Origin of the sequence: Streptomyces sp. RKAG337 (genome assembly GCF_023701715.1) — a bacterium.
Taxonomy (GTDB): Bacteria; Actinomycetota; Actinomycetes; order Streptomycetales; family Streptomycetaceae; genus Actinacidiphila.
Map to the genome: position 1 here is coordinate 5047748 of NZ_JAJOZA010000001.1, position 57671 is coordinate 5105418.

48 protein-coding genes, 3 tRNA genes and 3 pseudogenes (1 of these 54 cut by a window edge) are annotated in these 57671 nt (G+C 70.6%); 24 read left to right on the forward strand and 30 right to left on the reverse strand.

What is annotated here, in order from left to right; all coding sequences use genetic code 11:
- From LNW73_RS22305 to LNW73_RS22355, 11 genes are all read right to left on the reverse strand, one after another.
- Positions 1–1080: the 5' portion of an IucA/IucC family protein gene (locus tag LNW73_RS22305; protein ID WP_250991107.1), read on the reverse strand. The gene continues 714 nt to the left of window position 1, outside the view; only the first 1080 of its 1794 coding nucleotides appear in the window; its start codon is at positions 1078–1080; its stop codon lies off the left edge, out of view.
- A gap of 11 nt (positions 1081–1091) precedes the next feature.
- Positions 1092–2327: an MFS transporter gene (locus LNW73_RS22310; protein WP_250991108.1), complete on the reverse strand. Its 1236-nt coding sequence runs from the start codon at positions 2325–2327 to the stop codon at positions 1092–1094.
- Positions 2324–4078, reverse strand: a complete 1755-nt coding sequence (locus tag LNW73_RS22315; RefSeq protein WP_250993004.1) for an IucA/IucC family protein — start codon at positions 4076–4078, stop codon at positions 2324–2326. Before LNW73_RS22315 ends, LNW73_RS22310 begins: the two co-directional genes overlap by 4 nt.
- A gap of 74 nt (positions 4079–4152) precedes the next feature.
- Positions 4153–5346 carry an ATP-grasp domain-containing protein gene (locus tag LNW73_RS22320; protein ID WP_250991109.1) on the reverse strand — a complete coding sequence of 398 codons (1194 nt, stop codon included), beginning with the start codon at positions 5344–5346 and terminating at the stop codon, positions 4153–4155.
- Between the two features lie 92 nt (positions 5347–5438).
- Complete coding sequence (locus tag LNW73_RS22325; protein WP_250975807.1) at positions 5439–6446, reverse strand: ABC transporter substrate-binding protein; 1008 nt, start codon at positions 6444–6446, stop codon at positions 5439–5441.
- 91 nt (positions 6447–6537) lie between these two features.
- A complete protein-coding gene (locus LNW73_RS22330; protein WP_250991110.1) occupies positions 6538–7377 on the reverse strand; it encodes an ABC transporter ATP-binding protein in 840 nt (279 codons plus the stop codon).
- Complete coding sequence (locus LNW73_RS22335; protein WP_250991111.1) at positions 7374–8516, reverse strand: FecCD family ABC transporter permease; 1143 nt, start codon at positions 8514–8516, stop codon at positions 7374–7376. The genes LNW73_RS22330 and LNW73_RS22335 overlap by 4 nt, the downstream gene beginning before the upstream one ends.
- Positions 8513–9481 carry a FecCD family ABC transporter permease gene (locus LNW73_RS22340; RefSeq protein WP_250980153.1) on the reverse strand — a complete coding sequence of 323 codons (969 nt, stop codon included), beginning with the start codon at positions 9479–9481 and terminating at the stop codon, positions 8513–8515. The genes LNW73_RS22335 and LNW73_RS22340 overlap by 4 nt, the downstream gene beginning before the upstream one ends.
- A 144-nt stretch (positions 9482–9625) precedes the next feature.
- Positions 9626–9949, reverse strand: coding sequence for a nitrite reductase small subunit NirD (gene nirD / locus LNW73_RS22345; RefSeq protein ID WP_250991112.1), 324 nt, complete (start codon positions 9947–9949; stop codon positions 9626–9628).
- Positions 9946–12567, reverse strand: a complete 2622-nt coding sequence (gene nirB, locus LNW73_RS22350; RefSeq protein WP_250991113.1) for a nitrite reductase large subunit NirB — start codon at positions 12565–12567, stop codon at positions 9946–9948. Before nirB ends, nirD begins: the two co-directional genes overlap by 4 nt.
- 2 nt (positions 12568–12569) lie before the next feature.
- Positions 12570–13982, reverse strand: a complete 1413-nt coding sequence (locus LNW73_RS22355) for an NAD(P)/FAD-dependent oxidoreductase (protein ID WP_250991114.1) — start codon at positions 13980–13982, stop codon at positions 12570–12572.
- 260 nt (positions 13983–14242) lie between these two features.
- On the opposite strand from LNW73_RS22355, the gene LNW73_RS22360 reads away from it, so the two are divergent.
- The 3 genes from LNW73_RS22360 to LNW73_RS22370 all read left to right on the forward strand — a co-directional run bounded on the left by LNW73_RS22360 (position 14243) and on the right by LNW73_RS22370 (position 16264).
- Positions 14243–14701 carry a MarR family winged helix-turn-helix transcriptional regulator gene (locus LNW73_RS22360; RefSeq protein WP_250991115.1) on the forward strand — a complete coding sequence of 153 codons (459 nt, stop codon included), beginning with the start codon at positions 14243–14245 and terminating at the stop codon, positions 14699–14701.
- A gap of 76 nt (positions 14702–14777) precedes the next feature.
- Positions 14778–15362 carry a cysteine hydrolase family protein gene (locus tag LNW73_RS22365; protein WP_250991116.1) on the forward strand — a complete coding sequence of 195 codons (585 nt, stop codon included), beginning with the start codon at positions 14778–14780 and terminating at the stop codon, positions 15360–15362.
- Positions 15359–16264 carry a GlxA family transcriptional regulator gene (locus LNW73_RS22370; protein ID WP_250975799.1) on the forward strand — a complete coding sequence of 302 codons (906 nt, stop codon included), beginning with the start codon at positions 15359–15361 and terminating at the stop codon, positions 16262–16264. Before LNW73_RS22365 ends, LNW73_RS22370 begins: the two co-directional genes overlap by 4 nt.
- Before the next feature lie 59 nt (positions 16265–16323).
- Here the strand turns inward: LNW73_RS22370 and LNW73_RS22375 are convergent, their stop codons facing one another.
- From LNW73_RS22375 to LNW73_RS22395, 5 genes are all read right to left on the reverse strand, one after another.
- Positions 16324–16734: a PIN domain nuclease gene (locus LNW73_RS22375; protein WP_250991117.1), complete on the reverse strand. Its 411-nt coding sequence runs from the start codon at positions 16732–16734 to the stop codon at positions 16324–16326.
- Positions 16735–16989, reverse strand: coding sequence for a type II toxin-antitoxin system VapB family antitoxin (locus tag LNW73_RS22380; protein ID WP_250991118.1), 255 nt, complete (start codon positions 16987–16989; stop codon positions 16735–16737).
- A 109-nt stretch (positions 16990–17098) separates the two neighbouring features.
- Entirely contained in the window at positions 17099–17575 is a 477-nt protein-coding gene (locus tag LNW73_RS22385; RefSeq protein WP_250991119.1) for an OsmC family protein, read from the reverse strand.
- 44 nt (positions 17576–17619) lie between these two features.
- Positions 17620–19716: a molybdopterin oxidoreductase family protein gene (locus LNW73_RS22390; RefSeq protein ID WP_250991120.1), complete on the reverse strand. Its 2097-nt coding sequence runs from the start codon at positions 19714–19716 to the stop codon at positions 17620–17622.
- A 128-nt stretch (positions 19717–19844) separates the two neighbouring features.
- On the reverse strand, positions 19845–20564 hold the full coding sequence (locus LNW73_RS22395) for a SanA/YdcF family protein (protein ID WP_250991121.1): 720 nt from the start codon (positions 20562–20564) through the stop codon (positions 19845–19847).
- 178 nt (positions 20565–20742) lie between these two features.
- Here LNW73_RS22395 and LNW73_RS22400 point away from each other — a divergent pair, with 178 nt between their 5' ends.
- The 5 genes from LNW73_RS22400 to LNW73_RS22420 all read left to right on the forward strand — a co-directional run bounded on the left by LNW73_RS22400 (position 20743) and on the right by LNW73_RS22420 (position 25538).
- Entirely contained in the window at positions 20743–21198 is a 456-nt protein-coding gene (locus LNW73_RS22400; protein WP_250991122.1) for a gamma-glutamylcyclotransferase family protein, read from the forward strand.
- Between the two features lie 75 nt (positions 21199–21273).
- On the forward strand, positions 21274–22209 hold the full coding sequence (locus LNW73_RS22405; protein ID WP_250991123.1) for a sirohydrochlorin chelatase: 936 nt from the start codon (positions 21274–21276) through the stop codon (positions 22207–22209).
- Positions 22210–22277: 68 nt separating this feature from the next.
- Entirely contained in the window at positions 22278–23612 is a 1335-nt protein-coding gene (locus LNW73_RS22410) for a deoxyguanosinetriphosphate triphosphohydrolase (RefSeq protein ID WP_250975791.1), read from the forward strand.
- Positions 23613–23799: 187 nt separating this feature from the next.
- Complete coding sequence (locus LNW73_RS22415; RefSeq protein WP_250991124.1) at positions 23800–25062, forward strand: NAD(P)/FAD-dependent oxidoreductase; 1263 nt, start codon at positions 23800–23802, stop codon at positions 25060–25062.
- Between the two features lie 35 nt (positions 25063–25097).
- Positions 25098–25538, forward strand: coding sequence for a GNAT family N-acetyltransferase (locus LNW73_RS22420; RefSeq protein WP_250991125.1), 441 nt, complete (start codon positions 25098–25100; stop codon positions 25536–25538).
- Between the two features lie 91 nt (positions 25539–25629).
- On the opposite strand, the gene LNW73_RS22425 is transcribed toward LNW73_RS22420, so the two are convergent.
- Positions 25630–27540 carry a glycoside hydrolase family 9 protein gene (locus LNW73_RS22425; RefSeq protein WP_250991126.1) on the reverse strand — a complete coding sequence of 637 codons (1911 nt, stop codon included), beginning with the start codon at positions 27538–27540 and terminating at the stop codon, positions 25630–25632.
- A gap of 120 nt (positions 27541–27660) precedes the next feature.
- On the opposite strand from LNW73_RS22425, the gene dnaG reads away from it, so the two are divergent.
- Positions 27661–29592 carry a DNA primase gene (dnaG, locus tag LNW73_RS22430; protein ID WP_250991127.1) on the forward strand — a complete coding sequence of 644 codons (1932 nt, stop codon included), beginning with the start codon at positions 27661–27663 and terminating at the stop codon, positions 29590–29592.
- A gap of 244 nt (positions 29593–29836) precedes the next feature.
- Positions 29837–31194, forward strand: a pseudogene (locus tag LNW73_RS22435) (RNA polymerase sigma factor).
- Positions 31195–31365: 171 nt separating this feature from the next.
- Here the strand turns inward: LNW73_RS22435 and LNW73_RS22440 are convergent.
- Positions 31366–31734 carry a hypothetical protein gene (locus LNW73_RS22440; protein WP_250991128.1) on the reverse strand — a complete coding sequence of 123 codons (369 nt, stop codon included), beginning with the start codon at positions 31732–31734 and terminating at the stop codon, positions 31366–31368.
- A 247-nt stretch (positions 31735–31981) separates the two neighbouring features.
- Complete coding sequence (locus tag LNW73_RS22445) at positions 31982–32164, reverse strand: hypothetical protein (protein ID WP_250991129.1); 183 nt, start codon at positions 32162–32164, stop codon at positions 31982–31984.
- Positions 32165–32596: 432 nt separating this feature from the next.
- On the opposite strand from LNW73_RS22445, the gene LNW73_RS22450 reads away from it, so the two are divergent.
- Positions 32597–33268 (forward strand): 2'-5' RNA ligase family protein, encoded by a 672-nt coding sequence (locus LNW73_RS22450; RefSeq protein WP_250991130.1) that lies wholly within the window; start codon positions 32597–32599, stop codon positions 33266–33268.
- A 375-nt stretch (positions 33269–33643) separates the two neighbouring features.
- Here the strand turns inward: LNW73_RS22450 and LNW73_RS22455 are convergent, their stop codons facing one another.
- Both LNW73_RS22455 and LNW73_RS22460 read right to left on the reverse strand, forming a co-directional pair.
- Complete coding sequence (locus tag LNW73_RS22455; RefSeq protein WP_308407704.1) at positions 33644–34189, reverse strand: amino acid--tRNA ligase-related protein; 546 nt, start codon at positions 34187–34189, stop codon at positions 33644–33646.
- Positions 34189–34398: a hypothetical protein gene (locus tag LNW73_RS22460; protein WP_250991132.1), complete on the reverse strand. Its 210-nt coding sequence runs from the start codon at positions 34396–34398 to the stop codon at positions 34189–34191. The genes LNW73_RS22455 and LNW73_RS22460 overlap by 1 nt, the downstream gene beginning before the upstream one ends.
- 237 nt (positions 34399–34635) lie before the next feature.
- Between LNW73_RS22460 and LNW73_RS22465 the strand changes: the two genes are divergently transcribed.
- Complete coding sequence (locus LNW73_RS22465) at positions 34636–35802, forward strand: hypothetical protein (protein WP_250991133.1); 1167 nt, start codon at positions 34636–34638, stop codon at positions 35800–35802.
- A gap of 155 nt (positions 35803–35957) precedes the next feature.
- Positions 35958–37010, forward strand: coding sequence for a hypothetical protein (locus LNW73_RS22470; RefSeq protein WP_250991134.1), 1053 nt, complete (start codon positions 35958–35960; stop codon positions 37008–37010).
- Positions 37011–37532: 522 nt separating this feature from the next.
- Here the strand turns inward: LNW73_RS22470 and LNW73_RS22475 are convergent.
- Positions 37533–37665, reverse strand: a pseudogene (locus LNW73_RS22475) (IS5/IS1182 family transposase); the annotation flags it as partial.
- A 319-nt stretch (positions 37666–37984) separates the two neighbouring features.
- Here LNW73_RS22475 and LNW73_RS22480 point away from each other — a divergent pair.
- From LNW73_RS22480 to LNW73_RS22495, 4 genes are all read left to right on the forward strand, one after another.
- A complete protein-coding gene (locus LNW73_RS22480) occupies positions 37985–38470 on the forward strand; it encodes a hypothetical protein (RefSeq protein ID WP_250991135.1) in 486 nt (161 codons plus the stop codon).
- A 579-nt stretch (positions 38471–39049) separates the two neighbouring features.
- Entirely contained in the window at positions 39050–40498 is a 1449-nt protein-coding gene (locus LNW73_RS22485; RefSeq protein ID WP_250991136.1) for a lipase/acyltransferase domain-containing protein, read from the forward strand.
- A 143-nt stretch (positions 40499–40641) separates the two neighbouring features.
- A complete protein-coding gene (locus tag LNW73_RS22490; protein WP_250991137.1) occupies positions 40642–46023 on the forward strand; it encodes a tetratricopeptide repeat protein in 5382 nt (1793 codons plus the stop codon).
- 355 nt (positions 46024–46378) lie between these two features.
- The gene (locus LNW73_RS22495; protein WP_250991138.1) at positions 46379–47041 is read left to right on the forward strand and encodes a hypothetical protein; all 663 of its coding nucleotides are present in this window, start codon (positions 46379–46381) and stop codon (positions 47039–47041) included.
- 20 nt (positions 47042–47061) lie between these two features.
- Here the strand turns inward: LNW73_RS22495 and LNW73_RS22500 are convergent, their stop codons facing one another.
- The 5 genes from LNW73_RS22500 to LNW73_RS22520 form a co-directional block, all read right to left on the reverse strand.
- On the reverse strand, positions 47062–47469 hold the full coding sequence (locus LNW73_RS22500; protein WP_250991139.1) for a PIN domain nuclease: 408 nt from the start codon (positions 47467–47469) through the stop codon (positions 47062–47064).
- The gene (locus tag LNW73_RS22505) at positions 47466–47699 is read right to left on the reverse strand and encodes a type II toxin-antitoxin system VapB family antitoxin (RefSeq protein ID WP_250991140.1); all 234 of its coding nucleotides are present in this window, start codon (positions 47697–47699) and stop codon (positions 47466–47468) included. The genes LNW73_RS22500 and LNW73_RS22505 overlap by 4 nt, the downstream gene beginning before the upstream one ends.
- A gap of 305 nt (positions 47700–48004) precedes the next feature.
- A tRNA-Ile gene (locus LNW73_RS22510) sits at positions 48005–48078 on the reverse strand.
- 154 nt (positions 48079–48232) lie between these two features.
- Positions 48233–48308: transfer RNA gene (locus LNW73_RS22515), tRNA-Asn, on the reverse strand.
- Between the two features lie 5 nt (positions 48309–48313).
- A tRNA-Asn gene (locus tag LNW73_RS22520) sits at positions 48314–48386 on the reverse strand.
- A 209-nt stretch (positions 48387–48595) separates the two neighbouring features.
- Here LNW73_RS22520 and LNW73_RS22525 point away from each other — a divergent pair.
- The 5 genes and pseudogenes from LNW73_RS22525 to LNW73_RS36830 all read left to right on the forward strand — a co-directional run.
- On the forward strand, positions 48596–48892 hold the full coding sequence (locus LNW73_RS22525; protein WP_138356745.1) for a YtxH domain-containing protein: 297 nt from the start codon (positions 48596–48598) through the stop codon (positions 48890–48892).
- A 27-nt stretch (positions 48893–48919) separates the two neighbouring features.
- Positions 48920–50374 (forward strand): FGGY family carbohydrate kinase, encoded by a 1455-nt coding sequence (locus LNW73_RS22530; RefSeq protein WP_250991141.1) that lies wholly within the window; start codon positions 48920–48922, stop codon positions 50372–50374.
- A 69-nt stretch (positions 50375–50443) separates the two neighbouring features.
- Entirely contained in the window at positions 50444–52177 is a 1734-nt protein-coding gene (locus LNW73_RS22535; RefSeq protein WP_250975783.1) for an ABC transporter ATP-binding protein, read from the forward strand.
- A gap of 41 nt (positions 52178–52218) precedes the next feature.
- A complete protein-coding gene (locus tag LNW73_RS22540; protein WP_250993005.1) occupies positions 52219–54138 on the forward strand; it encodes an ABC transporter ATP-binding protein in 1920 nt (639 codons plus the stop codon).
- A gap of 146 nt (positions 54139–54284) precedes the next feature.
- A pseudogene (locus tag LNW73_RS36830) lies at positions 54285–54338 on the forward strand (hypothetical protein); the annotation flags it as partial.
- Positions 54339–54358: 20 nt separating this feature from the next.
- Here the strand turns inward: LNW73_RS36830 and LNW73_RS22545 are convergent.
- Together LNW73_RS22545 and LNW73_RS22550 are read right to left on the reverse strand one after the other, a co-directional pair.
- Positions 54359–54862: a hypothetical protein gene (locus LNW73_RS22545; RefSeq protein ID WP_250991142.1), complete on the reverse strand. Its 504-nt coding sequence runs from the start codon at positions 54860–54862 to the stop codon at positions 54359–54361.
- Between the two features lie 104 nt (positions 54863–54966).
- Complete coding sequence (locus LNW73_RS22550) at positions 54967–55395, reverse strand: MarR family winged helix-turn-helix transcriptional regulator (RefSeq protein ID WP_250975781.1); 429 nt, start codon at positions 55393–55395, stop codon at positions 54967–54969.
- Positions 55396–55508: 113 nt separating this feature from the next.
- On the opposite strand from LNW73_RS22550, the gene LNW73_RS22555 reads away from it, so the two are divergent.
- Together LNW73_RS22555 and LNW73_RS22560 are read left to right on the forward strand one after the other, a co-directional pair.
- Positions 55509–56516 (forward strand): NADP-dependent oxidoreductase, encoded by a 1008-nt coding sequence (locus LNW73_RS22555; RefSeq protein ID WP_250991143.1) that lies wholly within the window; start codon positions 55509–55511, stop codon positions 56514–56516.
- Between the two features lie 80 nt (positions 56517–56596).
- Positions 56597–57025: an organic hydroperoxide resistance protein gene (locus tag LNW73_RS22560; RefSeq protein WP_250975779.1), complete on the forward strand. Its 429-nt coding sequence runs from the start codon at positions 56597–56599 to the stop codon at positions 57023–57025.
- Positions 57026–57077: 52 nt separating this feature from the next.
- Here the strand turns inward: LNW73_RS22560 and LNW73_RS22565 are convergent, their stop codons facing one another.
- On the reverse strand, positions 57078–57650 hold the full coding sequence (locus LNW73_RS22565) for a TetR/AcrR family transcriptional regulator (protein WP_250975778.1): 573 nt from the start codon (positions 57648–57650) through the stop codon (positions 57078–57080).
- Positions 57651–57671 lie beyond the last annotated feature (21 nt).

Here is a 57671-nt window from a genome sequence, read left to right on the forward strand (position 1 = left end):
CAGATGCGCGTCCAGGCCGTCGCGGACGATGACGCCGAAGCCTTCCAGCAGGCCGATGTCCGGGCGCCCGTCGGCGCCGGGCAGCGCGAGGCTGCGGTACGCGGGCTCCCGCAGCATGGCGCTGTCCGGGAAACGGCCGGCCAGGTCGGCGAGGACCGGCGCCAGCAGGCGGGTGAGCGCGACCGCGCCGGACAGCTCGTAAGCGGCGTTCTTCCGCAGGCAGTTGGTGATCCGGATGTTGAGGCTGAACTTCAGGAACGTGTCGCCGTCGTACAGCGTCCGGACCGACGCGGTCGGTGTCGCGGCCGCGTCGCCGGTGCCCAGGTCGAGGATGTCGCCGCAGGCGAGGGCCGCGCGCAGCGCCGGGTGGTCGTGCAGCAGCCCGTACTGCCACGGGTGCGCGGGCAGCAGCCGGTAGCCGGCGGGCACCGGCCGCAGCCGGTCCAGCGGGTCGGCGGCACCGGGTTCGCTGCGCTCCTCGGCGATGAGGTGCTCGCGGACGGCGAAGTGCCGCAGCGGGAACGTCGCGCCCGCCTCGGGGGCGTACGCGGCCCACGACGCCGGGTCGCCGGTGCGCGCCTTGGGGGTGGGGTGGAAGCGGTGGCCGAACAGCAGCGACTGCTCCGACTCCAGGTAGTCGGGGGCGCCTAGCCCGTCGTCGCCGGGCACGGGACGGGGGAGCGACAGGGCGGCGGTGACGCCCCGGTGGTTGGAGACGATCTGGTCCAGGAACTCGTCGTTGCGCACCCCGGTCCGCAGCGACAGCTCGTCGTGCACGTACTCGGCGAGCCGGTACCAGTCCAACTCCTTCCACTCGTCCGCGTGTTGCTCCGCGACGGGGCCGGTGAAGCGGTGCGCGCCGATCAGCGAGGTGCGGCGCAGCGCGACGCGCAGCAGCGCGCCCGCGCGGGGCAGCCGCAGCAGCAGGTGGCCGTCCGCGACCGCGGTCTGGTGCTCGGGTCCCGAGACCTCGCGGAGCAGGCAGTTGAGCAGGGTGTGGGCCACGACGTCATCGGCGCCGGGAAGGCCGCTGTCGGAAAGGCCGGCGGAGGGCTGCGCGAGGCGCAGGGGAAGCGTCATCAACGGCTCCATCAAGGGTGCGAGAAGAGAGCGTGTACGGCGGCTGCGACGGTGATCAGGGCGACGGCGGTGCCCGCGAGTACGGGTGCGGTCGGTCCGAACGCGCTGTTGCCGAGTGCGGCGACCACTCCGGCGGCGACGGCTCCGCCCTTGGAGACGAACTCCAGGGTGCCGAACATCCTTCCCGGGGAACGGCCTTGCACCGCGTCGGCGGCGAGCAGCGACAGACCGACCAGGCCGAGGGTGAGCCCGGCGCCGAGCAGCAGCCGGACGGCCGTGAACGTGATCAGCGAACCGGCCACGGCGTGCCCGGCGAGACCCGCGGCCACCGCCGCGAAACCCAGGGCGATACCGAGCCGGGGGCGGTTGCGGAAGGCGGAGTGCACGGGCGCCGCGAAGAGCAGGTAACACAGGTGCGGCAGGGCGAAGAGCGACCCGGAGACGACCGGGGAGATCCCCGATATTCGGTCCCCGAGCAGGGCGATGAGGTAGGGGAACGAGATCACGGTCGAGAAGACGAACGCGAACTCGAAGACGTACAGCTCCCGCAGCAGCCTGCGCTGCGCGGTGACCGGCGGCGCCACCGCCACCGGCTCGGGCTCCTGCGGCGACATCCGCCGCTCCGCGAGCGGCTTCTCCAGGACCACGACGGACTCGCGCGGTTCCGGCAGCGCCAGCAGCATCGCGGCGGCGCCCAGCGGGAGCAGGGCGAGCAGCGCGTACTGGCGGTGCGGGGAGAGCCAGGGGGACAGCGTGCCGACCACGATGGGCGCGGCGACCAGGGCGGCGCGGGCGCTGCCCTGCATCAGGGTCAGGGCCCAGGACAGCCGGGTGCCGTCCAGCCCAGCCGCGAGATAGCCGTTGGTGGCGGCGAAGGTCCCGCCGAGGATGCCCTGGAGTACCAGGGCGGCGGTGAAGGTGGGCAGCGAGTCGGCGGCCCCGGCCAGCAGGAACGACAGCGCCAGCCCGAGCTGGGCCCGCAGCAGCAGCCGTTTGCGGCCGTAGCGGTCGGCCAGCCGCCCCCACAGCGGGGCGGCGAGGCCGCCGAAGACCGTCGGGACGATGTAGAGCAGCCCGGCCCAGTGGGCGGTCGGGTCACCCAGTTCCGGCAGGATCGACGTCAGGTACGGGGGCAGGCCGAGCGCGGCGAACGAGGCCACGAAGTAGCAGGCCGCGACCGCGTGCACCTGGCGGCGCCCCAGGGTGGGAGCCGGAGCGGCGGAGATCGTCGCCGCTTCGGCGCTCACCGCGAACCAGTCCCGACCAGCAGGTAGTTGGGTCCTGTCGTGTAGTGCTTGTTGATGTCGGCCGCGCCGGAGCGCTCCTTGCTGAGCAGCGTCCCGGCGCTGACCATCGCCTTGACCGGGAGCCGCTCGGCGTTCAGCACGCGGTCGCGCAGCAGCTCGGCCGGCTCGCCGCCCAGGCGGTCGAACGCCTCGGAGAGCCGGTCGCGGACCAGCCGCAGCAGGTCGTCCAGCGGCGCCCGCCCGTGGCCGGCGAGCCCGAAGGCGTACGAGCCCGCGCACAGGTGGACGGTGATGGTGGTGAACAGGTCGACGAGCGGGTCGTCGGAGGCGCAGAAGATCCGCTCGTCGTCGAACTCGTCGATGCGGGACGGAAGTTCACCCAGCGCCCGGCTCAGCCGCGCGGTGTTGATGCGCGGCCCGTCGTTGTCCTTCAGGACCAGCCGCAGCCGGGTGGTGCCCGTCGCGCGGTCCTGGTCCAGGGCGAGAGAGATGTTCTGCTGGTGCGACTCCAGGGCGATTCCGTAGCCGAAGAGCGTGGTCTGCCAGTCGAACAGCAGCGTCAGACAGGCGTCCAGGAGAGCGATGGGGTCGCCGTCGTAGAAGCGGTCGGCGAGCTGGTCGATCACCAGCCGGCCGTCCGGGGCGCCGGCGAGCAGCGCGGCCATCGGGACCAGGACGGAGTTCTGCAGGTGCTCCGGATAGGAGCGCAGCAGGACGGCGAGGAGTTCGTGCCCGGCGTGCGCGTAGCGGCGCTCGTCGGCGAGCAGCACGGTGTCCTGGAACCGGGGTTCGCGGGCGATCACCTGGCTCAGCAGCAGCTGGCAGGCGGCCCCGTCGGCGAGCGTGCCCGGCTTGATGGTCCGCCGGTTGCGCAGCCCCAGGGTCGCGGTGGCCAGCGGCAGCTTCAGGTGCAGCAGCGGGTACGTACGGTCCGCGAGCGTGCGCATGGACAGGGTGGGGACGAGGGCAAGGGGCGCCTGTTCGGCGAGGAACGCGGTCCCTTCCAGGCCGGTGGCGCGCAGCGCCTCGTCCAGCGGCGTCCCGACGGTCAGCGGGTGCACCGGGAGCACGGTGTGGGTGTCGCGCAGCTCCGGCCTGCCGAGGGAGGCGGGCGTCGGCCACAGATAGGCGTACGCCTCGGCGGGGCCGCCGCCGGACTCCGTCACGGCCGCGCGGGGCAGGACGAGCCAGCGCGGTGCCACGTCCTCGTGGAACTCCGGTGCGTAGGCGCGCAGTTCGGACTCGTCGAGCCCGCTGCGGCCGCGCGACGTCGGATACACCGGGTGGTCGTGGAAGGCGGCCAGCGCGTCGAAGCCCGGACTGCGGGCGTACGTCCAGTACGCGGTGTCGGCGCCGTACCGCTCCGCGAGCCGGCCGGTCACCTCCGCGCGCACCCGGTCGTGCAGCCGCAGGGTCGCGGCGGTCTGCCGGCACTCCTCGGCGAACGCGTCGAAGCCGGCCCGGTCGGCGGGGTCCGCCAGGGCGCGCAGCGCCCGCAGTACGGCGTCGGTGCCGGTGAGTTCGCGGCCGTCCGAGGCGCGCCGCAGCAGCGGCAGCCGGGCGGCGTACTCGCTCTGGAAGCCGTCCTCGGTCACCGGGAGCAGCAGCGCGTTCTCGTAGCCGCCGTCCCCGTCACCACCGTAGGTGTAGGGCAGCCGCAGCCAGCTGCCGTCGGATTCCTCGACGAGGGTGGAGCGGGTGCGCAGCCCGACGACGTCCTCGCGCAGCAGCGCGCTGAGCACGCGCAGCATCAGCTCCGCATCGGTGTCCGCGCCGGCTTCCCCGGCCGCGCTCGTCCCGGCGCCGGTACCGGTCCCGGTGGCCGTCACGGGGTGATCTCCCAGCGCTGCGCCCCGAGGAAGTCCGTCACGACGCGGTCGATCGTCTCCTGGTCGGTTCCGGTGGCGCGCAGGATGCCGAAGTAGTCCCGGTTGGTGTGGTGCAGTTCGTACCGTTCGCCGGTCGCGCGCAGCGGCCGGTAGACCAGCCGGACGCCGTCCACCGTGTGCTCGGTGGCCTCGGGCGCGGCGGTCAGGGTGCCCGCCCGCTCCGCGTACGGGTACTCCAGCCGGGCGCGGCCGTCGTCGCGGGCGCCGAGGTCGGCGGGGAGCGGCTCACCGAGGTGGACGCGGAGGATGTGCTCGAAGAGCGGGATGTCGAGCAGCCCGGCGAGCAGCAGGTCGCACTGGTCGCCGATGGCCCGGTAGTTGACCTCGATGATGCGCGCCCGGCCGTCCTGGACCACGAACTCGGTGTGGCAGGCGCCGAACCCGACGCCGAAGGCGTCCAGTTGCGCGAGGATCTGCGCCACGACCGGTTCGGGGTGCGCGGGGACGAAGGTGAGGCGTTCCTCGATGAAGTAGGGCGGCGGCGAGATCTCGGTGTGGAACCCGCCCAGCACGTGCCGGGTGCGGCCGTCGCCGAGCGTCTCCAGCGTGTACAGCTCGCCGGCGAGGTACTCCTCCGCCACGAGCGCCGCCCGCGGGCGGCGGGCCTGGATCTCCTTGCAGCGCAGCACCAGCTCCTCGGGGCCGCCGACGAGGACCACGTCCTCGCTGGCCACGCCCTCGCGCGGTTTCACCACGCACGGGTAGGGCACCGGCAGTTCGAGCAGCGAGACGGGGTCCGCGCCGGCCGCGAGCTCGGCGGACCACACGGTGTCGGCGCCGGTGGCGGCCAGGTGGCGGCGCATCTGCGCCTTGTCCTTGGCGCGCAGGGCCACCTGCCAGGGCTTGGCGGGCAGCCCGAAGTACTCGGCGGCGAGGGCGGCCTGGGTCTGCAGGTGGTCGCTGTTGGTGAAGACCGCGTGGGGGGTGTGGCCGGTGGCGATCCGGGTGATGACGGCGCGGAAGTCGCGTACGTCGCACTCCTCGACGTCCACCTGGGTGCCGTACAGCTCCTGGTGGGCGGCGGGGGAGTCGGTGAGCACGGTGACGTCCAGACCGAGCCGGGAGGCGGCCGGCAGGAAGCCCTCGGTGACGGAGTCCGTGGGGTTGAGCGCGAGCAGATACAGCCGCATGGCTGAGAGTCCTGTTCTGGGAACGTGTGGAGGGGAGGGGGCGGGCCGGCGGGTGGCGGCCCGCCCCTCTCACACGGGAAGCGTTACAAGCGTCACTTCGGCAGGTCGACGCCGGCGGCCTTGGCCACGTCGCCGAGCATGCTGATCGCGGCCTGGACGCCGATGCCGGACATCCACGTCTCGTCGGTCACGTTGACGACCTTGTGGTTCTTGACCGCGCCCAGGTCCTTCCAGACCGGGTTGGACTCGACGACGCTCTGCTGCGTCTTGGCCGGGTCGTCGGAGACGGTGACGAAGACCAGGTCCGCGTCGGCCTTGTCGATCTGCTCGGGGCCGACCTCCAGCATCGCGCTGTGGACGTTCTGCGAGGCCGGGCGGCCCAGGCCGATGTCGTTCAGCACGACGCCGCTGAACGAGTCCAGCTGGTAGAGCCGGGTCGGGCCGGCGACGAAGCGGACGACCGAGGCGGTCGGCTCCTTGCCGCCGTTCTTGGCCTTGATGGCCGCACCGAGCTTCTTGGCGCGGTCCTCGTAGGACTTCAGCGACGCTGCCGCTTCCTTCTCCAGGCCGAGTGCCTTGGCGTGGACCGCCAGGTTCTCCTTCCAGGGGAAGCCGGTGGTCGCGGTGAAGACGGTCGGCGCGATGGCCTTGAGCTTGTCGTAGACCTTCTCGTGGCGGACCTTCGAGGAGAGGATCAGGTCCGGCTTGAGGGACGCGATCAGCTCCAGGTTGGGCTCGGCGGACGGGCCGACGTCCTTGGTGCCATCCGTCTTGCCCTTCAGGTACGCGGGGAAGCCGCCCTCGGACTTGAGGTGCGGTGCGACCGCGCCGACCGGGGTGATGCCGAGCATCGTCACGTCGTCCAGCTCGCCGGTGTCGAGCACGACCACGCGCTTGGGCTTCGCGGGGATCGTGGTGCTGCCCATGGCGTGCGTGATGGTGCGCGGGAAACCGTCGGCGGTGGCCGCGGCGTTCGCCTTGTCGTCCTTGGCCGGGGTCTCACTGCCGCAGGCGGCGAGCGCGCCCACGCCGATGACGAGGGCGACGGGCGCGGCGATCAGCCGGACGAGACGGCGGCGGAGCGGGGCTCTGGTGTTCATGAGGGTGGGGATTCCTAGCGGCTAGACAGGAGATGGGGACGGGGGAAAGAGAAAGGTCAGGGCGTCAGCTCAGCCGGAGCTCAGCCAGGGCTCAGCCGGCGACGGCGGTGGCGTGCCGTCTGGCGCGTCCGCGGGGGACGACGAGCGGGGTGCCGGTCTCCGGGTCGGGGATGACCTGGCAGTCCACGTCGAACACGGACTTCACCAGCGCCGCGCTGAGCACTTCGGAGGGCGGCCCGGCCGCGGCCAGCCGGCCCTCCTGGAGGACGACGAGATGGTCGGCGTACCGGGCGGCCTGGCCGAGGTCGTGCAGCACCATGACGACGGTGCGGCCGGACTCGGTGTGCAGGTCCGACACCAGGTCGAGGACGTCGAGTTGGTGCCGCAGGTCGAGGAAGGTGGTGGGCTCGTCGAGGAGCAGCAGCTCGGTGTCCTGGGCGAGCGCCAGCGCGATCCAGGCGCGCTGCCGCTGACCGCCGGAGAGCTGGTCCACGTGCTGGTCGCGCAGTTCCGTGGTGCCGGTGCGCTCCAGGGCCTCGTCGACGGCGGCCTGGTCGGTGGCCGACCAGGGGCTGAGCAGCCGCTGGTGCGGGTAGCGGCCGAGCCGGACCAGTGCCTCGACGGTGATCGCGTCGGGGGTGACCGGCTGCTGCGGCAGCAGCCCCATCCGGCGGGCCAGCGAGCGGGCGGGCATCCGGTGGATGTCCGCGCCGTCCAGGGCCACGGTGCCGGCGGCGGGGGAGAGCAGCCGGGTCAGCCCGCGCAGCAGCGTCGACTTCCCGCAGGCGTTGGGGCCGACGATGGCGGTGACGGCGCCGCCGGGCAGGACGAGGTCCAGGCCGCCGATCACCAGCCGGTCGCCGTAGCGCAGGTCCAGGCCGTGGGTGGAGAGCTGGTTGGTGCGGTTCGGCCGGTCGGCGCGGGCGGTCATCCGAAACTCCTGTGCGTGGGCCTGCTCTGACGGATCATCAGGACGAGTAGCCAGGGGGCGCCGAGGGTCGCGGTGACCACACCGACGGGCAGTCCGTGCACCGGCAGAAGATGCTGGACGACCAGGTCGGAGCCGAGCAGCAGGACGGCGCCGGTCAGCGCCGACAGCGCGAGCGTTCCGGCGGTCGGCGGTCCGGCGAGGAAGCGGACCACGTGCGGTACGGCGAGCGCGACGAACGCGACCGGGCCGGTGAGCGCGGCGGCCAGCGAGGCCAGCACGATGGCGGTGAGCAGCAGTTGGAGGCGCGCGGCGGACGGCGCCAGGCCGAGCCCGCCCGCCGAGTCGTCGCCCAGGTCGAGGACGGCGAGGCGCCGGTGCAGGACGAACGCGGCGGCCATCGCGGCGGCCACGGCGCCGCCCGCGGCGGACACCTCGGTCCAGGTCCGCCCGTAGAGCGACCCCGTCGTCCACTGCAGCGCGGAGTTGGCGAGTTCGGCGGGGAAGCGCACCACCATCAGGTTGACGGCGGCGGCCAGGCCGGCCTGAACGGCCAGCCCCACCAGGACGAGACGGGTGACGCCGAGTCCGGAGCGCCAGGCGAACGCGCCGAGCAGGACGGCGGCGAGCAGCCCGCCGCCGAGGGCGGCCAGCGGGATGAGGGTCTGCGAGGCGCCGGTGGCGAGCAGCGAGACGGCGCCGAGGGAGGCGCCGCCGGTCACGCCCATGACGTCGGGGGAGGCGAGCGGGTTGCGGAACAGCCGCTGCAGCAGCCCGCCGGCGACGGCGAGGCCCGCTCCGGCGACGATCGCCGCCGCCATTCTGGGCGCCCGGAACTCCTGGACCACCAGCACGTCGCCGGAGTCGCCGAGGCCGATCAGGGCGCGCAGCGCGGTGAGCGGGGGCATCGGGATCTGCCCGGTGGTGAGCGCGGTGGTGGCCAGTACGAGGATCGCCGCCACGGCGCAGACGCTCAGCAGCGCGGTCCGGCGCCCGGGGGAGGGCCGCCGTTTCGGGGCGGCGGAGGCAGCCTCGGCATCCTTGCGGAGCGTGGGGACGAGGGACTTCGTCGTCGTGGGAGCGGGCGTCGTGGTGGGAGCGGGCGGGGTCAGGGGGGCGGGCGGGGTCGTGGGCGGGGTCATCGGGCCACCTTCCGGGCCAGCACCGCGAGCAGCGGCGCGCCGAGGAAGGCGGTGACGATGCCGACCTCCAGTTCGGAGGGCGCGATCACGACGCGGCCCAGGACGTCGGCGCCGAGCAGCAGCAGCGGGCCGGCGATCAGACAGCCGGGGACCAGCAGCCGGTGGTCGTTGCCGAACACCAGCCGCACCAGGTGCGGGGCGGCCAGCCCGATGAAGGCGACCGGTCCCGCCACCGCGACGGCGGAGCCGGCGAGCAGCACCACGGAGAGGCCGCCGGCGACCCGGATCCTGGCCACCGGCACGCCCAGGGCCTGCGCGGTCTCGTCGCCGAGGGCCAGGGCGTTGAGCGCAGGGGTGATGGCCAGCGCGATGACCAGCCCGACGGCGATCAGCGGGAGTACGGGGTAGAGGACGTCGAGCGTCCGCCCGGACAGCGAGCCCGCGAGCCAGAACCGGGCTTCGTCCAGGGTGCGGTTGCTCGCCAGCATCACGGCGGAGGTCCAGGACACCAGGACGGCCGTCAGCACCGTGCCGCCCAGCGCGAGGCGCACCGGGTCCAGGTCGCCCGCCCGCCGGGCGAGCGTCTGGGCGAAGAGCGCGGCGGCCGCCGCTCCGGCGAACGCGAACCACAGGTACTGCGAAGGGTGCGTCAGATGCAGTGCGTAGATGGCCGTGACGACGGCGAAGCCGGCGCCCGCGTTGATCCCCAACGTGGTCGGCGAGGCCAGTGGGTTGCGCGTGACGCCCTGGGCGACCGCCCCCGCCACCCCGAGCGCCGCGCCGACCGCGAGCCCGATGAGGGTGCGCGGTACGCGGAGCCCGGTGACCACCACGGCGTCACGGCTGTGGGCGTGGTGGAACAGGGCGTCGAGGACGGTGCCGAGGGGGACCGGCCGCGAGCCGAACGCGAGGCTCGCGGCGGCGCACGCCGTCAACGCGACGGCGCCGAGCAGGAACAGCGGTATCCGCCGGACTGGGGAGGGGAGCTGGCCGGCGACGGCCGTCCGCTGGTTCTTGAGCACGCTTCGATCTTAGGTTAGGTAAACCTAACCTTGTCAATTCGCTGTGCCTCGGCCACATTACGTGACGTGGTCGGGTCGTATGGAGGATTACAGGGATCTGACGGCATACGAGTCGGTACTGACCGATTCGTCGTCCAGGCAGGTCCCGGTCGCCAGATCGAAGCGCTGCTTGAGCAGCGGCGAGGCGACGTACGCCCGGCCCGCCGCCGAGCCGAGCAGACCGCGGGACAGGACGTAGGCGCCGGTGAACGGGTCCCGGTTGCCGATCGCGTACAGGGCGCCGTGCCGGTCCTGGAAGAGCGCGGCCTGCGAGCCGTCGGGCAGCAGGGCGGCGACGCCCCGGCCCGGGGTCAGCAATGTGTCGTCGCAGACCGGGAACCAGGCGTCGTCGAGGAGGAGTTCGATGGTCATGCCGTGACCGTCCCTTCGAGGGTGCGGATGGCGAGGGTGGGGCCGGCGAGCAGCACCGGGCCGGCCAGCAGATCCAGATCGGGCTTGACCTGGTCGCGCTCCTCGACGAACCGGACGCTGGGGTCGGGCACGTCCGGCGCGTTAACGAAGGAGACGAAGCGGCTCAGCCGCTCGGGGTCGTTGATGGTGTCCGCCCACTCGTCGCGGTACCCCGCGACATGCGCGGACATCAGGGACTCCAGCTCGTCGCAGATGCCCAGCGAGTCGTGCACGACGACGTCGCGGACGTGCTCCAGGCCGCCCTCGATCCGCTCCAGCCACGCGGAGGTGCGCTCCAGCCGGTCCGCGGTGCGGATGTAGAACATCAGGAACCGGTCGATGAGCCGGACCAGTTCCGCGTCGCTGAGGTCCTGCGCCAGCAGGTCCGCGTGGCGCGGGTCGGCACCGCCGTTGCCGCCGACGTACAGGTTCCAGCCCGACGCGGTGGCGATGATCCCGAAGTCCTTGCCGCGGGCCTCCGCGCACTCGCGGGCGCACCCCGAGACGGCGGACTTGAGCTTGTGCGGCGAGCGCAGCCCCCGGTAGCGCAGCTCCAGGCCGATGGCCATCTTCACGCTGTCCTGGACGCCGTACCGGCACCAGGTGCTGCCCACGCACGACTTCACGGTGCGCAGCGCCTTGCCGTACGCGTGCCCCGACTCGAACCCGGCGTCCACCAGCCGTGTCCAGATCAGCGGCAGCTGGTCGACGCGGGCGCCGAAGAGGTCGATCCGCTGACCGCCGGTGATCTTCGTGTAGAGGCCGAAGTCCCGGGCCACCTCGCCGATCACGATGAGCTTCTCCGGAGTGATCTCACCGCCGGGGATGCGCGGCACGATCGAGTACGAGCCGTTGCGCTGCAGGTTCGCCAGGAAGTGGTCGTTGGTGTCCTGGAGCGCGGCCTGCCCGCCGTCCAGCACATGCACCGGAGCGCCGATCGACGGCGCCAGCGAGGCGATGACGGAGGCCACCGCCGGCTTGCAGACCTCGCAGCCCTCGCCGCCCCTGGCCGCCTCGCGCCCGTGGCTGTCGAGCAGCGCCGCGAACGAGGTGACCCGCAGCGCGCGCACGATCTCGTACAGCTCCTGGCGGGTGTGCGCGAAGCAGCCGCACAGCCCCTGGTCCTCGGCGGCCGGCAGCAGCTGCCCCAGCACCTTGAGGCAACTCCCGCACCCCGTACCGGCTTTGGTGCACTTCTTGATCTGCGGCACGGTGGTGCAGGAGTGCTCGGCAACGGCGCCGAGGATCGCGCCCTTGGTGACGTTGTGGCAGCTGCAGATCACCGCCGTGTCGGGCAGCGAGGACGGCCCGAGCTCGACCGGACCGCCGGCGCCCGCCGGCAGCACCAGCCGCTCGGGCGGCACCGGCGGCACCGAGCCGGTCATCGGGCGCAGCATGCCGTACGAGTCGGCGTCGCCGACCAGGATGCCGCCCAGCAGCACACCCTCGCGCGAGACCACCAGCTTCTTGTACACACCGGAACGGGAGTCGGAGTACAGCACGTCCAGGCACCCGGGCGTCGCGCCGTGCGCGTCGCCGAAGCTCGCCACGTCCACCCCGAGCAGCTTGAGCTTCGTCGACAGGTCCGCGCCCCGGAAGGAGCCGGCGTCACCCGCGATCGCCTTCGCCGCCGTCTCCGCCATCTCGTAGCCGGGCGCGACCAGCCCGTACACCCGGCCGTCGGCGGCCAGCGCGCACTCGCCGATCGCGTACACCGCCTCGTCCCCGGTGCGGCACTGCTCGTCCACGACGATCCCGCCGCGCTCGCCGACCGGCAGTCCGCACTCCCGGGCCAGCTGGTCGCGGGGGCGGACGCCGGCCGAGAAGACCACCAGGCCGGTCGTGAGCGTCGAACCGTCCGACAGCGACATCGCGGCGACCCTGCCGTCCTCGCCCGCGACGATCGCCTGGGTGCCGACGCCCGTGTGGACGGTGACACCCATCTCCTCGATGGTGCGCCGCAGCGCCTCACCGCCGCCCTCGTCGATCTGCACCGGCATCAGGCGCGGCGCGAACTCCACGACGTGCGTGTCCAGTCCGAGCCCCTTCAGGGCGCCCGCCGCCTCCAGGCCCAGCAGCCCGCCGCCGACGACCGTGCCGGTGCCGCCGGTCCCGGCGTACTCCTCGATCTTCAGCAGGTCCTCGATGGTGCGGTACACGAAGCAGCCCTCGGCGTCCTTGCCGGGGACCGGCGGTACGAACGGGAAGGAGCCGGTGGCCAGCACCAGCGTGTCGTACCCGAAGGTCAGCCCGGAGCGGGCGGTCACGGTGCGGGCCGCCCGGTCGACGGTGAGCGCGGGATCCCCCAGCCGCAGCTCGATGCCGTGCTTCTCCAGGAAACCGTCCTCGGCGAGGGCGAGTTCGTCCGGCGTCGTCCCGGAGAAGTACGAGGTCAGATGGACCCGGTCGTACGCCGCGCGGGGCTCCTCGCACAGCACGACCACCCGCGCCCGCCCGGTGACGCCCCGGTCGGCGAGCGCCTCCAGGAACCGCTGCCCGACCATGCCGTGGCCGACCAGCACGATCGTCGGAACCGTGGGAACGTCCGTCGTGCCGCCAGCCATCGTGTCAACAGCCATGGTCAGGAACCTCCGTCGTTGGTGAGCAGGTGGAGCAGCGGAGCGGATGTGGCCGGGAGCGGCTCGTCGGCCTCCCAGGTGCGGGCGAGCGTGCCCACCGCGGCGAGATCGCCGAGCAGGATCCCGCCGACCAGCCGGTCGTCACGGATGACGACCTTCCGGTAGGCGCCTCGGGTCGCGTCGGTGAGGCGCAGGACGTCGTCGCCGGGGACCGGCAGCGGGTCGCCGAACGCGGCGAGGTCGAAGGGGGCGATCCCGGTGGCGCCGAGGCGGGCGGGCTCTGCGGCGGTGGCTGCGGGCGCGGGCCCGGGCTCGGGTTCGGGGGAGCCGTTGAGGGTCAGCCGGGTCAGGGCGCGGGTGCCGGTGTAGCGCGGTGGGTCGGCCGGGCGGCCAGGTACGGGCCCCCGCGCCGCCTCGGTGAGCAGCAGCGCCAGCGCGTCCGCCTGTTCACGGGCCGCGTTGGCCAGGCCGTACACGACACCGCCGTGCTGCGAGCAGTCGCCGATCGCGTGGATGAACGGGTCGGACGTCCGCAGCTCGTCGTCCACGACGATGCCCCGGTCGACCTCGAGGCCCGCCGCCTGCGCCAGGCCGGTACGGGGCCGCACGCCGCAGGCGAGCACGACGAGATCGGCGCCGAGGCAGTAGCCGTCGGCGAGTTCGACGGACCGGACGGCGCGGACGGTCGGGGCGGCGCGGACCGTCGGGGCGGTCTGGGCGGTCTGGGCGGCTGGGACGGTCGGGGCGGTTTGTGATGTACCGTCCGGCGTGGTCCGCAGCCCCCGCACCCGGCACTCCGTGTGGACCTCGATGCCCATCGACTCCAGATGCGCGCGCAGCAGCCTGCCGGACTGCTCGTCCAGCTGTCGCTCCATCAGGTACTCGCCCTGCTGGAGCAGGACGACATGGGCGCCGCGCGCCGCCAGCGCCCGCGCCGCGGACACCCCGAGCAGCCCACCCCCGACGACGACGGCCCGTACGCGGGGGCGCAGCGCCCCGGACAGCGCCAGGCAGTCGTCCATGGTGCGGAAGGCGTGCACGCCCAGCGGCAGTTCACCCCGCCCGGCCTCGAACAGGCCGCGCAGCGGCGGGAGCACCGGGTTGGAGCCGGTGGCCAGCACCAGCCGGTCGTAGCGGGTGGCGGAACCGTCGTCGCAGATGACGAGGCGCTCGGCTCGGTCCACCCGCACCGCGCGCCGTATCGTGCAGGCGGCGTCCGGCAGCGTGATGACGTCCGGCTCGTACCGTCCGGCGAGGACCTCGGCGAGCAGCACCCGGTTGTACGGCGCGTGCCGCTCCTCCCCGAACAGGGTCACGCGGACGCCGGGGGCGGCGGGCGCGAGCTGCTGCGCCAGGCGCGCGCCCGCCATCCCGCCGCCCACCACCACGATCTCCATGCCCGCGTCGATGTCCATGCCCGTCAGCCTGCGGCGCGGCTGTTACCCGGCGGCATCGCGTCCGTTTCCCTGAGGGAACGGTGCCCTCAGCGCGGGACGTCGGCGGCTGTGAGACGGGCGGTCGGGGGCCGGGACGACGGCCGGCACGGGGCCGGGCCGGGCGGTCGCGCGGCCCGGAGCCGTAGCTGACCGGAATAAAGACTGCGCGTAGATGATCGATGCGCAGATTGATGGCCCCGAATCCGCTTACGGCCGGTGGGGGCGGGTACGGTCTGATGATGGCCGCACCCGACGACAGCCCCGGTTTCCTGTTCTGGCGTACCTCCCTCCACTGGCAGCGCGCCATCGCGGCGGCCCTGGCCCCGCTCGATCTCACCCACGCCCAGTTCGTCCTGCTGGCCGGGCTGTGGTGGCTCGACGGCCAGGGCGAGCAGCCCAACCAGCTCCAACTGGCCCGGCACAGCGGCACGGACGTGAAGATGACGTCGCAGGTGCTGCGCCGGCTGGAGGACAAGGGCCTGCTCACGCGCGTGACCGATCCGAGCGACACCCGGGCCAAGCGGCTCGGGATCACGCCCGCGGGCGCCAGGCTGGCGACCGAGGCGGTCGCCAAGGTCGAGGCGACCGACGCGGCGTTCTTCGGCGCGGCGCCCGACCAGGAGGCGCTGCTCGTCGCGCTGCGTACCCTCGCCGTGCCGCCCGCCGTGCCGCCCGCCGGACCGTCCGCCGACGCGTGACCGGTGACCGGATCGTTCCGCATCGAGGCACAATGGTGTCTGTACCGCGGACTCCGCCGAGGGCCAGGATCGAGGCATGAACCGAGCACTGATCGTCATCGACGTCCAGCAGTCCTTTCTCCAGCGCCCGCTGTGGCAGGCCTCGTCCAACCCCGGCATCGTCGGCCAGGTGAACCGCCTCGTGGCGCACGCCCGCGACGCGGGCGACCTCGTCGTCTGGGTGCTGCACAGCGAGCCCGGCACCGGCGGGGACTTCGACCCGGCCAGTGGCCATGTGCGGCTGATGGAGGGGCTGGCGCCGCTCGACGGCGAGCCGGTGCTCACCAAGACCGCGCACAACGCCTTCACCACCACCAACCTCCAGCAGCTCCTCACCTCGCGCGGTGTCACCGAGGTCATCACCAGCGGCATCCGCACCGAGCAGTGCGTCGAGACGACGACCCGGCTCGCGTCCGACCTCGGCTACGAGGTCACCTTCGTCACCGACGCGACCGCCACCACCCCCTGCGAGCACTGGGACGCGCCGGCCGGCCGCTCGGTCGAGGAGATCCTCGCCGACCCCCGCACCCTGCAGACCGACGACATCATCGCCCGCACCGAGTACGCGCTCGCCGGCCGGTTCGCCCGGGTGACCACCGTCAAGGAGCTGACCGGATCGTGACCCGGGTCGTCTTCCTGCTCGTCCCGCAGCTGCATCTGCTGGATCTCGCGGGCCCGGCGCAGGTGTTCTCGACCGCGGCCGACTTCGGCTACGGCTACGAGACCGCCTACGTCGCCGAGCAGGAAGACATCCCGACCGCCCAGGGCCTACCGCTCCGGGCGGCCACCAGCTGGCCCGATCTCACCCCCGACGACCTGGTGATCGTCCCGGGCTGGCGGTCCCGGACGCTGACCCAGAACGGGCACGTGGCGGAGTCCACGCTCCAGCGGCTGCGCGACCACCACGCCGCGGGCGGCGTCGTCGCCAGCATCTGCGCGGGCGCCGAAGCCCTCGGCCGGGCCGGCCTCCTCGACGGCCGCCGCTGCACCACCCACCACGACGTGCAGGACGAACTCGCCGTCCGCCACCCACGGGCCACCGTCGTGCGCGATGTGCTCTACGTGGTCGACGACCGCGTCGTGACCTCCGCCGGCATCGCCAGCGGCATCGACCTCGCGCTGCACCTCGTCGCCGGCCGGCACGGGCCGGGCGCCGCCGCCCGCATCGCCCGCAACATGGTCGTCTACGCCCGCCGCAACGGCGACGAACAGCAGACCAGTGCGATGCTCCGGCACCGCGCCCACCTCAGCGACGCCGTCCACCGCGTCCAGGACCTCATCGACACCCGCTTCACCGAACACCTCGGCCTCGCCGCCCTCGCCGCCACCTCCGGCATCAGCGAACGCACCCTCACCCGCCGCTTCGGCGAAGCCACCGGCCTCACCCCGCTCCGCTACCAACAGGTCCTCCGCGTCGAGCGCGCCGAACACCTCATCTCCCACGGCTCCACCATCGAATCCGCCGCCCGAGCCGTCGGCTTCGAAGACGCCCGCATGCTCCGCCGCCTCCGCGCCAGGGCCTGACCGGGCCGGGTTCTGGTCGAGTGAGGTGGTCCGACGCGGTTCGTGCGGCGTACCGGTCGCTATCGAAGATCGATCATGCGGACCGGTTGCCCCGTGGTGCGAGCGATGGTCTCGAAGTCCCGGTCGTAGTGAAGCAGCGTCAGACCCGATTGCTCGGCGACGGCCGACACGAGGAGGTCGATGGGCCCGGCGCTCCGGTGCTCGCTCTTCGCGGTGAGCTGCTCCTGTACGACCCGCGCCCGCCGGTAGGTGCCATCCGGGATCGGGCACCAGGCGTAGTGGCTGTCGAGGGCCGTCTTCAGCCGCTCGCGGTCTGCGGCCGACCGCGCCGAGTACAGAACTTCGAGCTCCGTGATGTCGCAGATCGCGACGAGGCCGGCGCCGATCCGGTCATCCCACTCGGCTGTGGTTCGGCCGAGCAGAATGCGGGCGACGGCGGAGGTGTCGATGAGGTAGTCGGCGACGCGCACTCACGCGCTCCTGCGGGTGGCCGTGGGCTCCTCGTCGACGCCGCCCCGGTATTTGCGCTTGTCCAGGAGGATGTCCACGTCCAGGGCACCGTCCGCGACCAGCTCGCGTGCCTCTTCCAGGGACCGCAGTCGACGGTAGCGGGCGGTGACTTCGCGGAGTGCTGAGTTGATGGTGTCGCGTTTGGTTGTGGTGCCGAGTTCTTTCGCGGCAGCTTCGAGGGCTTCGTCGTCCAGGTCGATGACGGTTCGACTCACCAGCGCACCTCCATGATGTACAAGCGTCTATATATCAGTATACATGATCGACTATACATTGGCGCCCGCCGCGCCCGCCGCGCCCGCCGCGCCCGCCGCGCCGGCGGCGTCAGGACTCGTCGCGGACCGTGATGACCGGGTCGTGGCGGACCGGGAAGTTGACCGAGTTGGCGATGAAGCAGGCGCGGTGGGCGTCGGCGTGGAGGGTGGCGGCCTTGGCGGCCATCTCCTGGGAGGCGACCTCGACCTGCGGGCGCAGGACCGCCTCGGTGAAGTGGCCGCCCTCGGGGGCGGTCTCCATCGTGCCGTGCGCGTGGTCCGTGTAGGCGGTGACCGTGACGCCGCCGACGGCGCAGACGTGCAGGTAGGCGAGCATGTGGCACTGCGACAGCGCGGCGAGGAGCAGCTGCTCGGGGTTCCAGCGGGTGGCGTCGCCGCGGAAGGTCGGGTCGGAGCTGCCGAGGATGGTGGGAAGGCCGGCGGCGGAGACCTCGTGGGAGCGGTCGTAGGAGCGGTAAGTGCTCGTGCCGGTGCCCAGGTTGCCGGTCCAGGTCACCTGTGTGTCATAGGTGTGGGGCGTGGGCACGGCGGCTCCTTCTGTTGATCTGCCGGACAGTGCCCAGCGTACGTTCAGCCGTTCGCGGGACCCGCAGCCTCCACCCGTACCGCGCACACCTTGAACTCCGGCATGCGGGACGTCGGGTCGAGAGCCGGGTTCGTCAGGGTGTTGGCGCGGCCCTCGCCCGGCCAGTGGAACGGCATGAAGACGGTGTCGGGGCGGATCGCGGAGCTGATGAGCGCGGGGGCGACGGCGCGGCCACGGCGGCTGGTGACGGCGAGGCGGTCGCCCTCGGCGATCCCCAGGCGCTCGGCGAGCTGTGGATGGAGCTGCACGAAGGGGCCGGGGGAGGCGACGTTGAGTTCGCGGACCCGGCGGGTCTGGGCACCGGACTGGTACTGCGCCAGGACGCGGCCCGTCGTCAGATGGAGCGGGTAGTCCGCGGACGGCTCCTCCGCGGAGGGCCGGTGCAGGACCGGGACGAAGCGGGCCCGGCCGTCCGGCGTCGCGAAACGGTCCAGGAAGAGGCGGGGAGTTCCGGGGTGCGCGGCGTCCGAGGACGATCGCGGGCACGGCCAGAAGACGCCGTCCTCCTCCGCGATCCGCCGGTACGTGATGCCCGAGTAGTCCGCGGGGCCGCCCGCCGACGCGCGGCGCAGCTCCTCGAAGACCTCCTCGGGGTCGGTGGGGAAGCCCTTCTCCCAGCCGAGCCGGGCGGCGAGCCCGTTCAGCACCTCCAGGTCGGTACGGACCTCCGGCGGCGGGTCGATCGCCTTGCGGCGCAGGATCACCCGGCCCTCCAGGTTGGTGGTCGTGCCGGTCTCCTCCGCCCACTGGGTGACCGGCAGGACGACGTCCGCCAGCTCGGCCGTCTCCGACAGGACGACGTCGCAGACCGCGAGGAAGCCGAGCGAGGCGATCCGCCCGGCGATGTGCGTGGCGTTCGGCGCGGAGACGACCGGGTTGGAACCCATCAGCAGCAGCGCGTGCACGTCCACGCCGAGCGCGTCGAGCAGTTCGTACGCGCTGCGCCCCGGCGCCGGCAGGTCGTCCGGGTCGACGCCCCACACCGCCGCCACGTGGGCGCGCGCCGCCGGGTCGTCCAGCTTGCGGTAGCCGGGGAGCTGGTCGGCCTTCTGGCCGTGCTCGCGCCCACCCTGTCCGTTGCCCTGCCCGGTGAGACAGCCGTAGCCGGAGAGCGGCCGGCCGGCGCGGCCGGTGGCGAGGCACAGGTTGATCCAGGCGCTGACGGTGTCGGTGCCCTTGGACTGCTGCTCGGGGCCGCGCGCGGTGAGGACCATGCCCTCCGGTGTCGCGCAGAACATCCGGACCGCCTCCCGCAGTTGCGGCACCGGCACCCCGGTGATGCGTTCCACCAGCTCCGGCCAGTGCGCCATGACGCCCGGCCGCGCCTCGGCCCAGCCGCTCGTGCGCTCCGCGATGAACTCCTCGTCCAGGTACCCCTCGGCGACCGCGAGGTGCAGCAGTCCGAGCGCGAGCGCCAGATCGGTGCCGGGCCGGGGCTGCAGATGCAGATCGGCGTGCTCCGCGGTGCGGGTGCGGCGCGGGTCCACGACGATCAACGTGCCGCCCCGCTCCCGCAGCTCCGTGAGGTATCGCAGCGCGGGCGGCATCGTCTCGGCGAGGTTGGAGCCGACGAGGATCACGCAGCCGGTACGGGCGATGTCCTCCAGCGGGAACGGCAGCCCCCGGTCAAGACCGAAGGCCCGCTGATGGGCCGCGGCCGCCGAGGACATGCAGAACCGGCCGTTGTAGTCGATCTGTGAGGTGCGCAGCACCACCCGCGCGAACTTGCCGAGCGCGTACGCCTTCTCGTTCGTCAGCCCGCCGCCGCCGAAGACCCCGACGGCGTCGCGGCCGTGCGCGGCCCGCGTCCGCAGCAGTCCCTCGGCGACCCGGTCGAGCGCCTCGTCCCAGCCGGCCGGCTCCAGGGCGCCGCCGGCGCCGCGCACCAGCGGCCCGGTCAGCCGGGCGCCGCGCGCCAGCACCTCGGGCGCGGTGCGCCCCTTGCCGCACAGCGCGCCCCGGTTCACCGGGAACGCGGGCCGCTCCACGACCTCGACGCCGCCCGCCGGCAGCACCGCGAGCCCCATGCCGCACTGCAGGGCGCAGTAGGGACAGTGCGTGTCAACGGTGCTCGGGCTCATCCGCCCAGCCTGCGCCGTACGTGTTTCGCCCCCGTACGCGACGCGGTTACGCGGCCGGTACGCGCACCTCAGCGCACCGCCGGGCGCCTTGTGAGGGGCGGGCGCCCTGTGTGAGGGGCGGCCGTCCGTCAGCGGGCCGCCGGGTCCGCGGCCAGGGCCCGCGTCACGCCCGGCTCCCGGGGGCCGAGGAAGACCGGGTCGGGCTTGACCACGACGTCCAGCGCCGCCTTGGTCGCCGCGACGAGCTCGCGCCCGCCGCCGTAGAACCACGTCACGTCGTGCGGCTCGTCGACCCCGACGCCGTACCCCTCGACGCCCGCCGCGTCGCACAGCGCGAGTGCCCGCCGGATGTGGAAGCCCTGGCTGACGAGGATCGCCCGGTCCACCCCGAAGATCCGTTTGGCGCGGCTGCACGAGTCCCAGGTGTCGAAGCCCGCGTAGTCCAGCACGACCTTCGACGCGGGCACGCCCTGCTGTTCCAGATAGCCGAGCATCGCGCCCGGCTCGTTGTAGTCGGTGCGGCTGTTGTCGCCGGTCACCAGGATCGCCCGGACCTTGTGGGTCCGGTACAGCTCGGCGCCCGCGTCCAGCCGGTGCGCGAGATACGGCGTCGGCTTCCCGTCCGCCAGGCCCGCGCCGAACACCACCGCCACCGGCTCCGGCGGTACGTCGGCGACCGCCCGCACCCGTCCGTCCGCCGAGGCCTGCAGCCAGGTCGCGGGCAGCAGCGCCAGAACGCAGCAGGCCATCACGGCCTGCAGGAGGAGCCGGCGGCCGCGCCGGGTCCGCGGCGGGCGCAGCCTGCGCAGCACGGCGGGCACCGCCGCACGTATCCGGCCCGGCTCCATTTCGGCGTCCCCTCGCTGAGCGACTCCGTCGCCCGGTCTGGCGTCCTGTCGACTCCGTCGTCCGGATCCACTCGGTCGTTCGGATCCACTCCGTCGTCCGGATCGACGCGTACGGCGCCGGTACGGTTCCGGGCACGATGGACGCAGCCGCGCCGCCAGCGATGAGAGGACCGCCGCCTTGACCCCGCCGCCCCCGTCCCGCCTGCCCTTCTTCGTCTACGGGACGCTGCGTCCCGGCCAGGCCAACCACCTGCTGGTGGAGGGCCGTACCGCACCCCCGAGACCCGCCGTACTGCCAGGAGTCCTGCTGTACGACGGGCCCGGCTACCCCTACGCGGTCGCTGCCCCGGCCACCGAACCCGTCACCGACACCGTGCACGGAGAGCTGCTGGACGCCCTGCCCGGCCAGTACGACACCGTCCTCGCCGACCTCGACCGGCTGGAGGACCACGTTCCGGGCGCGCGCGGGAACCTCTACGAGCGGCTGGCGGTGCGCGTGGTCTGCGAAGGACAGGGGCGCGACGCCTGGGTGTATCTCGCGGGGGAGGAGCTGGCCCGGACGCTGCGGGCGTCGGGGCGGATCATCCCGGGCGGCGACTGGGTCCGCGCCCAGCGGGCTCACAGGCCGTCCTGACGCTCGTGAGACCGAGGAAAACACTTGTCATCACTGTGCAATGCGGGCGCAACCTCCGCACTTCAGGCTCGGTCCATGACGGCGTCGACAGCGCATCCGCACCCGCACCCGGAGTTCGGCCAGGCCCCGGCCGACGGCTCCGGCAGCTTCGGCAGCTCTGACAGTCCCGACAGCACCGACAGCTCCGGCCTGTCCGGCAGCTTCGACAGTACGGCGCAGCTCCTGAACCGGATCACCGCTCAACTCAGCAGCCAGCTCTCCCACGTCACCCTCACCGCGGTCCCGCGCGGCCCGGCACTCGTCGCCGTGGCGCACGGCAGCCGTGACCCCGCGGCGCGGCGCACCGTGCGCGCGCTCCTCGACCGGGTCCGGGCGCTGCGCCCCGGCCTGCCCGTCCACCTCGGGCACATCGAGCTGAACGAGCCGCTGCTCGACGACACGCTCGCCGCGCTGCGCGGCGATGTGGTGCTCGTGCCGCTGCTGCTCGGCCACGGCTACCACGTCAAGCAGGACATCCCGCAGGCGCTGGCCCGCGCCCCGCACCTGCGCGGGCTGACCGCGGCGCCGCTCGGCCCGCATCCGCTGCTCGCCGAGACGCTGCACGTGCGCCTCGCGGAGGCCGGCTGGCGCAAGGGCCTGCGGCGCGCGGGCGTCGTGCTGGCGGCCGCCGGTTCCCACGACCCCGACTGGCCCGCCGACACCGCCCGCACCGCCGAACTCCTCAGCCACCGGCTCGGCGGCGCCCCCGTGCTGCCCGCCTACGCCTCCGGCACCGGGCCGTCCGTCGAGGAGGCGGTCGGGGCGCTGACCGCGCGTGGCCACCGGGTCGCGGTCGCCTCGTACTTCACCGCCCCCGGGCGGTTCGCCACCCAGACGTCCGCCGGGGCGCCCTGGATCGCGGCGGCGCCGCTGGGCGCGCACAGCGCCATGGCCCGCCTGGTGCTGCACCGCTACGACCAGGCGCTGGCCACCGCCGGCCGGACCGCGCCGCTGCACCTCGCCAGCGCGTAACCCGGTACGGGGCCGGAGGACCGGTGGCGGCGGCGCGTCTGTCACTCCGGAGCGTTACGGTCACAGGCATGGAAGCGAACTACCGGACCGACGCGGCGGCCGCGCACCTCGGGCCGTACGAGCGGTACGGGCCGTACGGGGACGCCGATACCGACCGCTATGTGACCGAGCCCGACAAGCGGCCGGGCCGTACCGCGTTCCAGCGCGACCGGGCGCGGGTGCTGCACTCGGCCGCGCTGCGCCGGCTGGCGGGCAAGACCCAGGTGGTCGACCCGGGCTCGGCCCTGATGAACACCAGCCCGCGCACCCGCCTCACGCACTCGCTGGAGTGCGCGCAGGTGGGCCGGGAGCTGGGCGCCGCGCTCGGCAGCGACCCCGACCTCATCGAGACGGCGTGTCTGGCGCACGACCTCGGCCACCCGCCCTTCGGGCACAACGGCGAGCAGGTGCTGGCCGAGGTCGCCGAGGCGTGCGGCGGCTTCGAGGGCAACGCGCAGTCGCTGCGGCTGCTGACCCGGATCGAGCCGAAGCGCTTCATGCGGGACGCCGACGGCACGATGGTGAGCGTCGGTCTGAACCTCACCCGTGCCGCCCTGGACGCCGCCACGAAGTACCCGTGGCCGCGCGGCGGCCACCCCACGAACCCCGGCAGCCCCAAGTTCGGGGCCTACGAGGACGATCTGCCGGTCTTCGACTGGCTGCGGGCGGGCGCCCCCGAGGACCGGCAGTGCTTCGAGGCCCAGGTCATGGACTGGGCCGACGACGTCGCGTACTCGGTGCACGACGTGGAGGACGGCCTGCACGCCGGCCACCTCGACCCGAACCTGCTGCTCGCCGACGCCGAGCGCGCCGACATCTTCGACTGCGCGGGGGAGCGGTACGCGGCCGACGCCACCCCCGACGAGCTGGCCGAGGCCCTCGACCGGCTCCTGGAGCAGGCGTGGTGGCCGCATGGCTACGACGGCTCGGCCATCTCCCAGGCCCGGCTGAAGGACGCCACCTCGCAGCTCATCGGCCGGTTCTGCCTGGCCGCCGAGCGCGCCACCCGCGAGGCGTACGGCACCGGGCGGCTCACCCGGTACCGAGCCGAACTGGTCGTGCCGCGCGAACAGCGCCTGGAGTGCGCCGTCCTCAAGGCGGTCGCCGACCGCTACGTCATGCAGCGCGCCTCGCAGGAGCGCCGCCGCGCCGAGCAGCGGATCCTCATCTCGGAGCTGTCGGAAGCGCTGCTGGCGCGCGCCCCCGAGGGCCTGGACCCGCAGTTCCGCGGCATCTTCGACGAGGCGGCGGACGACAGCGCGCGGCTGCGCGCCGTCGTCGACCAGATCGCGTCGCTCACCGACGCGACGGCCACGGCACTGCACGCCCGCCTCACGACGGGCCGGTCCGCCCGGCTGCTGTGAGCCGGTGACGCGGCGGGCCCGGGGGGTGTCCGAGGCCGCCCGTGACCGGGCCCGCGAGCACCTGTCCGGAGTACTGCGGGCGCGCGAGGCATACGAGGGGCGCTTTGTCGACTCGGCGCGGCGCTCTTCCCGCCAGGCGTGACGTAAGGGACGCTCGCAGGTACGGCATCTGTTGGGGAGGCGCACAGTGGTGGACGCAGACCAGACCATCGTCATCGTCGGAGCGGGACTGGCCGGCGCCAAGGCGGCGGAAACCCTCCGGTCGGAGGGCTTCACCGGGCGGGTGATCCTGATCGGCGACGAGCGCGAGCACCCGTACGAGCGGCCACCCCTGTCCAAGGGCTTTCTGATCGGCAGCGCGGAACGCGACTCGGTCTTCGTCCAGCAGACCGCCTGGTACGCGGAGCACGACATCGAGCTGCACCTCGGCCAGCCGGTCGTGCACCTCGATCCCGCGGCCAGGACCGTGCGGCTCGGGGACGGCACCGTCCTCCCGTACGACAAGCTGCTGCTCGCCACCGGCGCCGAGCCGCGCCGGCTGGACATCCCCGGTACCGAACTGGCCGGTGTCCACCACCTGCGGCGGCTCTCGCACGCGGAGCGCCTCAAGCACGTACTGACCTCGCTCGGCCGCGAGAACGGCCATATCGTCATCGCCGGCGCGGGCTGGATCGGCCTGGAGGTCGCCGCCGCCGCGCGCGGCTACGGCGCCGAGGTCACCATCGTGGAGCCCGAGCCGACGCCGCTGTACTCGGTGCTCGGCCCCGAGCTCGGCGGGGTCTTCGCCGATCTGCACCGCGAGCACGGCGTCCGCTTCCACTTCGGCACGAAGCTCACCGGGATCTCCGGCCAGGACGGCATGGTGCTGGCCGCCCTCACCGACGACGGCGAGGAGCACCCCGCCCACGACGTGCTGGCCGCGATCGGTGCCGCTCCCCGCACCGCGCTCGCCGAGGCCGCCGGGCTGACCCTCGCCGAACGCTCGGCGGGCGGCGGCATCGCCGTGGACGCGTCGCTGCGCACGTCTGACCCGAACATCTACGCGGCCGGCGACGTCGCCAACATCGAGCACCCGCTCTCCGGCGGCCGGCTGCGCGTCGAGCACTGGGCCAACGCCCTCAACAGCGGCCCGGCCGCCGCCCGCGCCATGCTCGGCCGGGACGTCAGCTACGACCGGGTGCCGTACTTCTTCTCCGACCAGTACGACCTGGGCATGGAGTTCTCCGGCCATGCCGCGCCGGGCAGCTACGACCAGGTGGTGTGCAGGGGCGACGTCGGCAAGCGGGAGTTCATCGCCTTCTGGCTCAGCGAGGGACGCGTGCTGGCCGGGATGAACGTCAACGTCTGGGACGTCACCGACCCGATCCAGCAGCTGATCCGCTCGGGCCGCACCGTCGACCCCGACCGGCTGTCCGACCCCACCGTGCCGCTAGCCTCCTTCCTGGAATGACCGAAGGACCGGACTGACCAGCGGAGGACCACGTCATGCGCACGGCCGTCGTACCCGTCGAGGAGATCTTCGAGCTGCGCTGGGCGGTGCTCCGCACCGGCCTGCCCCGCGAGACCGCGATCTACCCGGAGGACTCCCGCGAGCCCACCTTCCACATCGCGGCCTACGACGACGAGGGCGCTGTCCAGGCGTGCGTCACCTTCTTCCCCGACACCCTGCCCGGCGAGGGCGCCGCCGCCTACCGCTTCCGGGGTATGGGCAGCGCCCCCGAGGTGCGCGGCCAGGGCTACGGCGCGGCCGTGCTGCGGGCCGGCCTCGCCGAGGCCACGGTGCGCGGCGCCGAACTGGTGTGGTGCAACGGCCGTACGTCCGCACAGGGCTTCTACGAGCACCTCGGGTTCACCGCGACCGGCGAGGAGTTCATCGTCGAACCGAGCGGACCGCACTACATATTCATGATCAAGACGGCCGGCTGATCACGACGGCCAGGCTGATCACGACGGCCAGGCCACGACGGCCGGCTGATCACGAGGACAGCCTCGTGATCAGCCGGCCGGCCCGGCCGGATCAGCTCGACAGGTAGAACGCCAGCAGCCCGGAGGCGTCCATGTCGAGCGCGGGCTCGGAGCTCTGCCAGGACCGGACGTCGTCGACATAGCGACTTCCGTGCCCGGTGAAGGTCCCGAACGGGTCCGCGCCGCCGGGCTGGCACTTGCGCATGGCGTCCAGGTAGTCGCCCAGCCCGTCGGCGAACTGCGCGGTCCCGTTGGGCCCGTTGACGATCGCACCGGTGTCCACCGGCGCCTTGCCGTCCAGGCTCCCGGCGAGGTTGCCGAGCTGCCCCGCCGTGCACTTGGGGTACGTGGTGCCCGAGCCGACCATGAAGGACGTGCCCCAGGCGTTGGCGCCGAGCAGCCAGTCGAGCTGCTGGACGGCGAACCGGTTGACGGAGGTGTCGCCGGTCAGCCCCCGGTACAGCCGGGTGGTGGCCGCGAGGCCGAGGGTGTGCGAGTCGGCGTCGAAGTCGTTGTAGACCGCGCCGGCGTGGAACGGGTCCTTGGCGGCGCGTGCCTGCCCCGAGGCGATCTGCGCCTTGAGGTTCGCGACCAGGGTGTCGTACGAGACCGGCAGCCCGGCCGGGTTCCCCGCCGCCTTGATGGCGCGCGCCAGGTCCGTGTAGGCGAGCGCGCTGGTGTCGTACATGTTGAGCGTGTCGCCGGTCGTGCCGTACGCCTTCGCCCAGGCGGCCGACTGCTGGAGCCAGCCGGCGGCGCGGGAGTCGCCCAGCTGCTGCGCGGCCAGCGCCAGCTCGGCGCCGCCGAAGGCCAGGTCGTCCTGCCAGCTGGTCTCCGGGTAGTACGCGTAGGGGACGGTCGTGACGAGCTTGCCGGGCTTGGTGTCCGCGAGCGTGTAGACCTGCGCGGCGGCCGCCAGATAGCTCTTGGCCTTCGCGGGGTCCGAGGCGGCGTAGCGCTGCGCGCCGAGCGCGAAGTCGGCGGCGAGCCGGCCGGCCTGGTTGGGGCTGAGCTTGGAGCCGGGGGCGCCGGCCCGGAACACCGGGCGGTTGCGCAGGAACGCGTTGGCGGTGTCGGCGTCGTCCTTCTGCGGCAGCCGCCAGACGTCGTGGTCGCCGACGACGCTGCCGTTGTCGGTACCCGAGCCGAGGCCGACCTGGATGTAGAGGGTCTTGGTGTCGCCGTCCCACATCTTGTCGAGCCAGTCGAGGCCGTGCTGCGCCTCGGCGCCGAGCGCGGACGTGGGGGAGGCGCCGGTCTCACGGGCGGCGATCTGCAGCGTGGCGGCGGCGTACGTGGTGGTCTCGGTGAACTTCAGGTAGTCGCCCGCGTCGAACCAGCCGCCCTCGGCGTCGACGGTGCCGCCGAGCTTGGCCGGCGCCTTGGAGATCGTGTCGCCGTCGCCGCTGGTGAACTTGGGCCAGTCGTAGACGCTGGCGTGCGCGTCGTTGAGATGGGACGGCTGGCGCTTCAGCGACCCGGGTATGACGTCCCGGCCGTCGCGCTGGGCCTGGAAGAAGGTGGTGGCATCGGCGGCGGGCTTGCCGTAGACGGCCTTCGCGCTGCCGATGGTGAAGGCGGGCGAGGCGCCGGTGGCCGCGCCGCTGACCTCCAGGTGGTAGGTGCCGGCGGCCTGCACGGAGCTGAAGTCGATCAGGTAGACGGCCGGGTAGGCGCTGTTCCAGCTGCCCTGGCTGGTGCCGGTCTTACCGGTGGCGGCGGTCGCGCCGGTACTGTCGAGCAGCTTCCAGGTGGCGCCCGAGACGGCGCCCTTCGCCAGCAGGAACGCCTCCTTGGCGCCGCTGCCGTCGTAGCCGACCTGGTTGACCCGGACCTGTCCTGTGGTGGCGGCCTCGGCGGAACCCGCGCCGCCGCTCAGCAGGGCCGCGACGACGGCGGCGGTGGCCGTGGCCGCACCTGCCGCGAGGCCGAGTCCGCGTCGTCGACTGTGCTTGTGGGGCATGCGCCCACCCTTCCGTCGGTACCGCGCGCCATTAGTAAAGATTCTTAACAATTGGGGAAGCTAGTGGCTGGTCGCGGTGGAGGTCAAGGGTCTGTCACAGCTGGGCCTTAGACTTCACGAGTGGCAGGCAGGATCAAGGATGAGGACGTCAAGGCGGTCCGGGACGCGGTCCCGATCGACGCCGTCATCTCGGAGTACCTGCAGCTCAAGAACGCGGGTGGGGGAAACCTGAAAGGGCTCTGCCCCTTTCATGATGAAAAGTCCCCGTCGTTCCAGGTGAGTCCCTCGAAGGGGCTCTTCTACTGCTTCGGCTGCCAAGAGGGCGGCGACACGCTCGACTTCGTCATGAAGCTCGACCACCTCTCCTTCTCCGAGGCCGTCGAGCGGCTGGCCGCCAAGACCGGCATCGTGCTGCGGTACGACGAGGGCGGGTACAACCCCGGCCGCCAGCAGGGCGAGAAGATCCGGCTCATCGAGGCGCACAAGATCGCCGCGCAGTTCTTCGTCGAGCAGCTCGGCAGCGCCGAGGCCGAGATCGGCCGCAAGTTCCTCACCGAGCGCGGCTTCGATCAGGCCGCGGCGGAGCACTTCGGCGTCGGATACGCGCCCGCCGGCTGGGACCATCTCATCCGCTTCCTGCGCGGCAAGGGCTTCACCGACAAGGAACTGCTCACGTCCGGGCTGGCCAGCGAGGGCCGCCGCGGCGCGATCGACCGCTTCCGCGGCCGGCTGATCTGGCCGATCCGCGACATCACCGGCGACGTGATCGGCTTCGGCGCCCGCAAGCTCCGCGAGGACGACAACGGGCCCAAGTACCTGAACACCCCCGAGACGCCGCTCTACAAGAAGTCGCATGTGCTGTACGGCATCGACCTCGCCAAGAAGGAGATCGCCAAGACCGGCAAGGCCGTCGTCGTCGAGGGGTACACCGACGTCATGGCCTGCCATCTCGCGGGCGTCACCACCGCCATCGCCACCTGCGGCACCGCCTTCGCCGAGGACCACATCAAGATCCTCCGCCGGCTGCTGATGGACAACTCCAGCTCGCACGTCGTCTTCACCTTCGACGGGGACGCGGCCGGTCAGCGGGCCGCGCTGCGCGCCTTCGAGGACGATCAGAAGTTCGCCGCCCGCACCTCCATCGCGATCAGCCCCGGCGGCATGGACCCGTGCGAGCTGCGGCTCGCCGACGGTGACGCGGCCGTGCGCAACCTCGTCGAGCACTCCTCGCCGCTCTTCGAGTTCGCCATCCACAGCGCCGTCGCCCGGCACAACACCGACACCGCCGAGGGCCGCGCCGCCGCCCTGGAGGAAGCCGCACCGATCGTCGCCGGGATCAAGGACACCTCCATCCAGCACGAGTACGCGGTGTCGCTCGCCTCCAAGCTCGGCATCCTGGACGAACAGTTCGTCGTCCGCCGGGTCTCCCAGCTCGCCCGCTGGGCCCGCGACCGCGGCCAGCGCGGCCCGGAGCCGCGCCGCGACCGTCAGCAGGGGCAGGGGCAGGGGCAGGGTCAGGGCTCCGGCGGTTCGGGCCAGGGCGTCACCCGCCCCCAGCCGCCGCGCGGTCCCCGGCTGGATCTGCGCAGCCCCTCCCACCGGGTGGAGCGCGAGCTGCTCAAGCTCGCCCTCCAGCACCCGCACCTGGTCTCGCCGGCCTTCGACGCCTACGGCGAGGACGAGTTCACCGCCCCGCCGTACGCCGCCGTCCGGCACGCCATCGCCGAGGCCGGCGGCACCGAGCACGCGGACGACGGCTACCTCGCCCGGGTCCGGGACGTCGCCCCGGACGACACCGTCCGGATCCTCGTCACCGAACTGGCCGTCGAGGCCACCCACACCCGGCGGGCCCCCGACGAGGTCTACGCGGGCATGCAGCTCGTCGCCGTCCGGCGGCAGGCCGTCGAGCGCCGCATCAGCGAGGTCCGCGCCAATCTGACCCGGCTCGGCCCACGCGCCGGTGCGGATGATCTCAGCGCCGTCCAGAACGAGTTGTGGGCGCTGCAGCAGTACGGCCAGCGGCTGCGCGAACAGGGCACCGCGGCGCTGTAGGCCCGCCTCCCGCCGCCTTCCCCCAGCGGGGTTCGATGCGGTGACCGATCGAACGCACCCCGTGACATCGGCCCGAAAAACCCGGCGCACGCCCCTCGTGGCGGGGGTGTGCCGTACGCCACACTGGGGGGCGGTGCCTGAGTCCTCGGAGCGCGGAATACCGGATTCTGCAAACAGAGATGCGACCGGTGATCCGCATACGGCGAACTCCCGGACGGCCAGCGGCCAGGCCGCGACCGTCCGAATGCCGCGCGTCTCCGAGCCCGTGACTGTGCTCACCATGGAGGTCGCTCCCGTGCAGACCCACCCCCTGACGACCGTGGCCGAGGTGGTCTTGTCGGAACCCGAGGCCGAGCCGAGGGAACGGGTACCGGAGCAGAACCACGCCGCCACCCACCCGGAAGCGGAGGACGTCCTGGGAACGGAGGACGGCCGGGGAACGGAGGACGGCCGGGAAGTGGAGGACGGCCGGGATCCGGCGCCGCAACCGGGGCCGCTGGAGCCACCGGAGCCGCTGGAGGTCCTGGCGTCCGAACCCCCCGTGCCGCCCCCCGCGCCCCGCGAGCCTCCAGGACCTCCGGAGCCCCGCGCGCCCCGGGAATCCCTGGGCTCCACGGCCAGGGAACCCGAGGCCCGGGACCCCGACGACGAGGCCGACGACCGGGAGCGCCGGTCGCGCGAGGAGGCGGCGGGCCCGTCCGCGGACCTCTTCCGGCAGTACCTCCGCGAGATCGGCCGCATACCGCTGCTCACCGCCGTCGAGGAGGTCGAACTGGCCCGCCGGGTCGAGGCCGGTCTGTTCGCCGAGGAGAAGCTGAACAACTTCCCGGACCTGGACTCCCAACTCGCCGTCGACCTCGACCGGCTGGTGGTCAGCGGCCGGATGGCGAAACGCCGGCTGATCGAGGCCAACCTCCGGCTCGTCGTCTCTGTCGCCAAGCGCTACGTCGGACGCGGTCTGACCATGCTCGACCTCGTCCAGGAGGGCAACCTCGGCCTGATCCGCGCCGTCGAGAAGTTCGACTACGCCCGGGGCTACAAGTTCTCGACGTACGCGACCTGGTGGATCCGGCAGGCCATGAGCCGGGCCCTGGCCGACCAGGCCCGCACCATCCGGGTCCCCGTGCACGTCGTCGAGCTCATCAACCGCGTCGTCCGCGTCCAGCGCCGCCTGCTGCAGGAACACGGCTACGAGCCGAGCACCGAGGAGGTCGCCGCCCACCTCGAGCTCTCCGAGGAGCGCGTCACCGAAGTCCTGCGGCTGGCCCAGGAACCGGTCTCCCTGCACGCCCCGGTCGGCGAGGAGGACGACGTCGCCCTCGGCGACCTCATCGAGGACGGCGACGCCACGTCCCCGTCGAATCCGCCGCCTTCCTGCTGCTGCGCGAACACCTCGAAGCGGTGCTCTCCACCCTCGGCGAACGCGAACGCAAGGTCGTCCAGCTCCGCTACGGCCTCGCCGACGGCCGCCCCCGCACGCTGGAGGAGATCGGCCGCATCTTCGGCGTCACCCGCGAACGCATCCGCCAGATCGAGTCCAAGACCCTCAACAAACTCCGCGACCACGCCTTCGCGGACCAGCTCCGCGGCTACCTGGACTGATCGCCGGGCCCCGAAGGGTCACCCGCCTGCTTTCGGCCGGCAAGGAGGGCCAGCGCGTACTCCAGGTCGCCGAGCCCGGCGAGCAGCCGGCTGACGGTGGTGTTCCATGACGCACCGGGCTGTACCGGCGTGCCACCTCACGTGCTCGCCATTGCTGTCGTGGAGGGCTGCTCAGGCCGGCCGGCGGCCGAGATGGATGACGAAGGTGTTGTCCTCGACGAAGGTGTCGTTGTCGCTGAAGCAGGCCAGGATCTGCTTCACCGCGGCCTCGAACCGGTCGGGCCGGTCACCGAACAGGTGCGGCGCGGCGAAGGAGGTGGAGTACAGATAGCCGAGGACGCCGTCGGCCGACCAGGTGCGGTGTACTGGTACGTACGTCTCGATGACGTGGCTGAACGCCGAGGACTGCAGCGTCTGCCCGAACGGCTCCGGGGGGCGGGGGGATCGGCGAAAGAGCCGCTGCCGGCGCGACGTCGGTCGCCGAGGAAGTCCTGCACGACGCTGTGGACCGCCTGTTGCCAGGGATTGGTGGCCGTCCACAAGCTGCGGTCGGCGAGCACGGCGACCGCCCCGCGCGGCGCCACATGCTGGTTGAGGCGGGCCAGGACGGCGGGTCGTCGAGCCAGTGGAAGACTCTGCAGAACGTCACTAGGTCCGCCCGCCAACGGTGCGGAGGCATGAACTCCTCGGCTGCGCCGTGCCGTAGGGACAACTGGACATGGTGACGGCCTCGGGTGGTAGGCCCGGCCGGTAGCGGCCTGGTATCCGACGGTGCCCTCGAAGATGCTCACACGCTGCTCCCTCTTCGCTCGTCGGCACGGTCACCGGTGGCCTGCGGGGCGGTGACCGGAGAGGCGAACGTGAACGGACCGGCGCTGCCGTGGCGTTCGCGGTCGTGTCCCACGCCCGCGTACGAAACGCGGATCGCCTGGCCGCGGGCGACGACCTGCCCCTTCGGTATCTGCTTCATCAGGGGGATCCTCGGATCGACGGTGCCGGGTGAGAGGTGACCGCCCCCGGGGGGCGCATTCGACCACTGCCGTGGGGGTCCATCGGGGGTCGGGCCCCCGCCCACGGGGGCGGCCGGTCCTGAAGTGCCGTCAGCGATCCGGCTCACAGGGTCACCCGTGACACCGGCCGATTCCAAATAGCCTTGGAACTAAGAACCATTACGGTGCATCCAGCATCTGGAAGATCTGTGGTCGCGCACCTCGCAACGGTGATATCACCGGAGAGATACCCCGTCACCCGGGTACCACAGGTCACTCGCGGTGCAGCCGGAGACGGGTGCCCATCCTTCGCATACGGAACGGCTCTGAGGAGTGCGGTGCACCCGGTTCAGCAGGCTGCCCGCTCCGCCGTCTTTCCCGTCGAGGCCCCTCCGTCACTGACCGATCCCCAGGTGATCGCTGAACATGAATGGGCCGCCTTCGCCGCCCTGCCCGGCCTGGGCAATCACTGGCAGCGGCCCGGCTGGGGACCGGACACCCGCCGCTACTACTGGTTCCTCACCGTGGACCACGCCCCGAAGATCGCGCAACTGGCCCGCCGCTGTCAGGAACCGCTGGAGGGCGACGGCTTCGACATCATCCCGTCCGACGGCCTGCACATCACCGTCTGCCGCGTCGGTGACACGCCCGACATCACCGAGCGGACCTTGGCCGATCTCGCGTCCGCCGCCCGGCTTCGGTGCGGTGAGCTCCCCGCGTTCGACCTCCAGGCCATCCCGGTCACCGGATCCCGCGGAGCCGTACGCATGAGCCTCGCGCCGTGGGAGCCGCTGCGGGCGCTCCACCGGGCGGTGAGCACCGCGTGCCGGGAGGCGGGAATCGGCGGACCCCAGCCGACCCACGACTTCCGCCCGCACCTGGGCGTCGCCTACTGCAACCAGGAGACGGACGCGGCAGCCATCCGCGACACGATCGCGGAACTGCGCACACTGCGGCCGCAGCAGTTCACCGTCAACGAAGTCCTGCTGGTCGAGCTACGCCGCGAAAACCGTGTCTACCGCTGGGACGTCAGGCACTCCATCCCCTTGCTGTCTCCAACTACACCACTCGGAACGGCGACCTGATGGGGACGCTCTCCCCGTCCTGGCGGCGCTGGCGGTGCTGGCCGTGTGAGACGCCGCGGTCCGGCGTCGGCACTCCCTCCCAGGAGGTGGGAATCGACCGTCTCCAGCCGTACAGCCCACGCTAGGGTCCGGGACCTTGCAACAGCTGGCGCTCTTCGATCTCGACAACACCCTGGTCGACAGACAAGGTGCCGTATCGGGCTGGGTCATCGCCTTCACGACCTGGTACCGCCTGGGCGAGCACCTGCGGCCCGGAGTTGTTCGGGCTGGTTCAGAAACGTGCTTCCCCCTCGATTATTCAAGAGATTCGGGCCCAGTACGGCCTCGGGCCGTCCGCGGAATCCCTGTGGAGTGAGTACTGCGCCGACATCGCCGCTACTGATGCACCCGGGCAGCATGGGCGCGCCATCGCCGCCCAACTGCGTTCCAAGGGACCCACAGTGCTCTGGTGTCCGGCATCCTCCATCGCCGAACGCAGGCCAGGGCGGTCGTCTCCGAGGCCAGCTCGAGCAGCACGCCGTAACGGCGCTCGCGCTGCGCTCCTGTGGTGCCCTCCAGACCCTTCCACAGCAGGTCGAACTTGAGTGTCACGTCCGGCCGGCCCGCAGGGCGCATGTGGGCGAGGGGCCGGATGCTCGTCGGGTAGTGGGTGATGAACACGAAGTCACGCCCCACCTGCTCCCGCACGTGAGCGGCGATGCGCCGCTCGCCCCCGGGTCCAGGTCCGCCTTCACGCCCTCCGGGTCCCCAGCCCTTCGCCCGCAGGATCTGCTGGGCTTCGGCCACGGCGATCCGGGGAACGGCGTGGCTCTGCTCCCTGCGGGGACCTCCCGACGGACGCGGGGAGTCTCCATGGTCTGACCTGTCGTCGACGGCCCGCAGGTACTTCTTCCACCTGCCGGCAGCCGATCCCCAGAGCACTAGACGAACCCTGCCGCTCTGGCGAGGAAGCCGAGGACGGCAGCAGTGGTGCCGAGCGCGGTGCAGGCCGCTTTAGCAGCCTTTCCCAACGCCTGAGCGGGCGTGGCGCCGGCGGCCGTCGCGGTGGCGTAGGCAGCGAGGCCGACCACTGCGCCGAAGAGCAGGAGTAGGCCCGCAACGAGCAGTACGAGGGCGAGGCGAAGGGACATGAGGACTCGCTTTCACGAAGGGACCCACCGACTCCCGTCACCCTCTGCCCGGCCCGCCCGTCCCAGCGCATCCCGGGCCGTACCGGGATGTCCCGCACGGAACGAGTGATCAAGTCATTTGTTACGAAGGTGAGTTGAGCGCCACACAACGGCACTTCCGCACTCATCCCGCCTCATCTTGCGGCAGCCTTGATGTTCTACCCACCATGTTCGGGACGGGCAGCATATGAGGTGGAAGTGAGCGATAACGCCCAGAACAGACTTGAATCGGTGTCGACATGGAGTGACGTCAAGCGCGCCCTTATCGACCTGAAGAAGCACTGTGACATCAGCTACAGCCAGCTGGAGAAGGAGTCCACGGTCCTGTGTCCCACGTACCCGGTGTACTCCTCGACGCTCCAGCGGCGGCTCACCGGAGGTGGTGAGCTCGACTGGCTGCACATCCAGTCCATGGTCATGACGTGCCACGCGCACGACGGCGCCCGGCCACCGGAGTGGAGCACGGTGGGCGGCTGGCGCGCATGCTACGAGCGGGTTGAAGGGGCGGAGCCGGTAGTGATGGAAGCACCCAGGGGGAAGAAGCCGAAGAAGAAGGGCCGGAAGCGTACCGGGCGCGACACTCGCATCAAGACGGGCGACGGCGACGGCGGCGTCGTCGTCAACCTTGTCCATGGAAAGGGGAACAGGACGCATGGCTCGGTGACGAAGAACCGCGTCAAGCTGCTCACATCGGCGGCCGGAGCCATCACGTTGGTCGGCCTGGTTGGCGGCGGTGGCGCCATGCTGTTCCTCGGCGACGGCACGGAAGCGGCGCACCCCGGTCCGGGCGGCGTCTCGCAGAGCAAAGCCGCGCCGGGCTCCGCGCTGCCCAGCCCCGGTGTGCCGGTGTTCCCGTCGGTCCCGACATCCCTCAAGACGCCGATGGACGTGTCCGGAGAACCAGGAACTCATGTGCCGAACGACGACCACCGGTCGACGACTGCGGCAGGAGGTGGTTCAGGGAGTGCATCGCCTACACCGAGACCATCCCGCGGCAGTTCGGTCCCCTCCAACCCGGTCATCTCCGTGTCGGAGCCCCCCAAAGCGTCCGTTGCCCCGAGCTTCAAGGTGACAGGCGGCGAGTGCGACGCCTCGGACGCTGCGGCCGGGACCTCTCACTCTCTCAGCAATGAATCGTCCGGCTTCACCAACGGCGGCACCACGTACAACGAGATCGTTGCCACCTCGGATCACAGCAAGCCGATCGCTACGGGGTACACCCACGAGGGCGAGGTCTCCAACGGGAGTTCCGCATGGTCCTGGCTGTGCGAGGCGGGCGACCCGTCGGGCACGTACGACGTGCGGGTCAAGGATGTGAAATCAGGTCGTTGGTCCAACTGGTCGCGGCTGGTGATCAACCCATGAGCGGGTAGGAGCCGGGCGCCCCCGGCGTCCCCAGCGGTTTGCACAGCGCCCAGCACAGCGGCAAGCTGCGGCGGCTGGGGCGCGTGCGGTCTCCTCGAAAGGGGACTCCTGTGGAACCGAAGCGGCATCCCAGCGCGTGCGGTGATCAAGGGGGCATGACTTCTTGGAAGGCAGCTATGACTCGTGGCGATTTAGGCGCACTGGCGATCACCGCTTGGACAATGTCACTTTGGGTGGTGACGATGACCGCGGCATCGCAGCGGCATGGCAATCGGACGTTGCTGGAGCGTGCGGCGTGGAAGCGGGCGATCAAGAGAGCAGAGGATCGTCGAGCCGCCCTAGTGCGGAAAATGGCAACGAGTGACTTGGCGACGCTGCCGGACTCAACCATGGACTACATGCAGCGGGAGGACGTGTTGTTCCAAGCGTCGTCACGTGCCCTGGCAATGAAGGCGATCATTACGTCCGTACTGGCCTTCAATGCCGGCGGAGCATTGTTCTCGGTTGTCATGAGTAGTACTTCAGACCAGTGGCGCCCGATCCTTGCATGTGTCGTGTTGGTCGGACCGATCGCCATCACCGTTGGGTTGAATCTGCTGACCATGGGTCCGGGTATGCAGCGGTGGACAACCGAAGTGGTCACCACTACAGCGCGGCGTTCCTATATGGCCCTGCTGGTTCCCTTCCAAACGTCTGGCCCGGAGCCTGGGACCAGCGGGTCCCCCTACCATTCCCCACACATCCCCGCGGTTCGAGCATTGAATGACTTCGCGCTGTCTTTGGAGAAATATGCGGTGAAACGGGCTCTTCCCGATGGACAGGAACCTATGCCTCGTATCGTGAGGCACTACGCTACGGCGGCGGCACACGTACGCACCCTTCGCGATGGGGTGGAACTGGAACGAGAAGACGGCCGCAAGCAAGCTCTGCGCGAAATAGGACGGATGCTCACCGTCCTGGCAGGCCCCAACCTCAATCAGCTGGTTCCAGCCAACAGCGACGACGAAAGCCTGCTCAATGCCCATCGTGACCGCACCGTGCGACGGCGCCAGATACTCACTCTGGTGATCTTCACTCTGATGTTGGCCGGAATCGCCTCGGCCCTCATTCTCTCGTCGTCGGCTCTCGGCGTCGCTGTCGCCACGGTTGTCGCGGCGTTCGTAGTGGCGTCGTGGGGCAAGAGCTTCGGCCTTTCGCCCACTCCATAGGGCGACGGAGAGACTGCGATATCACTTCAGGAGACGTGATCGGTCTCGGAGTTCGACGGATGGTCTCTCCGCCCGGAATCGACGGTGCCGCGGTTAGTGGTCAGGGCTGCCGGTACCTCCTGGCTTTCGCCGTCCGATTCGGAGTTCGAGGACTCGGCGCCGCCGAGGGCTGGGCCCTCGTTGAGTGGGGCAGCTGTCCTTCACGTAGTCGATGAGCACCTGCTCGCCGTCGGAGTCGTCGTGCATGAGCACCGTCTGTTCGGGCACGCCCGGGGCCGTTCCCGGCCAGCACAGGTAACGGAACGGGAGTTAGTCGCAGATGGCGTCCAGTCCCGGCCCGTTGAAGTCGCGCGGCATCCTCCGGGTCGTTGGTCTCGTGCACGCGCTCCACCCACCACCCGGCTTCCGCAGCCCGCTGAGGGGCAACGCCCGGGGTCACCTTCGGAGGTGGGCAGGGTGCCGCGGGCACGGGCCGAGCTGCTGCGGCAGGTACTCCCACTGGATCCCGGTGTGCAGCACTTACAAGATCCCGTACAGCACCTCCCGGTCCGGCAATGCCTTGCGGCCCGGATACCGGAAGCGCCGCTCGCTGCGGCCACAGCGGTTCAAGGTGATCCCACAGTTCATCCGACGCGATGCACGGTGACGTCCCCATGCCGGGCTGAACGCCGAACTCCCACCCCGGACACGACCATCGGACCCGGTCCACCTCATTGTGTTAGCCGTTGCAAGAGACAGATGTCAAAGATTTCGGTTGTTCAGTGTTGTTGCCCTCCCGGAGGCGTTGGTCTACTGCTATAACAGACTCCCTCGAACTATTCGAGGAAACCGGACTGGGGGGCCTATGTCGGGGGAAGAGAACATCACGGATGCCCTGCTCATTGGGGCTGCGGTCACGGGCATCGTAGAAGCGATGGCTTCAGGGTTGTGGAACTCGGCGCGCGAGAACATAGCACAAGTGTTCAGTCGAGGTATTGAGTACCCTGCCTGACGTTGCTCAGGCACTGGATGGCTGTGGTGGCGTCGACCTCACCTTGGGCTATCCGGCAGGTCGGGCACTGGTGGTTCCGATCACTGTTTCGTCGCGCCTTCAGACCAACGTCGCCGCCAACTTGTTGGTGACTGTTCACATGAAGAACGACGGTTACGTTACGGAGGATGTTGTTAAATTCACGGATGGAATTCATTGTCCTCGGTATGGATTCCCTGAGATGAATCTCGCGGGTCTCGGATCACAGCAAACTGTGACGGCGTGGCTGGTGTTTCTTAATGCTGTAACTCCAGAGGAGCCCAGCGGCAACAAGGACCAACTTGGGCAATCGCTACTTCAGTTCTACGTGACGTTCGGGCGCGACCGGAGCGCCACTTCGTTCGGCCCCAGGGTTTGTGACGAAAGTGAGGTTTTGATCGCGGGAGTAAATACTAGCAATGGTTGCGGAAAGCACATTGCATCGAGTTAGACATCCGGATACGGAAGCCGTTCTTCGAAACCCTTATCGACTCCACTCGCAGGGCCGTCGACCGCACGCTCGCCGGCGCCGGCGTGACGCCTAACCAGCTCGATCTGATCGATGAGCGCGTCATGTGGCTCCGTCGGCAGTACGTCACGTGCCCGCCGCAGCCGATGGCTCAGACAGCTACGCCAATCGCAGGCCTGGTACCCCCCCGCTCGTGCTGCGGCCGACGACAGCGGCAACGTCGGGCTATGCGCCCGCGTACGTGCCCAAGCCGCCATGTTCCCGTACTACTACGGCCCTTTGGATGCGGCCCTTAACCCGGCCCGCGGACCCCCGGCATCTTCTCCGCCATCGCCCCACCGCGAAGCGGCCAAGCCCCTGGGGCGGATTCCCGTTCCAACGCGCAGAGGCTCCCCTGGACCGGGGGCCTCGCGACCGGCCGCGCGAATCTCAGTGCTTCTGTGTATCCCAGTTCTATAGCAAGTCGGCCAAACCATGCTGTTTTGTCTGAACTCATCGCTACCGTAGTGGTCCTGAAATGTCATCACCATTTTGGGTGGTGGCCAAGATCGGGGGATCGCAATGGCGCGGCTCAAGCATCTGATCGTCGTGGTGCCCGGGATCGGCGGCAGCGTGCTGCAGACGCCGAAGGGTGCGGCTCGCTGGGACGATCACCGCCGGCGATTGGTTGCTGCAGCGACGCGACCAGGTCGGCTGGGGCTGGATGAGCACCCTGATTTGGTTCCCGTCGGACTGCTACCGGACATCACGCTGGCCGGCCCATTCGTCGTTCCTGGCTATGACGGCCTCGTCCGCAAGATCCGCAATCAGTTCGATGACGTGCTGGTGGACATCTCTCGACCGGGGTGCGCACCGAACTCCAGGGCTGACCTGGTCCTTTTCCCGTACGACTTCCGGTACAGCATCCAGCAGGCGGCAGAACGCCTTGCTGCCGACATCCAGGCCCGCCTAGGCGGTGAGCATGCCGGAGCACGGCGGCGGCGTGTGATCGTGGTCGCGCATTCCATGGGCGGCCTGGTCGCCCGCTACTGGATGGGGCCCCTGGGCGGCGCCGCGGACTGCGCGGCGCTCATCACTCTGGGTACGCCGCACGGCGGTGCCCCGAAGGCGCTGGATGTCCTGGCGAACGGGATGAAGGTGGGCCGCGTGCGGCTGGCCCGGTTCACCGAAGTGTTGCGTCAGTGGCCGTCGGTGTACGAGCTCCTGCCGCGTTACCCGGCGGTGGGACGTTCCGGCGGAGCCGTACCGCTCAACCCGTACGAGTTGGAGGACGGTGCCACGGATGGCGCGTCGTTCGCAGTGCGCGCGAAGGCCGCGTTCGGCGTCCACCGGGACATCGAGACGGCCTGGACCGAGCTGTACTGCGGCTCTGACTGCCCGGAAGTGACAGCGGTGTTCGGCCGAGGGCACGCCACCCTTCAGCAGGCGCTGCTCGCGCCTTCCGGTTCCGGGATAGCCGTGACGAAGGACGCGGCGGGCTGGTTGCCCAACCCGCACTGGCACGGCGACGGCACGGTGCCGGCGATCTCGGCCATCCCCATTGAGCAGAAGAAGATGCAGGCCCGCAGGGCTGCGCCGGAACGCCATATGGCACTCGCGTCGTCGTCGGTGGTTCTCGACATTCTGGCCGAGCACACGGACGACTCACTTGATCGTGTACGGGGGGAAGCACCGGACGCGCCCTGGCTCGGGCTCGATCTGGATCAGACCGCCCTGGCCTACGAGCCGGTTTCGCTGGGCGTGACCCTGCACGGCGCGCAGGCCGACGAACGGACCCGGGTGCAGGTACGGACCCGCCCCCAGGACGGCAACGGGGGAGACAGCATGATCTGGCTACCCTGCGCGACCGCCGGTGACGGCCGATGGCAGGCGGAACTCCCGCCGCTGGGCGCCGGCGCCTATACCGTCGAGGTCGTTGCCACTGGGGTACCGGTGGTCAGCCGCCTTTCAGCCGGGGACGTGCTGGGCGTTGTCGACGCCGAGAACGCACGGACCGACGTGGACGTATGAGCACGGCATGGCGCCGATGGGCCGGCAACGATCCCAGGGCCCTGACCGAGTACGTTCAGCGCAGACGCCAGGGCGAACACACCCACGGGACCCCAGCCGATCTGCTCGGCACCAGCATGCCCGCCCCCGGGGTAGGCCCTGCTATGACGCGGGCCCGCGCCCTGTACGAGGCCTTCGCCGCCCGCAGCATTCAGTACGCCGACGAGCCGACCACCAGCGACCCCGGCCGCCAGACCATCCGGCCGCCGGACCAGGTACTCAGCCGCCCACGGCACGCCACCTGTCTGGATCTCGCGGTCACCTTCGCCGGAGCCTGCCTGGATGCCGGCCTCCACCCGCTGATCATCGTCCTGGCCGGCGCCAGGCCCGGCGACCCCGCGCACGCGCTGGTCGCGGTGTGGCTCGACGGCGACTGGTCCAACCGCGCCCACCGGGAATACCGCGCCAACGAACAGGACCCCGACTGGCTCACCCTGCCGCCGGATTTAACCGACCAACTCGCCGACAGCGAGGACTCTCCCGGCGCCTTCCTCGCCATTGACGTCACGGGCGTCGCCTCCCGCATCGATGCGGCCGACCCCCGTCGGCGGGAGCAGCAGTCCTGGAGCCAGTCGGTCGCCTATGGTGCCGCGCTCCTGCGGGAAGCCGCAGCGGACCGGTCGCGGGCGACACTCGATATTGGCCTGGGCTACGAACACATCGAGCCGCACCCGCTGCCCTACCGGCCCGCCACCGACGTCCTCGCGCCTCCCTACCTGCTGGTGCCGCAGGACGACCACGACCGCGGCCCGCTCAAGCTTCTGTGGGCCCGCAACAACGCCATCCGCTTTCACCCCAGGGACGAACTCGACTTCCTCCGGGACTGGTTCACCGCCCCGGACCCCCTCGGTCCGCGCACCCGGATCGCACTGCTGCACGGCGTCGGCGGCGCGGGGAAGACACGCCTGGCGGCGGAACTCGCCGACCAGCTGTCCGCCGCCGGTTGGTACGGCGGCTTCCTCGTCCGTGAACCCGATCCCCAGGACCGGGCCTGGCTGGCCGAGGTCGCGTCCCCACTGCTGGTGGTCGTCGACTACGTGGAGGATCGCAAGTCCGCAGACGTCATCAATGTGCTGCGCACGCTGCGAGAGCGTGAGGCGCCGACCTGTCTGTTGCTGACCGCGCGATCCGTCAGCGGCTGGTGGGAGGAAGAGATCTCCGTGGCTCTCAAGGAGGACGGGCATCCCTACGCCCTGCACGACAGCGCGCTGGCAGCCCGCCACCCCCGTCAGGCGGGCGTGTACCGGGCAGCGTTGCGTTCCTTCGGCGGTTCGGACGGCGCCGCCATGGGCCGCCAGCCTCCTCCTGACCCCAACTCCGGCAGGTGGACCACTCTGGATCTGGTCATGCTCGCCTGGCTCGCCGTCCAATCAAGCGACCCCGATGAACTCCCCGGGTCGGAGGACGAGCTGTACGAGAGGATCCTCGAGCATGAGCTGGGCTATTGGGTCCGGGCCTACAGGTCTCAGATCGGAAAACCCTCGAAGCGAACGAAAGGCATACTGCGCGAAGCAGGCGCCTGTCTCAGCCTCCTTGCGCCAAGGGAGGAACGGCTCGACCACAGCCTCAAAGCAATCAAAGAGTTGACGGACGAAGGCAAACGGCGCGATGAGATCGCCGCACTCTTCGCCGACCTGCTGCCTGCCACTCCCGAAGACGGCACCCTGGCAGTCCGGCCGGACCCGCTCGGCTCACACCTGGCATCCAGCGTGTTCGGCGCGGATCGCGCACTGCTCCGCGATTGCTTGAATGCAGCGGACGAGGACGAGCAGCTGAACGCGTGTGTGAGCGTTTCACGGTTCGCTGGGGCACGCGACGAGTCCACAGCCGCAGACATCGCACTGGCCGCCTTGAAGGCGCACCCCGATCTGTGGCGGCCGGCGCTGTCGGTGGCCGCCACGCAGGGAGGCGTCTTCGTCGGGGCCTTGGAGCAGTTCGCTGCGACCGGGGGAGCATCGCTCCCACTGGCCGAGCTGGCTGTTACCGTGCCAATTGGCCACAGCACCCTACGAGGTCTTGCGCTCATAGCTGCTGAATGCTCCAAGCCAGCCGACGCAGCCGATACGTCCGAGGAAGCACTGGCAGCCCGAGCAACATGGCTCAACAACCTCTCCGTCCGGCAGAGCGATGCTGGGGACCGGGAAGGTGCTCTGGTCTCGATCACCGAAGCTGTCGATCTTTACCGTGCGCTGGCCGAGAGTAACCGTGCGGCTTTCCTGCCTGCTCTCGCCAGCTCCCTCAACAACCTCTCCGTCCAACAGAGTGGCGCTGGGAACCGGGATGGCGCCCTGGCCTCAATCACCGAAGCTGTTCGCATTCGCCGTGCGCTGGCCGAGAGTAACCGTGCGGCTTTCCTGCCTGACCTCGCCATGTCCCTCAACAACCTCTCCAACCAGCAGGGTGGTATCGGGGACCGGGAGGGTGCTTTGGTCTCGGTCACTGAAGGTGTCGATCTTTACCGTGCGCTGGCCGAGAGTAATCGTGCGGCTTTCCTGCCTGCTCTCGCCGGCTCCCTCAACAACCTCTCCAACCGGCAGAGTGGCGTTGGGGACTGGGATGGTGCTCTGGTCTCGGTTACCGAAGCTGTTCGCATTCGCCGTGCGCTGGCCGAGAGTAATCGTGCGGCTTTCCTGCCTGACCTCGCCATGTCCCTCAACAACCTCTCCGTCCGGCAGGGTGGTATCGGGGACCGGGAGGGTGCTTTGGTCTCGGTCAGTGAAGCTGTCGAGCTTTACCGTGCGCTGGCCGAGAGTAATCGTGCGGCTTTCCTGCCCGACCTCGCCATGTCCCTCAACAACCTCTCCGTCCAGCAGAGTGGCGCTGGGGACCGGGATGGTGCTTTGGTCTCGGTCACTGAAGCTGTCGAGCTTTACCGTGCGCTGGCCGAGAGTAATCGTGCGGCTTTCCTGCCCGACCTCGCCATGTCCCTCAACAACCTCTCCAACCGGCAGAGTGGCGCTGGGGACCGGGATGGTGCTTTGGTCTCGGTTACTGAAGCTGTCGAGCTTTACCGTGCGCTGGCCGAGAGTAATCGTGCGGCTTTCCTGCCCGACCTCGCCGGATCCCTCAACAACCTCTCTGTGCAGCAGAGTGACATCGGGGACCGGGATGGCGCCCTGGTTTCGGTTACCGAAGCTGTTCGCATTCGCCGTGCGCTGGCCGAGAGTAATCGTGCGGCTTTCCTGCCCGACCTCGCCGGATCCCTCAACAACCTCTCTGTGCAGCAGAGTGACATCGGGGACCGGGATGGCGCCCTGGTCTCGGTTACCGAAGCTGTTCGCATTCGCCGTGCGCTGGCCGAGAGTAACCGTGCGGCTTTCCTGCCCGACCTCGCCAGCTCCCTCAACAACCTCTCTGTGCAGCAGAGTGACATCGGGGACCGGGATGTCGCCCTGGTCTCGATCACCGAAGCCGTCCAGATTTACCGTGCGCTGGCCGAGAGTAACCGTGCGGCTTTCCTGCCTGCTCTCGCCAGCTCCCTCAACAACCTCTCCAACCAGCAGAGTGACATCGGGGACCGGGATGTCGCCCTGGTCTCGATCACCGAAGCCGTCCAGATTTACCGTGCGCTGGCCGAGAGTAACCGTGCGGCTTTCCTGCCTACTCTCGCCGGCTCCCTCAACAACCTCTCCAACCGGCAGAGTGACATCGGGAATCTTGATGATGCTCTGGTCTCGGTCACCGAAGCCGTCGATCTTTACCGTGCGCTGGCCGAGAGTAACCGTGCGGCTTTCCTGCCTGCTCTCGCCGGCTCCCTCAACAACCTCTCTGTCCAGCAGAGTGGCGTTGGGGACCGGGATGGTGCTCTGGTTTCGGTTACCGAAGCTGTTCGCATTCGCCGTGCGCTGGCCGAGAGTAATCGTGCGGCTTTCCTGCCCGACCTCGCCATGTCCCTCAACAACCTCTCCGTCCAGCAGGGTGACATCGGGGACCGGGATGGCGCCTTGGCCTCGATCACCGAAGCTGTTCGCATTCGCCGTGCGCTGGCCGAGAGTAACCGTGCGGCTTTCCTGCCCGACCTCGCCAGCTCCCTCAACAACCTCTCCGTCCAGCAGGGTGGCGCTGGGGACCGGGATGGCGCCTTGGCCTCGATCACCGAAGCTGTTCGCATTCGCCGTGCGCTGGCCGAGAGTAACCGTGCGGCTTTCCTGCCCGACCTCGCCAGCTCCCTCAACAACCTCTCCGTCCAGCAGGGTGGCGCTGGGGACCGGGATGGCGCCCTGGTCTCGATCACCGAAGCCGTCCAGATTTACCGCGCGCTCGCCCAGACCAATCCCGCGGCCTTCCTCCCCGACCTCGCCAAATCCCTCAACAATCTCTTCGACCGACAGAATGAGCGTCAGCTTCTTGGCGAAGCGTGGCTTGCCTCCGACCTAGCCGTCTCGGAACTTACCGCCGGTCCCCAAACCGAACTTCTCGTCGCGCGTGCAAGATGGCGCCACTCGCACGATGACCACACCGGCGCGGCCACAGACCTGCTCCGCGCCGCACAATGCGCGGATGAGACCACTGATCCCGTCTGGGCCGGGCGTTCCCGCCGGGCCGTCCGGGGTTTTTTCGAAGAACTGAACCAGGACGTGCTCTCGCGCCAGTCCGTGGACCAAGTCCTCCTGCACCTGCCCGCCTGGACGAAGGACGATCGCTCACCGGAGACCGTCGACCTGTTCAATGATTGGCTGTCCGCTCCGACGTGGACCGAGGAGGCTGCCTTCCTTCGGAGGGCCTATTCGGGCCTCGCGGCCCCGAAAGGCCGGGCTGCCCTCGACCTGATCCGCGCGCTGTACCCGGAGGTCGCCGGCCTCGGTGACCTTGCAGACGTGCTGGACGCCGCAGACGAACGCGGCCTCGATCAGGTATTGGAGGAATTCCACGAGACCCACACCAGGGCTGATTTGGTTCGCCAATGGCTCGCCACCCCTACGTGGCCAGACGACCTGGAATTCCTCAGTAACCACCCCCAGCTGACCGCCGACCCTCTCGTACGCGAACTGCTCGCCTCACAAGGGGACGACCCAGCGTCAAACCAGCACCTGGGCATCCTTCAACTCGCAGGCCACCTCCCCGCGCCAGATGTCTACGACGCCGTCACCGACCCCGCAACAGCGCACGACACAGCTATGGAGTTCGTCGAGCAGGGCCAACTCGACGCGCTCTTGCCCCTCTTCCTCGCAGCTCCAGCCCTCAGGAGAATGTCGTTCGTCGCTCCATACCTGTTCTCCGTGTTCTCGCTGTTCTCCACCACGACTCCGGAATCGCCACGCACCGACGCAGTGTCAGGCGTCCCCTCCCCGGCCGAACTCATTGCAGAGGCCGCAGCGCAGAGCTCCGAAGTCCAGAGAGGTGCCGGCGCCAGCCGCCTCCGCCGGCTCGCCTTGCGGCGTCCGGAGCATGCCGAGGCGCTCCTCGACCTCGCCACCCTCCTGACGGCAGCCGCCCCGACCCAGTCCAGCAACTCCGATGTCGGCGCCGACGCCCATGCCGACTGAGGAACCCCCACTGCCCCTGACACCCTTACCCGGGCTGACAGTAGAAGAGCTCACAGACCTCAGCAACGTGGGCCGACTCTTCCTCTCGGCATCCGGCTATCGGACCGCGCAGGACGCACTGGACGCGGCACTCGAAGCCGCGAAGCCTTATCGCGCCGAAGGTGTGAGCTGGCCGGACCTCGCCCTCGCCCTTGCCATCCCCCAGGAGGAACTCCTGCACCGGATGCGGGAGACCGCAGCCAAGCCACGCCCGGCGCCCCCACCAGCGACAGCGCCTCCCGGGGTGGGCAGCCGTCTGGCCCGGGATTCTCCCTGGCCTCGGCCAGGGCAACGGTGGTCGTCCTTGTCAGCGTCGGTGGACCAGCAGCAGTCCGCGTCGATCGCTGCTTCCTCGTCGCAGAATTCCGACTTTTCCGCCAGCATTCCCTCACCGAGCCGCGACCAAGGTGCCCTCACCCTGGCGGGCACGACGCTTAAGGTTCTCTACGTCTCCGGTGACCCGCGTCCAGGGCGGAACAACTTCGGTCCGGAAGCCGCGTGCATTCGGCAGTCCCTCGCCGGAAGCTACGTCCTACTGGCGGAGATGGCGTGTGTCGGGCTGCCCGAGATCTGCCCCGCCCTGGATGCCCACGCCCCGGTTGCCCTCCACATCGCGGCGCACAGTTCCTTCGGCGGCATCCATCTCACCCAGGAGGGCAAAGATCTGTGCATCGCCCATGAGGCCTTCTGCGCGCAGATCGCCCGTGCCCGCTTTCCGCCCCGCCTCGCCGTACTGAACTTCTGCGATTCCACCCCGCTGGGCAATGAGTTGGCCCAGACCGTAGCAACGGTGATCAGCTGGCCCTCGGCCTTGAGTGACGTACAGGCGCAGATATTCGCACAGCAACTCTATCGATCGCTGGCCATCGGACGATCCGTAGGAGACAGCTGCAAGGACGCAGTCTCCGCGTTGACCGGCCCAGCACCAGATCTCCCGTCTCCGGTGCTGCACGGCAACATGACGGCTCACATCTTCTGAGCCGCCCTTCGCGGCCCGGCTCAGGTGCGGATGTCGCGTTGCTCCACGTCCTTGAGGATGCCGGCCACGGTGGCGAAGTCGTTGTCCATGTGGAGCACGATGTGGCCGTGATGGACCGCCGTCGCACACACCAGCAGGTCGATCGGGCCGGCGGGGCGGTGCTGGCCGTGCTGGGTGAGTTTGTACTGGGCGGTGTCCACCCAGCGCCAAGCGTTCTTCGGCACCGCCGAGAGCGGGCACAACGCGTCGAGTTCCTCGGCCAGTTCGTCCCGGTGGAACGGACTGGTGGCCGAATACAGGAACCGGGTCCGCGTCGGCTCACAGACACGGAACACCCCGGCGGCAATGTGCCCCTCCCAGGGCCGAAGCGCATCCGGGGTGCGGAACAGATGCCACAACGCCGAGGTGTCGAGGAGATACGAGATCACTCGAAGGCCGCTCGCCGGGCCTGCTTGACAGCGTCATGCGCGGCGGCAGCCTGCTCGAACTCGCCCTGTGCCCCGCGGGCGGCCAGCTTCTCGGCGGCTTCCAGTCGCTTGACCCGGTCCACGTAGTCGCGCAGGGCTGTGTTGACCGTCTCTTTCTTCGTAGTGACGCCCATCAAGCGCATGGCCTCGGCCAGCGCCTCGTCATCGAGATCAATCTGGGTGACTGACATGGCGACCGCCTCCTTGGTGCCAATGTATGCATTTACGGTACATCACCAACATTTAGGGATGCGGGAACGCCGCCGTCCCATCGCCGCCAGCGGCGGGGTATGGCGGGCGATACGTGGGACTCCGAAGGACTCCGAAGCAACATGCCAGGCAGTGGAGGCCGATGGCGTGGTTCCTGCGGGAATCAGGCACCGCCGAACCCGGTCGCGCTTCGTGCGGCGCGGATGTGGCGTAGCTCCGAGACGGCACGTCCGGCTCGGATCGGTGTCGGTGCGAGCCGTGTTGGGTCTGCTCCAGCAGGCCAGGGTGGGGCGGGTGGGACTCGAACCCACGACCGACGGATTATGAGTCCGCTGCTCTAACCGGCTGAGCTACCGCCCCGTACGACACGCCTCACGCGCCGTCTGCCGCAGCATAGCTGCTCATACGATCTGTCGCCCTCGCGGGTCACAGACGCATCACTGAGTGGACTTCGATCAGGGGGCGGGCGGTTCCCGGGAAACGAAAAAGGACCCCAACGGGGTCCTCTTGTCGTTGGCTCCCCCGACTGGACTCGAACCAGTAACCCTCCGGTTAACAGCCGAATGCTCTGCCAATTGAGCTACAGGGGACCGCGCTCCCCCGACTGGACTCGAACCAGTAACCTGCCGGTTAACAGCCGGCTGCTCTGCCAATTGAGCTACAGGGGATTGCGCTGTGCGCATCGAAGAACGCCACGTCCGGACCAACCGGACGGCGCGCGCTCGCTGCGAGACATACATTAGCGCAAGTGGGGGGGTGCTCCGCCAACCCCTATCGCCGGGGTTGTCGTCCGGCTACAGCGGGTAGGCGCGAAGCACAGTCCACAGGAGGGCCCGGAGGGCCGGACCCGGTACGAGTACGAGGAAGGGTGGAGCCCATGCGCTACCGGCTGACGTTCATCACCGGAGCCGTCGTCGGGTACGTGCTCGGGGCGCGGGCCGGGCGGGAGCGGTACGAGCAGCTGCGCAAGAGCGCCCAGCGGATCGCGCAGAACCCGGCGGTGCGCAACGCCGCCGAGAGCGCGGCGCAGACCGGGCGCGGGGTCGCGGTGAAGGCGGCCGACGCCGTCGGGTCCAAGGTCGGCGACAAGATGCCGGAATCGGTCACCGCGAAGGTCAGGGCGCTGCGCGACCGGGGCCGCACCGAGGACGACTGGGGTACCTCGAACACCTGACGGTGCCGTGCGGCATCATCTCCCCCTATGGGGAAAGTCGCGGGCATCGACAGTTCGACCGCAGGGACCACCGTCGTCGTGTGCGACACGGACACCGGCGAGGTGCTCCGGCAGGGGTACGCGCCCCATCCCGTGGAGGGCGAGGCCCCGGCGGGCAAGCCGACCGAGAGCGATCCGCAGTCCTGGCTGCTGTCGCTCGGCGAGGCCGCCAAGGACGGCCTGCTCGAGGGCGTACTGGCGATCGGCATATCCGGGCAGCAGCAGGGTTTGCTGGCGCTCGACGCCGGTGGTGTGCTGGTCCGCCCGGCGCTGCTGCGCGGTGACAAGCGGGCCCAGCCGCAGGCCCTGGATCTGACCGCGGCGCTCGGCGGCCCGGCGAAGTGGGCGCAGGCCGTCCAGTCCGTGCCGCACGCCGCGTACCCGGTGGCGAAGCTGCGCTGGCTGGCCGAGCACGAGCCGGCGGCGGCGCAGCGCACCGCCGAGGTGCTGCTGCCGCACGACTGGCTGGTCTGGCAGCTGCTGGGCCGGCCGCAGCGGCGCACGACGGACCGCGGCGACGCGTCCGGCACGGGTTACTGGTCGGCGGCCACCGGGGAGTACCGCCCCGACCTGGTGGAGCTGGCGCTCGGGCACCAGGTGGCGCTGCCGCAGGTACTCGGTCCCGCCGAGCCGGCCGGGCAGACCCCCGAAGGGCTGCTGATATCGGCGGGGAGCGGCGACACGATGGCGGCCGCGCTCGGTCTGGGCGTCGGCCCCGGTGACGCGGTGGTCTCGCTGGGCGCCTCCAGCACCGTCTTCGCCGTGCACGACGAGGCCCTGACGGACCCCTCCGGGACGGTCACCTCCTTCGCGGACGCCACCGGGCGGCATCTGCCGCTGCTCCAGACCCGCAACGCGGTACGGGTGCTGCGCGCGACCGCCGAGCTGCTCGGCACGGACCTCGCGGGCCTGTCGGACCTGGCGCTGCGCTCCACTCCGGGCGCGTACGGCCTGGTGCTGCTGCCGTATCTGGAGGGCGAGCGCACCCCGGACCTGCCGCACACCGCCGGCACCCTGGCCGGGCTGCGGCGCGAGAGCATGAAGCCCGAGCACCTGGCGCGGGCCGCGTTCGAGGGCATGCTCTGCGGGCTCGCGGACGGGTTGGACGTGCTGCGCGGACGCGGGGTCGCGGTGCGGCGGATCTTCCTGCTGGGGGCCGCCGCCGAGCTGCCCGCCGTGCGGGCGATCGCACCGGCGCTCTTCAAGGCGCAGGTGGTCGTCCCGCAGCCGGGGGACTACGCGGCGCTGGGTGCTGCCCGGCAGGCGGCGTGGTCGCTGGGTGTGGTGCTCGGCTCGGGGACGGCGCAGGAGCCGCCCGTCTGGCGGACCGGCGCGCAGCAGGTGCTGGAGCCGGGCGACGACCTCCCGGTGGGGCAGGCGATACGCCAGCAGTACACAGCTGTTCGGGAGCAGACCCACCCCGGGGCCTTTGCCGAGGTTTAAACGAATGCGGGCACAGGATGTCGGAAGATAGGATCGCTCGCCGATCAAGCCGACTCTGAGAGATTCCGTGTGCTGATCCGAATTCTGCGCACCCACCTGCGCCCGTACCAGCGACCCATCACCCTGCTCGTGCTGCTCCAGCTCGTGCAGACCATCGCCACGCTGTACCTCCCCACGCTCAACGCCGACATCATTGACAACGGTGTCGTCAAGGGCGACACCGGATACATCCTGCGGCTCGGCGGCATCATGATCGCGGTCACCGTGCTCCAGGTGGTGTGCGCGGTCGGCGCCGTGTTCTTCGGCGCCAGGACGGCCATGGCCGTCGGCCGGGACATCCGGGCCTCGATCTTCGACCGGGTGCAGAGCTTCTCCGCCCGTGAGGTGGGGCAGTTCGGTGCCCCGTCGCTGATCACCCGCACCACCAATGACGTCCAGCAGGTCCAGATGCTGGTGCTGATGACCTTCACCCTGATGGTGTCGGCCCCGATCATGTGCGTCGGCGGCATCATCATGGCGCTCGGCCAGGACGTACCGCTGTCCTCGCTGCTGCTGGCCGTGGTGCCGGTGCTCGGCATCCTCATCGGGCTGATCGTCCGCCGGATGCGGCCGCTGTTCCGCACCATGCAGGTGCGCGTCGACACGGTGAACCGCGTACTGCGTGAGCAGATCACCGGCATCCGGGTGATCCGGGCGTTCGTGAAGGACGACTACGAGAAGCGGCGCTTCGCCGGCGCGAACGACGAGCTGACGGACGTGTCGCTGCAGACCGGCCGGCTGATGGCACTGATGTTCCCCGTCGTCATGACGGTGGTGAACGTCTCCAGCGTCGCGGTGATGTGGTTCGGTGCGCACCGGATCGCGAGCGGCGGCATGCAGATCGGCGCCCTGACCGCGTTCCTCAGCTATCTGATGCAGATCCTGATGTCCGTCATGATGGCCACCTTCATGTTCATGATGGTGCCGCGCGCCGAGGTCTGCGCGGAGCGGATCGAGGAGGTCCTGGCGACCGAGTCGAGCGTCGTTCCGCCGGTCGCCCCCATCACGAAGCTGCTCCGGCACGGCCATCTGGAGCTGCGCGGCGCGGACTTCAGCTACCCGGGCGCCGAGGCGGCGGTGCTGCGCGGTGTCGACCTGGTCGCCAGACCGGGGGAGACCACCGCGGTGATCGGGTCGACGGGCAGCGGCAAGAGCACCCTGCTGGGGCTCGTCCCACGGCTCTACGACGCGACCGGCGGCGACGTGCTCGTCGACGGGGCCTCCGTCCGGGACCTGGCCCCCGCGCTGCTCGCCGAGACCGTCGGCCTCGTCCCGCAGAAGCCGTACCTGTTCTCCGGGACCGTCGCGAGCAACCTGCGCTACGGCAAGCCCGACGCGACCGACGAGGAGCTGTGGCACGCGCTGGAGGTCGCGCAGGCCCGCGGCTTCGTGGAGGACCTCGAAGGCGGCCTGGACGCCCCGATCGCCCAGGGCGGCACGAACGTCTCCGGCGGTCAGCGGCAGCGGCTCGCCATCGCGCGGGTGCTGGTGCGCCGGCCCGAGATCTATCTCTTCGACGACTCCTTCTCCGCGCTGGACTACGCGACGGACGCGGCCCTGCGCTCGGCGCTCGGCCGGGAGACCGCCGAGGCCACCGTGGTGATCGTCGCGCAGCGGGTGAGCACCATCCGGGACGCCGACCGCATCATCGTCCTGGACGAGGGCCAGGTGGTGGGCACCGGAACGCACAGCGAACTCATGTCGGAGAACCCGACCTACCGGGAGATCGTGCTCTCCCAGCTCACCGAGCAGGAGGCAGCATGACCACCCCGGCGAAAGCGGCGCCCCGCCGCGGCCCCGCGCCGATGGCCGGGCCCGCGCGCTTCATGGGCGGCGGGCCGGTCGAGCGGTCGATGGACTTCAAGGGCTCGTTCCGGCGGCTGATCCGCCTGATGCGCCCCGACCGGCTCTTCCTCTACCTGGTGCTGGCGCTGGGCACGGCGAGCGTGACGCTCTCGGTGCTGGGCCCCAAGATCCTGGGCCACGCCACCGACCTGATCTTCGCGGGCGTGATCGGCGGTCAGTTCAAGGCCGGCACCACCAAGGCGCAGGCGATCGAGGCCATGCGCCAGCACGGCGAGGGCAAGGTCGCCGATCTGCTCTCCGCGGTGGACTTCACCCCCGGCCAGGGCATCGACTTCGGGGCGGTGGGCAGCGTGCTGCTGACCGTCCTGGGGATCTACCTGGCCGCCGGGCTGTTCAGCCTCGTGCAGATGCGGACCGCCACCGGCATCATCCAGCGCACCGTCTACCGGCTGCGCGAGGACATCGAGGCGAAGCTGTCGCGGCTGCCGCTGTCGTACTTCGACCAGCAGCCGCGCGGTGAGGTGCTCAGCCGGGCCACCAACGACATCGACAACATCGCGCAGACCCTGCAGCAGACCATGGGCCAGATCGTGAACTCGCTGCTCACGATCGTCGGTGTGCTGGTGATGATGTTCTGGATCTCGCCGCTGCTGGCGCTGGTCGCGCTGGTGACGGTGCCGGTGTCGGTGGTCGTGGCCACCGCGGTCGGCAAGCGCGCGCAGCCGCAGTTCGTCCAGCAGTGGAAGACCACCGGCAAGCTCAACGCGCACATCGAGGAGATGTACACCGGCCACTCGCTGGTGAAGGTCTTCGGGCGGCAGGACGAGTCCGCCGAGGCCTTCCGGGTGCAGAACGAGATGCTCTACCGGACGGGCTTCAAGGCGCAGTTCATCAGCGGGATCATCCAGCCCGCGATGATGTTCATCGGGAACATCAACTACGTGCTGGTGGCCGTCGTCGGCGGGCTGCGGGTCGCGACCGGCGCGCTGTCCATCGGCGACGTGCAGGCGTTCATCCAGTACTCCCGGCAGTTCAGCCAGCCCCTCACCCAGGTGGCGAGCATGTCCAACCTGGTGCAGTCCGGGGTCGCTTCGGCCGAGCGGGTCTTCGAGCTGCTGGACGCCCCCGAGCAGGACGCGGACCCGGCGAACGCCGCCCGGCCCAAGGAACTGCTGGGCCGCGTCGCCCTGGAGGGGGTGGCCTTCCGGTACGAGCCGGACAAGCCGTTGATCGAGGACCTGTCGCTGAGCGTCGAGCCCGGCCACACCGTCGCGATCGTCGGCCCGACCGGCGCCGGCAAGACCACGCTGGTCAACCTGCTGATGCGGTTCTACGAGGTGACCGCGGGCCGGATCACCCTGGACGGCGTGGACATCGCCGAGATGTCCCGCGAGGACCTGCGCTCCGGCATCGGCATGGTGCTGCAGGACACCTGGCTGTTCGGCGGCACCATCGCGGAGAACATCGCCTACGGCTCCGAGGGCCGTACCCAGGAGCAGATCGAGGAGGCGGCCCGCGCGGCGCACGCCGACCGCTTCATCCGCACCCTCCCGGACGGCTACGACACGGTGATCGACGACGAGGGCTCGGGGGTCAGTGCGGGCGAGAAGCAGCTCATCACCATCGCGCGCGCGTTCCTGTCCGATCCGGTGATCCTCGTCCTCGACGAGGCGACCAGCTCCGTCGACACCCGTACCGAGGTGCTGATCCAGCGCGCCATGGCCACCCTGGCGCACGGCAGGACCAGCTTCGTCATCGCCCACCGGCTGTCCACGATCCGCGACGCGGACGTGATCCTGGTGATGGAGTCCGGCTCGATCGTCGAGCAGGGCACGCACAGCGGACTGCTGGCCGCGGAGGGTGCCTACGCGCGGCTGTACGCGGCGCAGTTCGCGCAGGCGGTGGCCGAGGTCGACTGACCCGGCAGCCCTTCCGGCGCCGCGCGGGCGGCGCCGGAAGGGGACCGGATTGTCCGGCAACGCCCCTGCGGGGCCGCGATCTTCCCAGAAGTTTCACACGTTCGCGTTCACCCGTGACCTACGGGCCGCATAGCGTCCCAACCACAATGGACTACTGCTACTCGTGCCGACGGCACCTCAACGGCGCCCTGTCGTGCCCCGGGTGCGGCACGCCCGTGGATCAGCTCGTCATCCCCGTGGAACCCGTGCCGGTGTCGGGGACACCGACCACCCCGCCGGAACCGGACCACTCGGGCGGCCGGGCCGCCCGCCGCCGGCCGCCGCGCCGGGCGCGGCGGCGCGGCAGGAACCGGCTGCTGACGGGAGCGGGCGTCGGCATCGTCCTGGTCGTCTGCACGGCGGCGGCACTGTCGTCGGGGACCTTCGCGAGCGGCCCGGAAGCGGACACCGGCCCGTCGCAGGCGCCCGCCGGGGACTCCGTCCCGCAGGCCGGCGCGTCCAGCCCGGCCCCGCGGCACACCACGGCCCGGCCGGCGCACTCGAAGCCGGCCACCACCGCGAGCACCTCCGGCACCCCGTCGGGCTCGCCGTCCGCGACCCCGTCGGGACCCAGGACGCCGACCCGGCCGGCCTCGCCGACCAGCCGGCCCCCGACGTCGCCGACGCCCTCGGACTCCCCCTCGCCGACCCGGACGCCGCACCCCACGCACAGCCCGACCTGCAAGCCCGTCCTGTGGTGGTGCGAGTAGCGGTTCGGCTCCGCGGGCCGGCCGTCAGGTCAGCTCAGGTCAGCTCAGCTCAGGCCAGGCCAGGCCAGGCCAGGCCGGCTCAGGTCAGCATGCGCTTGAGCAGATCGCGCAGTGCGGTGCGTTCCTCGTCGGACAGGCCGGCGAGCGGCGCGCGGGCGAAGTGCAGTGCGCCGCGCAGCCGGGCCGCCGTCTCATGGCCCTCGTCGGTGGCGGCGGCCAGCTTGATGCGGCGGTCGGCCGGGTCGGGCCGGCGCTCGGCGAGCCCGCGCGCCTCCAGCCGGTCGACGATCCCGGTGATGTTGGACGGCTCGCACTTCAGCTGCTGGGCGATGTGCCGCATGGGCAGCGGCTCACGGGACAGGAGCGCCAGGACGCGGGCCTGCGCACCGGTGAGCTGGTGGTTCGCGGCCGCCTCCTCGTACTCCTCGTGGTAGCGCGCCACGACCGTGGCGATCAGGTCGACCACTTCGAGGGTCAGGGGGTCGGTACGTTGAGGCGTGGGGGACATGCGACACAGCGTACCCCCGGTTACTTGACAACCTCAAACATCAAGGTCCATCGTTATTTGAGGAAATCAATCTTTGCCATAGTCAAGCTATGGCGGACGGAGGCATCCCCCTCATGCCGAAGAGCCGTGAATGGCACCTGGTAGCCCGCCCCCACGGGTGGCCGACCACTGATGACGTCGCCCTGCGCGAGGTCGGGACCGCGGAGCCGGCCCCCGGCCAGATCGTCGTCCGCAACCTGCACCTGTCGGTCGACCCGTACATGCGCGGCCGGATGAACGACGTGAAGTCGTACTCGCCGCCGTACGCCCTGAACGAGCCGATGGCGGGCGGCGCGGTCGGCCGCGTCACCGCTTCCAACGCCGACGGGTTCGCGGTCGGCGACCACGTCCTGCACTGGCTCGGCTGGCGCGAGTACGCGGTCCTGGACGCGGCGCACGCCGTGAAGGTCGACCCGGCCGCGGCGCCGCTCAGCGCCTACCTCGGCGCGCTCGGCATGCCGGGCCTGACCGCCTACGCGGGACTGCTGGAGGTCGCCTCGTTCACCGAGGGCGACGCGGTCTTCGTCTCGGGCGCGGCCGGCGCGGTCGGCAGCCAGGTGGGCCAGATCGCGAAGCTCAAGGGCGCCTCCCGGGTGATCGGCAGCGCCGGCTCGGACGAGAAGGTCAAACTCCTCGTCGAGGAGTACGGCTTCGACGCCGCCTTCAACTACAAGAACGGCCCGGTGGCCGAGCAGCTGAAGAAGGCCGCCCCCGACGGGATCGACGTCTACTTCGACAACGTCGGCGGCGAGCACCTGGAAGCGGCGATCAGCTCCTTCAACCTGCGGGGCCGTGCGGTGCTGTGCGGCGCCATCGCCCAGTACAACGACACCGAGGCCTCGGGCGGCCCGCGCAACCTGGCGCAGATCATCGGCAAGCGGCTGCGGCTGCAGGGCATGCTCGTGGGCGACCACGCCGCGCTGCAGGGTCAGTTCGTGCAGGAGGTCGGCGGCTGGATCCGGGACGGCAAGCTGCACTACCGCGAGACGGTCGTCGAGGGCATCGAGAACAACTTCGAAGCTTTCCTCGGCGTACTGCGCGGCGACAACACCGGCAAGATGATCGTCACCCTGCCGGAGTAAGCTCTTCAACAAATTGTTGCGATCGTGGGCGCGAGTCGCGGCGATGCACGCGAGTGCACCAACCAGGAGGGGTTCTTTTCATGACCATCCAGTCCGTAGACGTCCTGTACACCGCCGTCGCCACCGCCGAGAACGGCCGTGACGGCCGGGTCGCGACCGACGACGGCAAGCTCGACGTCGTCGTCAACCCGCCGAAGGAACTGGGCGGCAACGGTGCCGGCACCAACCCGGAGCAGCTCTTCGCCGCCGGCTACAGCGCCTGCTTCCAGGGTGCCCTCGGTGTGGTGGCCCGCCAGGAGAAGGCGGACATATCCGGCTCCCGGGTGACCGCCAAGGTCAGTCTCGGCAAGACCCCGGCCGGCGGCTTCGGCCTCAAGGTCGAGCTCGCGGTCTCGATCCCGAACGTGGACGCGGCCACCGCCCAGTCCCTCGTGGAGCAGGCGCACCAGGTGTGCCCGTACTCCAACGCGACGCGCGGCAACATCGACGTGGCGCTGACCGTCGTCTGATCACCGTTCGGCCATCGGCCGGGTAAGGGCCGCACCCCTTGGGGTGCGGCCCTTACGTGTTCCCGGTCCCGCCCAGCAGGGCGACGAAGTCGCGGAACGCCGCCGCCATGTCCACCGCCGCCGGCTCCAGCAGCCACTGCACCTGCAGGCCGTCCATGACGGCGACGAGCAGCGGGGCCGCCCGCTCCGGGGTGAGGCCGCCCGGCAGCCGGTCGCCGAACTCCGCGCGCAGCATGTCGGCCGCGCCCTCGCGCACCCACCGGTAGCGCTCCTCGAAGTACGCGCGGGCCGGATGGTCCTCGGTGACGCTGTCGCCCGCCAGGACCGTGAAGGTCTGCACGATGCCGGGCCGGGTCGCGTTGTACTCGACCAGGGACGTCAGCATCTCCAGCGGCCACGTCGTGCCGTGCAGCGCCGTGGAGGCCACGTCCCACTGGTCGCGTGCCGCCAGCACCGCGACCAGGAGCGCCTCCTTCGTCGGGAAGTAGTGCAGCAGCCCCTGCTGGGTCAGCCCCACCCGCTCGGCCACCGCGCCGAGGGAGGCCCCCCGGTAGCCGCGTTCTGCGATCACTTCCACCGCGGCCTGGATGATCTCCGCCCGCCGGTCTCCGGTCGTTCTGGACACCGTGCCCCCTTCGTTCGGCCG

Coding starts and splice junctions, on each gene's coding strand:
- LNW73_RS22315 (WP_250993004.1), bottom strand. CDS start 4,078: ATGCTGCGCGTGCTCAGCGCGCTGCTGCGCGAGGACGTCGTCGGGCTG.
- LNW73_RS22320 (WP_250991109.1), bottom strand. CDS start 5,346: ATGCGGCTGTATCTGCTCGCGCTCAACCCCACGGACTCCGTCACCGAG.
- LNW73_RS22325 (WP_250975807.1), bottom strand. CDS start 6,446: ATGAACACCAGAGCCCCGCTCCGCCGCCGTCTCGTCCGGCTGATCGCC.
- LNW73_RS22330 (WP_250991110.1), bottom strand. CDS start 7,377: ATGACCGCCCGCGCCGACCGGCCGAACCGCACCAACCAGCTCTCCACC.
- LNW73_RS22335 (WP_250991111.1), bottom strand. CDS start 8,516: ATGACCCCGCCCACGACCCCGCCCGCCCCCCTGACCCCGCCCGCTCCC.
- nirD (WP_250991112.1), bottom strand. CDS start 9,949: ATGACCATCGAACTCCTCCTCGACGACGCCTGGTTCCCGGTCTGCGAC.
- nirB (WP_250991113.1), bottom strand. CDS start 12,567: ATGGCTGTTGACACGATGGCTGGCGGCACGACGGACGTTCCCACGGTT.
- LNW73_RS22355 (WP_250991114.1), bottom strand. CDS start 13,982: ATGGACATCGACGCGGGCATGGAGATCGTGGTGGTGGGCGGCGGGATG.
- LNW73_RS22360 (WP_250991115.1), top strand. CDS start 14,243: ATGGCCGCACCCGACGACAGCCCCGGTTTCCTGTTCTGGCGTACCTCC.
- LNW73_RS22365 (WP_250991116.1), top strand. CDS start 14,778: ATGAACCGAGCACTGATCGTCATCGACGTCCAGCAGTCCTTTCTCCAG.
- LNW73_RS22390 (WP_250991120.1), bottom strand. CDS start 19,716: ATGAGCCCGAGCACCGTTGACACGCACTGTCCCTACTGCGCCCTGCAG.
- LNW73_RS22395 (WP_250991121.1), bottom strand. CDS start 20,564: ATGGAGCCGGGCCGGATACGTGCGGCGGTGCCCGCCGTGCTGCGCAGG.
- LNW73_RS22405 (WP_250991123.1), top strand. CDS start 21,274: ATGACGGCGTCGACAGCGCATCCGCACCCGCACCCGGAGTTCGGCCAG.
- LNW73_RS22410 (WP_250975791.1), top strand. CDS start 22,278: ATGGAAGCGAACTACCGGACCGACGCGGCGGCCGCGCACCTCGGGCCG.
- LNW73_RS22420 (WP_250991125.1), top strand. CDS start 25,098: ATGCGCACGGCCGTCGTACCCGTCGAGGAGATCTTCGAGCTGCGCTGG.
- LNW73_RS22425 (WP_250991126.1), bottom strand. CDS start 27,540: ATGCCCCACAAGCACAGTCGACGACGCGGACTCGGCCTCGCGGCAGGT.
- LNW73_RS22445 (WP_250991129.1), bottom strand. CDS start 32,164: ATGAAGCAGATACCGAAGGGGCAGGTCGTCGCCCGCGGCCAGGCGATC.
- LNW73_RS22460 (WP_250991132.1), bottom strand. CDS start 34,398: ATGTCCCTTCGCCTCGCCCTCGTACTGCTCGTTGCGGGCCTACTCCTG.
- LNW73_RS22470 (WP_250991134.1), top strand. CDS start 35,958: ATGACTTCTTGGAAGGCAGCTATGACTCGTGGCGATTTAGGCGCACTG.
- LNW73_RS22485 (WP_250991136.1), top strand. CDS start 39,050: ATGGCGCGGCTCAAGCATCTGATCGTCGTGGTGCCCGGGATCGGCGGC.
- LNW73_RS22490 (WP_250991137.1), top strand. CDS start 40,642: ATGACGCGGGCCCGCGCCCTGTACGAGGCCTTCGCCGCCCGCAGCATT.
- LNW73_RS22505 (WP_250991140.1), bottom strand. CDS start 47,699: ATGTCAGTCACCCAGATTGATCTCGATGACGAGGCGCTGGCCGAGGCC.
- LNW73_RS22525 (WP_138356745.1), top strand. CDS start 48,596: ATGCGCTACCGGCTGACGTTCATCACCGGAGCCGTCGTCGGGTACGTG.
- LNW73_RS22530 (WP_250991141.1), top strand. CDS start 48,920: ATGGGGAAAGTCGCGGGCATCGACAGTTCGACCGCAGGGACCACCGTC.
- LNW73_RS22540 (WP_250993005.1), top strand. CDS start 52,219: ATGGCCGGGCCCGCGCGCTTCATGGGCGGCGGGCCGGTCGAGCGGTCG.
- LNW73_RS22550 (WP_250975781.1), bottom strand. CDS start 55,395: ATGTCCCCCACGCCTCAACGTACCGACCCCCTGACCCTCGAAGTGGTC.
- LNW73_RS22555 (WP_250991143.1), top strand. CDS start 55,509: ATGCCGAAGAGCCGTGAATGGCACCTGGTAGCCCGCCCCCACGGGTGG.
- LNW73_RS22560 (WP_250975779.1), top strand. CDS start 56,597: ATGACCATCCAGTCCGTAGACGTCCTGTACACCGCCGTCGCCACCGCC.